Below are 46,167 nucleotides of genomic sequence, written 5' to 3' on the forward strand. Positions count from 1 at the left end.
GTGATGCCGGTCTCCCGCGTGAACGGCGTGTAGATCGCCTTCTGCAGGGCCGCACCGTAGGAACCGCCGCTGTCACGGACGACCACCGTCTTGCCGCCCTTGCCACCACTCCCAACGGCTGTCCGGCTGGAGCCGGTGCCGCAGGCGGCGAGGGAGGGAAGGGCGGCGAGGGCGGCCAGGCCGCCTGCTCCGCGCAGGAGCGCTCTACGACCGATCTGGGCATCACTCATGGCAATACTCCTCATCTGGGGACGCATGGGACCAGCTGTGCGGGGGCTTTACCTCGCATGTGGGGGGATTGTTCAGGGCGGCGAACGCGGACAGAACATCGCCCGCTTGGCTTGCCGATCGCCGTTTGGGGCGCGTGTTCGCCGTGGATCGAAGTTCCCGACGACCTTGTCGCGGGAGCGACGCCGGCCGGGTGACCGGGTGGGTGGCGGGGGGAAACCGGAGCCGGGACAGGGGGTGACCAGCGGAGTGGGGGTGATCCTCAGCAGAGCCGGAGCATGAGGGCTCTGGTGTGGGATGAAGCAGATCCTGGCCTGCGGCTGAGGGACGGGCTGAGCGGACCATCGGCCCCGGCGACGTTGCTCAGCAGGTGGCTTCGCGTGAACCCTGAAGGCGATCGGGGCCGGGCATCGGCATCACGTCACGGTCACGTAGATCTTGCGCACGGTTTCGATGGTCTTCCAGACGCCGACGTAGCCCGGCTTCATGACGAAGCTGTCGCCGGCCTTGTAGATCACCGGCTCGCCGCCTTCGGGTGTGAGTTCGACGATGCCGGAGAGGATGTGGCAGAACTCGAAGGTCTCGCCCTTGATCGAGCGCATCTCGCCGGGCGTCGCTTCCCAGACGCCCGTATGGATCGACTCCCCACGGGCGACGTCCTGGGCCCAGGTCCGGAAGGTGGGGTCGCCGGAGATCAGGCGCTCCGGGAGCGGGCCGGATTCTCGCGGCGCGCAGGAGGGATTGGTGTCGATGGCCTTGAGGAGCGACATGTCTTTCCTTTGGAGCTTGAGAAGTTGGTGGCCGCGGCCAGGGTCGACGAGCTGCTGCCGAGCGGCATCTGACACACGCTCGTGGGCATGGCCCGTTCCCGATGTGCGGAGGCCGATACGAGGCATCGTGGCTCGTGCCGAGGTGGCCGGGTGGCTCGGATACGTTGTCGGCACGGGCGCACTGAGGGTGACGCCGTTCGAGTGGGGCAGGCGAATGGGCACGCAGCCGACGCTTGTTCGACGGTTCATGTCGCAATCGGCGGACGCCCGAGACAGAAGGAGCGACGGAGAACAGGTCGTTCAGCTCCTTGCTGATGGTGATGCCCAGCTGGGTGTTCAGCCGGCGGTGTACCCGCCGTCGACGGTCAGGACCGATCCGGTCACGTACGACGACTCCCGCGAGGCGAAGAAGAGCACCGCGTCAGCGACCTCTTCAGGGGTGGCGAGGCGCTGGAGCGGGATCGTGCTCTCACGCTGACGGCGGTAGCCCTCGGGGTCAGGCCTGCGCTGGAACGCCGCTTCGATGATCGGGGTGGCGGTCAGGCCAGGAGCGACGACGTTGACGCGGATGTTGCGCGGGGCCCACTCGATCGCCGCGCCCTTGGCGAGCATGATGAGGCCCCCCTTGGCGGCGGAGTACAGGACCTGCCCGGCCATGCCGACCATGCCCAGCCGTGAGCTGACGCAGACGAACGAGCCGCCGGACTCGGGCATCAGCGGCGCGAAGTGCTTCATCACCAGGAACGCGCTGAGCAGGTTGCTCTCCAGTACGTTCCTCGCGTCGTCGCAGGCCATCTCGGTGAGCGGACCGTCGGCCTGCAGGCCGTGGTTGAGGACGACGACGTCGACGGTGCCGAAGGACTCCGCGGCCTGCTTGGCCAGGTGCTCGACGAACGTCTCGTCGTTGAGGTCTCCGGGAACGTACAGATCGTCGGGCTCAGCGCTGTCGAGCCGCTCCCTGCGGCCGGTGAGCAGGAGCCGCCCGCCCTCACGGCGGAAGTGGGAACTCACCGCCTGCCCTATGCCACTGCTGGCGCCTGTCACCAGGGCCGTGACGTTCTTGAGTCTCATGTCAGGCACTCCTCATTACGGGGGGAGGTCGGTCGGGGGTGGGGTCTTGGGGAGGACGGGGGTCTCATCCCGTGCCGGTCAGTTGAGGAATCCGCGGGCGTCGACCGGCCACCGCTCCAGCGACGTGCCCGTGCTGTCGGTGACGATGAGTTCCTCGAAGCCGAGGACGACCGGGCATACATGGTTCGGCACCACGGGGACGACGGTGCCGACGCTGGGGCGGAAGTCGCCGTCCGGCAGCGGGAGGAAGCCGTGGTACTCGTTGACCTTGGACAGGACCGCCTTCGTGCCGGCGATGCCGCCGTAGCCGATCTCGGGGCTTCCTTCTTTGCTGAGGGCCTTGTTGCCCACATCGACGATGACCTGGTCGGGGACCCAGTCGCTGACCACGGTCCCGGCGACGAACAGCGCGATCTGGTCCTCCGTGCAGGAGCCCAGCCGGGCGTTGTTCAGATCGCCGAAGACGTACTCGCCGGGACGGATCTCGGTGATCACGCTGCTGCCGGTGGAGAACTCGACGGTGGGCGTGGAGCCGGCGCTGACCACCTCCGCGGTGACCCCGACGCCTTCGAGGCTGCGTACCGCGGTGGTGAGCGCGGCTTCCTGGTCCTGCGCGGCACGCCGGCGAGCGTCGCGACCGACGCAGCCGTGACCGGGATAGGTGAAGACGCCCGCCGGCACCAGACCGCGCTTGCGGGCGGCGAGCGCAAGGTCGCCCGCGAGCTCGGGCGGCGCCCCGGAACGACGGGCGCCACAGTCAACCTCGATCACGACCTGCAGGCGGTCCGGTTCGTCTCCCATCGCGTCGACGAGGGCCTCGATCGCCGCGACGTTGTCGACGCCGACCCGCAGCCGGGCGGACTCGGCGAGCCGGCGGATCCGGGGCTTCTTCGATCCCGCGGCCCAGATCGGGTAGGCGAGGAAGATGTCGTCGAAGCCGGCTGCGGCGAAGACCTCTGCCTCACCGACGTTTCCCGCGGTGATCCCGACCGCGCCGGCCTCGATCTGGCGCCGACCGATCTCCACGCACTTGTGTGTCTTGACGTGCGGCCTGACCTTGATGTTGTGCTGGTCGGCGAAGCCCTGCATGCGGTCGATGTTGCCCTGCATGACGTCGACCAGCACGATCGGCGCGGGGGTGTCGATCCGCTCGACCAGAGCGTCGAGTGCTCGTTGCAGCTGATTCACGCTGCCCTCCTTGTGGTTCTGCCTGAAAGATCGAGGGGAACGATCGAGGGGCGCGGGTGCTGACTCCCCTCGATGCCGAACGCGCGTGCCCCGCGGTATCGCGCGCACTCGGTTACACCGTCGTCGGGGCCGCCCTACGCAGCGGTGATGACCATCTGGATCTCGACCGGACTGTTGAGCGGCAGCCCGGCGACACCGATCGCGGTGCGGGCGTGCCGTCCGTTCTCGCCCAGTACCTCGATGAGCAGTTCACTGGCCGCGTTGGCGACCTGCGACTGCTCACCGAAGTCCGGCGTACTGGCCACGAAGACCAGCATCTGCACGATCCTGACCCGGTCCAGATCGCCCACCGCCTGAACGGCGGCGGCAAGGCAGTTCAGCACGGCATCGTGCGCGAGTGACCGCGCCGTCTCGAGGTCGATCTCCCTGCCGACAGTGCCCTGCCCCAGCAGCCAACCGTCCCGGTAAGGCAGCTGGCCCGAAATGTAGATGCTGGAGCCCACCGTCCGGTGGTGCACGTAGTACGGGTTCTCCCGGAGCTCGGGAAGGGCCAGCCCCAGGGCCTGAAGCCGATCGGAAGCCGAGTCGGTGTTCGCTGCCGAAGTCTCATGATTCTTGATCATCTGTACTCGGCTCTCCTCTCAAGTAACAGCGGCGACAAAACCCCTTATGGTGGCTTAAAACCGTCAACCTATTGTCGTTTGTCGACCATATGGCTGTCCGTCGAGCACTGTCAATACGAACTTCAACCTCGAACGCGGCCGCGGAATCAGTTCGAGAGTGCGATGTGGCGGTTCAGGGCAAGTGCGTAGCGGCCGTTCAGGGAAGCGCCTGTGGCGTGAGACGCCAGGCGGGTTCCGGACTGACCGAGTGTCTACGGGCACTCGCGGACCGGAAGGAACGCCGGCCCCATCACCGTGCCGGGGCGACCGCCGACGAGGACATCATGGTTACTCTGCCGTCCGCGGTCGGGCCTCCAGCACGGCGCACCCACCGTGGCCGCGACTGAGGCCCGGACGCCGCGCCAGTGTGCGGAACGGCATCCGGGCAGGCCAAGAACGGGCCGCCCGGACGGGCAGCGCGCGTTCGGCGACCGATGATGCGGTGCGACAGGCGCACCATGCGGGTCAGTGCGCCGTCTCGGCCATGTCGTAGGTGTGGCAGACCACCCTGGGTGCCGGGATGCGGCCGTGCGCAGCCCCCATGCCGATCTGGCGGGTGACCTGCACCTGTCGCACGCGGGCGTGGTTCTCACAGGTGGCCGAGCCGCAGCGCGAGCACACACCGATGCCGGTGGTGTCGCTGCCTCCTGGAGGCAGTCGTAGCACCTCATTCGCGACACCGCGCTCCAGGGGAGTCGCCCGCAGATACGTCGGCAACCTCGGCACGGCGCGGACGGCGCCGCCGGAAGGCATGCCGATCAACGGTTACACATGCGCCTCACCAGCCGCGACCGGCCACGGCTGCCCCACCCCGAACGGAGTCGGCAACATCGGCGCATTGCCTGGTCGCGGTGCGCGGGCGGGTCCGTAACCGTGCGCGCGGCAGTCGCCGGACGGAAGCCGACCGATCGCGGCCACGACAGGAGGCACCCAGGACCGGCGCAGCCGCTCGATCCGGCATGCGCCCGCCGACGGACCCTTCCTCGATGCCCTGCCCGTGGTCGCACACCTCGATCACCGAACGCCCCGGCGTCGACGCCGGGGCGAACAGGCTTGGATGTTTCACGCAGGCGGCACGGCCTCAGACATGCCGGGACGCGGGCTCCCCCGGATCTTCCGTCCGGGCCCCCAGCCCCATGGGGAAATGGGCAGCCAGTTCCTGGCGGAACGCGTCGGTGTCGCCGCCCAGGGCAACGGCGGCCAACCTCTCGTGCTCGACGACCAGCTGCTGCGGGTCGTCGCTGTAGGTGCGGTGGTCGACGCTGAGGTGGAGGCGCAGCTTGGTCTCCCAGCCGTTCCAGAGACTCTGCAGGACGCCGTGGCCCGAGAGATCGTAGAAGAGCCTGTGGAATCGGAGGTGCGCGTCGATACTGGCCGGGATGTCGTCCTTCTCCATGGCCCGGCGGAGATCCTCGACGGTTTGCAGCAACTGGGGCCGCTCAGGACCGCGCAGCGCTTCGGCCGAGAGCTCGGCGGCGTACGGCTCGACACGCAGCCGGACCGAGTCGATCTCGGCGACCTCCTGAGCGCTCACCTCCACGACGAACGCCCCACGGTAGGGGATCTTCACGACGAGGCCTTCCTCCTCCAGCTTGGTCAGCGCCTCGCGCAGCGGGGACCGGCTGATGCCGAGATCCGCGGCGATGTGCGCCTCGCGCAGCTGGCCACCAGGAGGCACGGTCCCATCGAGGATGGCGGCTCGCAGTGTGCGGTAGACGCCTTCAGGGGTCGTCGTCCGCTGCTCCTGCCACTCGAACTTGTGGTCCACCCCGTGGCCCTCCCTCAGTGATTGCCGACCACTTGGTCGTTTGTCGACTATACCTCCGCCAGTTGCATCAATGTCATCGAGTGGGCTGCGCCGGTGGATCACCTCATGCGCACAGAAGGGGGTCGGCGCCGTCCCGCCCAAGGTGCTCCTCTGGCGCTGTTGACAGCTCAGACATGTTTGGTCGACAATCGACCAGACAGATGGTCGACAATCGACCACGGCGTCAGGCTGCTCCACTTAAACACACAGGAGGACCAGTGGCATTCGACATCAAGCCCAAGTTCGCGACGTTCGACATGAACGGAACGCTGATCAAGTTCAGCATCAACGACACGATGCGCGAGATCCTGGGCGACCGACTGCCGGCCGAGGTCGCCGATGAGTACCTGCGGATCTGCAAGGCGTACCGGATCGACGAGTGCACGGGTGCGTACCAGCCGTTCCACCAGATCGTCGCGCGTTCCATGGAACGCGCCTCGCGCAAGGTCGGTCTGGAATACCGCGAGGACGAGGCGCGGGCGGTGTACGAGCGCGTCCCCACCTGGGGCCCGTACCCCGGTGTCACCGAGGCGCTGAACCGCCTGGCCGAGGCGGTCCCGCTGGTCATCATCACCAACAGCGACACCGAGCACGCCGTGCGCCTCGCGGAGAACCTGAAGGCCCCGTTCGAGGTCATCATCAGCGCCGAGGAGATGGGCGTCTACAAGCCGCGACTCAGCGCGTTCGAGTACATGTTTGACAAGCTCGGCGTGACACCCGACGAGATCGTCCACGTCTCCGCGAGCCCCATGTATGACCACCGGCCCGCGGCCATCATGGGCATCGAGAACAAGGTGTACGTCGACCGCGGCTTCGAGCACGACGAGCACTGGCTCGGCTACGAGCGGATCACCGACATCGCCGACCTCCCGGTCCTCTTCGGCCTCCCGCGCCCCTGACGCCTGAGCCTGAGCGGAGAACTGAGGAAATGATCCACAGCAAGACGGTGGCGGCATGACTCAGCCCCTGCCTCAAACCGTCAAGGGTGACTCGGCTGCAGAAAGGCTCCAGGCCCTGGGACTGAAGCTACCCGTCCTCGCCAGCACCACGTACCTCGTGCCCCACCGGACGGTGGGCTCCACCATCCATCTCTCCGGCCAACTCCCCTTCAAGGACGGCGAGCTGCTGGGTCAGGGCGTGGTCGGCCGGGACGTGGAGCTGGAGACCGCGCAGGAGCTCGCACGCCATGCCGCGCTCAACGCGCTCGCTGCCGCTGCGCAGGCGGTGGGCGATCTCGACCGGGTCCGGATCGTGCAGATGCTGGTCTTCGTGGCCAGCACCCCTGACTTCGGTCAGCAGTCGAACGTCGCCAACGCGGCCAGCGAACTGCTCATCGAGGTACTGGGTGAGAACGGACGCCACGCCCGCACCGCGATCGGTGTCGCCGGGCTGCCGCTCAACACCCCTGTCGAGATCCAGGTCGTCTGCACCGCTGTGTAGCGCGAGCCACTCATGGGCAGTGCGGCGGTGGCCCGGCTTCGACGGGCACTCGACGCCCTCGGCCAGCACGATCGACACCCCGGTGCAGATCCTGCTGGCCGACGCGAGGGGCAGATCCCGCTCCGGCGCCTCGCCCCTCCCGAGGAGATCGCCGACGCCGTCCCCTTCCTCGCGTCGCCGGAATCCTCGTACATCCCCGGGGCAACGCACCCCGTCGACATACCGGCCACACCGCCTTCCAGCAGCGGCCCACGCGGTTCCCAGAGACAAAGGACACACCATGAACGCCCTCGCGGCACCACCCCGAAACGGAGAGCTCGGCTTCTGGGTGGCACAACTGGCCGACAAGAAGCCCTCGTTCCCCCGTTTCACCGGCCAGGACTCCGTCGACGTGGCCATTGTCGGCGGCGGCTACACCGGCCTGTGGGCGGCGTACTTCGCCAAGAAGCTCGAGCCGTCGCTCTCGGTCGCAGTCTTCGAGGCCGAACAGGTCGGCTACGGCGCCTCAGGGCGCAACGGGGGCTGGCTCTCGGCCATGCCGCCGGGAAACCGTGCCACCTTCGCCCGCGCCGGCGGAGGGCTGGAGGCGAGCCGGGCGCTGCAGCAGGAGTTCGTCGCCGGCGTCGACGCGGTCCTGGACATCCTTGAGGCCGAGGGAATCGATGCCGATCAGCACAAGGGCGGAGCGCTCGTAGCCGCCCACACGCGGGCGGGGCTGGACCGGCTTGTCACCCGGCGTGATGCCGAACTGAAGTACGGGCTGACCGACGACGAAGTCCACCTGCTCGACCGGGAGGAGTTCCAGTCCCGGATCAACATCTCCACCGTCCACGGCGGACTCTTCTACAAGCACTGCGCGCGGATCCACCCCGCGAAACTCGTCTACGGCCTCGCCGACACCCTGACCTCCATGGGCGTCAGGATCTACGAGAGCAGCCGCGTGGACCGTGTCGAGGGCAAGACCCTCACCCTGGCCGACGGGCGTGTCACCGCGGCGAAGACGTTCATCTGCACCGAAGGCTATTCGGGACAGCTGCTGGGCCGCCGGAGCCTGATCCCGGTCAATTCCTCGATGATCGTGACCAAGCCCCTGCCGGAGGAGGCGTGGCAGCAGATCGGCTGGGACGGGCCCCAGTGCCTCAACGACTCCGCTCACACGTTCATCTACTCCCAGCGGACGTCGGACGGCCGTATCGCCATGGGGGGCCGAGGTGTCCCCTACCGCTTCGGATCCGGCACGGGGGGAGCCGGTGCGACCGCCCAGTCCACCATCGACCTGATCTCACACAAGCTCAGTACCTTCTTCCCGGGCATCCCCTTCGAGGTGGACCACGCCTGGTCGGGAGTCCTGGGCGTCACGCGTGACTGGAACGGCGGCGTGCACTGGGACCCGGCATCCGGGATCGGAACGTCCACCGGCTACGCGGGACACGGTGTCACGGCGGCCTATGTCGGCGGCAGGACTCTCGTGGAGCTCGCCTTCGAGAAGGAAACCGAACGGACCACGCTTCCCTGGGTGGGCTACCGGGCGCCGAAGTGGGAACCGGAGCCCTTCCGCTGGCTGGGTGTTCATGCCATGTACCGGCTCTTCGGTATCGCGGACCAGTGGGAAGAGCGCAGGGGCTCCAGCAAGACCTCACTCCTGGCCCGATTCGGCAGCCGCCTCGCCGGACTTCACGAGTAGACGAAAAGGAAACTGCTCTCATGGACGCAAAACTCGCAGTCATCGGCCTGGGCAGCATCGGGAGCATGGCCCTGTGGCAGGCCTCCCGGCTGTCCGGCTCGGTGGTGGGCTTCGAGGCAGCCACCCCCGCCCACGGCCGCAGTGCCGTGGGCGGGGACACCCGCCTGTTCCGCATGATCTACCTCGGCAGGCCCGAGTACTACCCCATCATCGAACGCTCCCGCGGCCTGTGGGCCGAGCTCGAAGCGGAAACCGGGCAGGACATCCTCACCACTACCGGGGGCCTGTCCATCGGGACAGCGAACGGCAGCTACATCAACAGCCTCCTCGAGGCAACGCGCATCACCGGAGCGGAGCACCACGTCCTCAGCCGGGAGGAGATGGCCGAACGCTACCCCCAGCACAACCTCCGCCCCGACGACTGCGCCGTCTACGACCCCCACGCCGGCGTTCTGCGCACCGACCGCGCCGTCAGCGCCGCCGTCGCGGCGGCCCAGGCGAACGGTGCCACCGTTCTGCAGAACACACCCGTGGACAGCATCACCGAAACCGACCATGGCGTCGTCGTCACCTCGGGCGACAGAACCTGGACGTTCGAGAAGGTCATCGTCGCCTCGGGCGGCTGGTCCCGCAGGCTCATGCCCGACCACCTCAAGGCCGTCACCGAAACCCATCGGATCGTCCTGACCTGGTTCATCGCCCAGGACGGCACCCAGTTCTCGCCGGAGAACTTCCCCGCCTTCAGCCGGTGGTACGAGGACCGCTCCATGTACGGCGCACCCGCCGTCGACGGCGTGACGGTCAAGGCATCGGTGGACGGACCGGTGGCCGGGCGCGCAAGGGCAACCCCCGACCCGGACGCCGTGCCCAGGGAGCTCACCCGAGAAGAAGTCGAAAAGGTCACCGAGATCGTCACCGAATTCTTCCCCGGCCTGATCCCCACCATCGCGCGCTCGGACGCCTTCCCCGACCTGTTCACCGAGGACAGGCATCCCCTCGTCGGCTGGCTGGACGACAACAGCAGGATCTACTGCGCCACCGGATTCTCCGGCAAGGGCTTCAAAATGGCGACCGGCTACGGCCACGTCGCCGCACACGAGGCGCTCGGCAAGCAGACCACCGAAGGCCTGGACTTCGTGCGTCCGGACCGGTTCAAGACCAGGTAACCGCCCACTCCTGCCGCCTCGGCGCAGTGGCCTCGTATCGCCATCCGGCTGACGGTCATTGCAGGACTCAACTCTTGATGTCCCGCAACGGTGCCGAGAACCAGCCGTATGCCGAACGCGCCCTCTGGGCCGTCCTCGCCCCGGCCGCCGTCCTGGGCCCCTGCTCAGGGCGCTCGCGGTCACGGCGGCCGGTGGAGTACGCATCCCGCGGCCGAGGCGGCGGGCGTCGGCCCACCCCGGAGCGCACACGGACCACCCCGCGGGACGGCGCAGACGGTGTCGGAACGACCGCGTGCACCCGTACTCACACAAACCAGGAGGAGACGGACACCACCATGCCCGATCTCATCTCCCGCGCCCCGACCCGCCGAACCGTCCGGACGACCAAGCCTTCACGCGAGCGGACCTGGAAGCATCTGTCACCGCTGCTGCGGCTGCTGATCCTTACCCAACTCACCTCTGGTTCGGCTTCTTCGCCGTTCTGCCGTTCCTCGCCGAGCACCTCGGCAACGCGCTCGGCATGGCGGGATGGATGATCGGCCTCGTCCTGGGTCTGCGCACCTTCAGCCAGCAGGGCCTCTTCGTACAGCGGCTGACCCGCCTGATCGGCACCCACCGGTCCCTGGCCGCGATCCTCGAAGGCAAGCCGTTCACGCCCGCGGAGGCGCTCGCCAACGGTGCGGTCGACAAGGTCGTACCCCAGGACAAGGTCGTCGCGCAGGCGGTCGAACTCGCGGAGCACTTCGGCCGGCAGTCGAAGGGGTCGGTCGCGGCCGCCAAGAGGTCTGTGTACTTCGGCGGCTCGATGCGCCTGGAGGACGGACTCCACGTCGAACGCGCCGAGTTCTTCACCAGGGTCGTGTCGAAGGACGGCCAGGAACTGATGCTCGACTACATGGAGACGACGGAGGCCACCGGCGAGCTCCCGCTCTACAACCCGGACACCTACGCCCAGGCGCTCGCCTCGGGCAGCGTGCCCGGGCACCGCTCGACGAAGACGACGCGGCGGTGAGCCGACGATGACCACTGCGCACTCCTTCACCCGCCACGACATCACCTTCCCCTCCGGCGACAGCACCTGTGCCGGATGGCTCTACCTCCCGACCGGCGTCACCTCCCCGCCCGTCGTCATCCTCGGGCACGGCCTCGGCGCCACCCGCGAGATGCGCCTGGACGCCTTCGCCGAGCGTTTCGCCCAGGCCGGCATCGCCGCCGTGGCCTTCACCTACCGGCACTTCGGCGACAGCGGCGGCCACCCGCGTCAGCTCCTGTCGATCAAGCGACAGCTCGCCGACTGGGACGCCGCCATCGCCTACGTCAAGGCCCGCCCTGACGTCGACCGCTCCCGCATCGCGGTGTGGGGCAGCTCCTTCGGCGGAGGCCACGCCATCACCGCCGCCTCTCGGCATCCCGAACTGCGCGCGGCCGTGTCCCAGTGCCCGTTCACCGATGGTCTCGCCTCCGCGCTCGCGCTCGGCCCGGTCGCCTCGCTCAGGATGAGTCCCGTGCTCGCTCGGGACATGGCGGCCAGAGTGCGCGGCAAGGCACCCGCGATGGTTCCCATCGCCTCCGCCCCCGGTTCGCCGGCCCTCATGAACGCTCCGGACGCCCTGCCCGGATATCAGGCGCTGCAGCCGGCGGGGACGACGTTCCGCAACGAGGTGGCGGCACGGGTCATTCCGACCATCGCCACCTACCGGCCTGGGCGTGCGGCGAAGAAGGTCGCCATGCCGATCCTCTTCTGCGTCAGCAACACCGACTCCGTCACGCCTCCCGCCCAGACCCTCCGGTACGCGCGCACCGCACCCCGGGGAGAGATCAAGAGGTACGACGCCGGCCACTTCGACTTCTACACCGGCGAGACCTTCGAGGCCCTGGTCCGCGACCAGATCGAGTTCCTCACCCGGCAGTTGCACCCCGCGTCGGCATCGACTCCTTGACCGGATCGCACAACACCGAGACAGGTACGCCCGCCATGAACTTCGCTTCACTGCCCGACCGTCGCACCGCTCACGACCCCGATGGGGCAGCGGTCTCGGACGGGCGCCAGTCACTCACCAACGCTCAGTTGCTGGACCGCGTCCGTGCGGCAGCGCGTCAGCTCCAGGACCTCGGCATCGGTCCCGGCGATGTCGTGGCCCTCAAGCTGACGAACCGCATCGAGTTCGTGCTGCTGTTGTTCGCCGCCTGGCGGATCGGCGCCACCATCACGCCGGTCAACCCGAGCATGACCGACGTCGAGGTGGACCGACAGGTCAAGGACTCCGGTGCGCGTCTGCTGGTGGTCGAAGACCACGAGGCGCCTGTCACGGACGGTACTGCCGTACTCGCCGTCGGCGCACTGTACAAGGAAGGGGTGAGGTCGGATCACGCACCGCATGTGGACTCGTCCGCGCTGGCTCTTCTCATATACACCAGCGGCACCACCGGGACACCCAAGGGCGTGATGCTGGACCACGCCAACATCGACGCCATGACGGAGATGGGCCGCCTGTCCCTGGACATCGGGCCCGCCGACCGGTGCCTGCTGATCCTTCCGCTCTTCCACGTCAACGGCATCGTGGTCAGCATTCTCACGCCTCTTCTCGCGGGGGCGAGCGTCGTCATCGCGGGCCGCCGGTTCGACCCACACAGCTTCTTCGACCTCGTCGAGCAGGAGCGCCCCACCTTCTTCAGCGCCGTGCCGACGATCTACGGCATGCTCGCTGCGCTCCCGGACGACGTGCGGCCCGACACATCGTCGCTGAGGTTCGGAGTCTGTGGCGCCGCACCTGCCTCCGCCGGGCTGCTGAACCGGTTCGAAGCCCGGTACGGCTTCCCTCTTGTCGAGGGGTACGGCCTGTCCGAAGGAACCTGCGGATCCACCATCAACCCCGTCGCGGGCCCGCGACGTGCCGGCACCGTGGGACTTCCCTTCCCCGGCCAGGAGATTCGGATCGTCGACGCCGAAGGTACCGAGGTGCGGCCGGGCACGGACGGTGAGGTCCTCGTGAAGGGCCCCAACGTCATGCGTGGCTATCTCGGCCGCCCTGAGGAAACGGCCAGAGTCATCGTCGATGGCTGGCTGCACACGGGCGATGTGGGTCACCTCGACGCCGAGGGCTATCTGACCCTGGTCGGGCGCTCGAAGGACATGATCATCCGTGGTGGGGAGAACATCTACCCCAAGGAAATCGAGGACGTCCTCACAGGCGACCCGTCGGTGCTCGAAGCCGCCGTGATCGGCGTACCCGACGAGAAGTGGGGAGAGGTGGTCGTGGCCTACATACAGCCGCGACCAGGCGTGCCCGTCGATCTGACGGCGCTGCGGGAGCTCTGTGCGCGCAGCCTCACCGGCTTCAAGCGTCCGACCGACTTCTTCGTCGTGGAGGCCATAGCGAAGAACGCGGTCGGGAAGATCGACAAAGCCTCCTTGCGCGCTGCCCACGTCGCGGCTTCCTGAGATTCACCGCGCGCCGAGCCTGGATGCCCAGGCAGCGCATACCCGACGGCGCGGCCGCGGGAGACGCTTCGGCGGGTGTCCCGGCCTCGGCCAGGATCTGACTGAGTGGCGGCCCAACCGGAAGCAACTGGGCCGCCCCTCGGTCCGGGAGGCTGCTCGGACGACCTGCCCCGGCCGGCCAGTGAGACTGTGGACCCGCAGGGGCGCCGCCCTCGTCACGGTGGCAGGGTCACCGACTCGCCTCGTCGGCCAGGATCGACCGCAAATGGATGGCACCTGATCCCCGCGACCGCCCTGGCACTGATCGCGCAGGACGCTGTAGATCTGCTCCTGTAGACCGAGATCCGGCGCGTACGCGTGTGCGGCGCGTACGCGTGTGCGGCGCGGACACGTGCGCGGCGCGGACACGTGCGCGGCGCGGACACGTGCGCGGCGCGGACACGTGCGCGGCGCGGACACGTGCGCGGCGCGGACACGTGCGTCCTGCGCTTCCTGGACCGCTCCCCCGCCCACAACCGCCGCTGGTGCTCGATGTCCCGCTGCGGCAACCGCACCAAAGTCCGCCTCCACCAGGCCCGAGCCAGACGAAGTGAGCACACCCCGGCGGACTGAGCCCACCCGGACTCCTGCCGCCACCGCGCTCAGCTCACTCAGCGGCCTTCATACGGAAAGCGGGGCCGGGGACACTCTCGATGTCCTCCGCCTGCACGGCATGACCTCGTTCGCAGCGGATCTGGGTATCGACGTGCGCACCGCATCCGCGGTGTCGCGTCAGCATGGCCGGACCCTCCGGGTCGGCGCGGTACCGGTCACCCCATTGCAGGAGCCCCATCACAGCCGGGACCAGGTCCATGCCCTTGGGCGTGATCACATACTTCGGCCGACTCCGCGAGCCCGGCTCCTTGTAGGTCTCGGTGGACAGGATCCCTTCCTCCACGAGCATCCGGAGTCGCGCCGCGAGGAGGTTGCGAGGACAGCCGAGGACACGTTCGAAGTCGCCGAAGCGGGACGAGCCGTACCAGACCTCGCGCAGGATCAGGATCGTCCACTTCTCACCCACGACCTCGAGGGTCCGGGCGATCGAGCAGTTCGACGTGTCCCGGTCGAGTCGGGTGTCCATGCCGGCGTCCTGAAGAGCTTCGGTCCTCGCATCCATGGGGTGATTCTAACTCGACTTGAGTTTACTTTTCTACACTCAGCAAATAGCGTCATGACCAGCACTCAGGCGACCGAGCAGATCACATGGAAAGGCGGCCGGCATGAAGGCATTCGTCGTCGAGAAGTACGGCAAAAACGGCGTGCGCGCCGCCGAGGTGCCCGAGCCCAGCGTCGGTGACCGCGATGTTCTGGTCAGGGTGAGCGCCGCGAGCATCAACCCGCTGGACAAGATGGTCCGTAACGGGGAGTTCAAACAGCTGTTGAAGTACAAGCCTCCGTTCGTGCTCGGTCATGACGTGGCAGGCGTCGTGACGCGGGTCGGTTCCGGCGTGCGCGGCCTCGAAGTCGGCAACGAGGTCTACGCCCGTCCGCGCGACCTGCGGATCGGAGGCTTCGCGGAGTACATCGCGATCGACCAGGACGACGTCGCCCCCAAGCCGGCCTCGCTCACCCCGCAGGAGGCGGCCGCGGTGCCGCTGGTGGCCCTGGCCGCCTGGCAGGTCCTCGTAAACCGGGCCCATGTGAAGCCGGGTCAAAAGGTGCTCGTCCACGCCGGTGCCGGCGGTCTCGGATCGACGGTCATCCAGCTCGCCAAACACCTCGGCGCCACGGTGGCGACGACCGCGAGCACTGATTCCGAGAAGCTGGTCCGAAGCCTCGGTGCCGACGTCGTCGTCGACTACACCAAGGAGGACTTCTCCAAGGTGCTGTCCGGCTACGACCTGGTGCTGGACGCCGTGGGCGGGGCGAACCTGGAGAAGTCGCTGGCCGTGCTGAAGCCCGGCGGCCTGGCCGTCAGCGTCGTGGGCCCGCCGGACGCCGGGTTCGCCAGGCAGCTCGGCGCTCCCTCCTTCCTGGGGCTGGTCATGAACGTGCTCAGTCGCAAGATCCGCAAGCAGGCGAAGACCCTGGGTGTTCGCTACCAGTTCTTCTTCATGCAGGCGAATGGCTCCCAGTTGCGCGAGCTCGGCACCCTCTACGACAGCGGGAAGCTCCGCCCGATCATCGACAGCACGTTCCCGTTCGATCAGACGCTCGAGGCGATAGCGTACGTCGAGCAAGGTCGCACCAAGGCCGGCAAGGTCGTGGTCTCGATGACGCCCGACAGCAACTGAGACCAGGCCGGCCACACGGCATCCTCCTGGCACGATCACGCAGGGCCGACGACGCGACGGCAGGGGCGAGAGACGCTCGCCGCGTCGGGCGGAACCACATCGACGGCCCGCGTGTCTCGACGCTCACGAAGGACACGGGAGTTGTCCAACGGCGCCCTCTGCTCCGACCCCGAATCCGAGGGCTGCCGGCGGCCGCGGCAGTCTGCGGAGCCCCGTGCCCCGCGCGCCTTGTTGTCGCGTGCCTTTGGTTATGCGCTGTTGAGCGCTGTCCACGGACTATCGTCCAGCGTCATGTCGATCACCGGGCACCCCCAGATCGTCCAACCCCTCACCGAGATCCGGGCACGGCAGCCGGGCGATGGCGCACCCCGCCTCGATCACGCAGGATGCGCCTACCTCCGCCAGCCGCTCCGGCAGGCCGGGGTCCGGCATGGCGGATTCTCGCGCGGCTGGTCAGCCGACGAAATCGGCGACGCTCCGCTGGCCGGACTGTCTTCCGTTTCGACCACGGGGGCGTAGAGGACTCCATGGCCTGGGAAGGTGTGCGTGTCGTATTCCGGGGATCCGGTGAGCCTGCGGCCCGTCATCAAGGACCAGGCGTCAGCGACTGCACCGAAGCCCCGCAGGCGTTACTCGTCGAGGAACTGAATGGCGTGCTTCAGGAACCGCTCGGGATACTGGAACTGCGCTCCATGCCCGGCATCGGGGTAGATCAGCAGTTGCGCGTTGGGGATGTTCTGGGCGAGGTGCCAGGAGTTGACCGAGGCGATCATCACGTCGTTCTCGCCGTTGAGGACCAGCGTCGGCTGGGTGATCGCGTTCAGGTGGGCGTAGGGGTTCTCGCCCGGCAGCGGTTCCGCGTAGGCGACGGTCGCTTCGAACTGCGCCTGTGCGACCGCGGGCGAGCTCGGCGGGTCCTGGTCGGCCCGCTGGTGGCGGCGCTCCCAGAAGGCCTTGCCCGCTTGCTTCGCGGCTTCCGAGCGGCCGAAGAACAGGAAGAGGAAGTCCTCCAGGGTGGGGACCGGGTTCAGGGCGTACTGAGGCACCTGGGGGTCACTTGTCGGGTCCCCGCCTCGGAGGCCGGTGCCGAGCAGGAGGAGCTTGCGCACCAGATGGGGATGGCGCAGCGTGACCTCCTGCGCCTGGAAACCGCCGAGCGAGAAGCCGAGCAGGTCGACCTGCTCCAGCCCCAGCGCCCGGATGACCGCGGCGATGTCGTCGGCCATGCCCTCGATCCGGTTACGCGGAGTGCCCGATGACGAGGCGACGCCGCGGCCGTTGAACAGGATGACCTCACGGCCTTCGGCCAGGCCGTCGGTGAGCAGCGGGTCCCAGTTGTCCATCCCTCCGCGGAAGTGCTGGACCAGGAAGATCGGGACGCCCGAGGGCTTGCCCCAGCGCCGGTAGGCGAACCGGTCGCCGTCAACCTCGATGTACTGAGTCGGTGCGGTCACATGCGTGTCACTCATGGCCTGAGCCTTTCTGGAGGGGGTGAGCAATACGATGACGATCGTCATCTAAAAAGTCAAGCTTTTGATGTCGATCGTCATCTATGTATGCTGGACCGTCGAGCGTCGACCGACGAAGGGACGGCTGGACATGCGGGTCACCAAGGCACAGGCAGAGCAGAACCGTGCCCACATCGTCGCGACAGCCTCCAGGCTGTTCCGGGAGCGCGGCTATGACGGTGTCGGCGTGGCAGAACTGATGGCAGCCGCCGGGTTCACCCATGGCGGGTTCTACAAGCACTTCCGCTCCAAGGCCGACCTGATGGCCGAAGCGTCCGCGAGCGGGCTCTCGCAGACCGTGGCACGGACAGAAGGTGTGGACGCCGCCGAGTTCGTCGAGCGCTACGTCTCGCGGGAGCATCGCGACGGGCGCGGCGACGGTTGCACCATCGCGGCCCTCGGCGGCGACGCCGCACGTCAGCCGGCGGACATCAAAACAGAGTTCGCAGCCGGGATCGAGAACCTGCTGACGGCCCTTCAGTCCCAGAGCGATACGCCGGGGGATGCGGGCCAGCGCGCGGCCCGCATGATGGTGATCGACATGCTCGCCCATTCGGTCGGCGCGATCATGTTGTCGCGGGCATGCCCGGACGATTCTCCGCTGGCGGACGAAATCCTCGATGTCTGCCGCAAGGAGATTCTCGCGTCACTGGCACAGGGCAACAGCGACCAGCCGGTGGCAAGGAGTCCAGAAACCTGACCGCAGCCGACCGCCGCAAGCCCAGCTCGTTACCATGAGCAGCACGAGGCCGGCTCCCAGTCGCCTCAGTACGAACACCGGCAGGACCACCCCGCCGCCCTTTCGGGCGATCTTCTTCAACGCGCGGTCCAGGCGCGGGGCGCGGGCGGCCAGCAGGCCCACGACCTCGCGCACCCACCGGCTCACGAGGGTGCGGTGCACCCCGTTCCCGCCGGCCAGATCGCCGGGCCGCTGGTCACAGCGCAGCACCGCCAGCACGATGCCGGCGATCTTCCCGGCGGGCAGCGCCCGCCACCGCGAGGCGATCTTCTTCAGGCGTCCGCGTATCAGGCCGGCGAGATGGTTCAAGGTCGCGCTCGACAGCGGCAGGCGGGCGGTGTAGACAAGGCCGTCAGGGCCCTCGGTGAGACCGTTGTTTTTCTTCACACCAAACTCAACTGCCGCCGGGGGTCCTCCCGTTACGGCCTGCCGCGCAGTTACGAGCGTGCGGTGAACCGCCCGTCAGGGCCGCTTGTGCAGCCGACCGCGGTCGGCGAGCTTGGTCTTCTTCGCCCGCAAGGGCTCCAGCTTGCCACGCACCGAGGCATCCAGGCCCAGCCACTCACCGACCGCCCTGACCTGCACCGGCCCGTCGGCCTCCCGCACGATCGCCAGGATCTTGCGGTAGTCGTCGGGCAGCGCGCCCTCGTCGGCCGCGTCGCTGTGGTGCGGGATGAGCACCATGGCTCGCGAGCCCACAGCAGGGGAGGTACGCGAAACATACGCGGCCGGAGTCCAGGAATTCGCCGCGTGGCTGTTCACCGACGCCGACGACAGCCTTCCCATGGTGGCCACCCTGGTCGGCGCGATCCTGCTCGCCCGCGCCACGGCGGGCACAGAACTGTCGGAGAAGATCCTGGAATCGACCCACAAAGCCCTGCCCACACCACACGGGCCCCGACCCGGGCTCCTTGGAACAGGGGCTGCGGGAGTGGGACCCAACGCCCCATAGGTGGGCAATCTCCGGAATCCCAGCAGCACGCGGTGGCGGTAGCCCTCCGGCCGGCCGCCCCACCCGTCCAGTCATGCCGGCATGGGCAGCAACGGCCGGATGCCTGACATTTGGGGATTCGGGCCACGCCGCAGCCGAGGACTGCCCGGACGGCCACCTGGGTCTGAGGCTGGGCCACGCTTCAGCGAGGCAGCAAGACGTCGACCTGCCTGCGGATGTCCTGCACGATCTCCTCGACGCTCAAGGCGATGTTCACGCTCGCCGCCATGCTGAGGAACATCACGGCGGACACGATGTGTGCCAGCGTCGCGGCGTCGCCCTCTGCGACCCGCTCGTCTCGGCGCAGCACGGCGGCGACGGCCTCCTCGGTCTGCGCGACGATGGCGAGTGCTGCGCTGTGCCGGGGCTCCTCGGGGTCGCCGAAGACCATCTCTCGCAGGTAGGTGCGTCCGTTGTCGATCTGGATGCGGTTGCACTCGACGATCGGCCGGACAATCGCCAGCACCGCGTCCAGCACACCTGGGACGGTCTCGGCGTCCGCCCGGCCCCGCTCAAGTGCTTCGACGTACTTGGCGTTCTGGACAAGGAGGAGGAGTTCGCCCTTGGTCTTGGCATAAAGGAACAGGGTCCCGGTGCCGATGTCGGCCTTGTCAGCGATCTGCTGGGTCGTGACCTCATCGACGCCGTGTTCGGCGAACAGTTCACTGGCGGCAGCGACGATGCGGTCGAGTTTTTCTTGCTTTTTCCGCTCGCGCCGTCCGAGAGGCATAGCGGTGTCCTCCAGGAATAGTTTCTGACTGCAATCAGTTATGATTGTACTCAATAACGTGTGGGCTCGAATGTGGCTCCGCTCATTCTCCCATCGCAGGGCGACGTTCGTTGCTCCATCCGTGCAGCGTCACGCACTTCACATCCCCCTCGGAAAGAAGAACCCATGCCCTCCCTCGATGGAGCAGTCGTCCTCGTCACCGGCGCCAATGGCGGTATCGGCACCCACTTCGTCCACGACGCCCTCGCACGCGGCGCCGCCAAGGTCTACGCCACCGCCCGTTCCCCCCGCGCCTGGAACGATGACCGCATCGTCCCCCTGACCCTTGACATCACCGACCGCACGTCGATCGACGCAGCCGTGGCCGCCGCGGCGGATGTCACCGTGCTCGTCAACAACGCGGGCGCCGCCCCGCCGAGCGCGAGCCTGTTGGACGTCACCGAGGCGGACATCCGGGCGAACATGGAGACGAACTTCTTCGGACCGGTCTTCCTCGCCCGCGCCTTCGCACCGATCCTCGCCGCCAAGAAGGGGTCCGTCCTCATCGACGTGCACTCCGTTGCCAGCTGGTATGCCTTCGGCGGCGCCTACAGCGCGTCCAAGGCCGCACTGTGGTCGGCCACCAACTCGCTGCGCATCGAGTTCGCACCCATGGGCGTCCACGTGACGGGTGTGCACATGGGCTACGTCGACACCGATATGGCCGCGCACGCCGACGGACCCAAGATGCTGCCGACGCAGCTGGTGACGACGGTCTACGACGCCGTCGAGGCCGGAGAATACGAGGTCCTGCCGACGAGTTGACCAAAGGGGTCAAGGCGGCTCTGAGCGGCCCGGTCGAGGCGCTTTACCCGGACCTGCACGGCACGGACGCCTGAGCTTGTTCTTCGGTCCCGACGTGATCTCTTCAGGTCGGGCCCCGGTGATCCATGGCGTTCGAACGCTTGGCCGGCCGGTGTCGAGAAGGGCTGCACCGTCGCGGCCGTCGAGCGGTGGATGACATCGGCGGTCGATCCGGCAGCAGCCCGATCCGACCAGGGTGCCGAAGACGTCGGAAATCAGGTGGGCCCCGCGGCAAAAGGGGACGGACGCGGCATCCGCTGCGTCCGTCCTCGCTTCCTGGTGGGTGTCAGCGTTGCTGGTTGGCGATGCCGATGTAGTGCCCGAGACGGTACTCGAAGTCGATGCCGGCCTGTTCGACGACGGCCTGCGTGCCTGCGGCCCGGGTGAGGAAACCGGGGAGGGTGAGGGAGTGGGTGAACTCGCCGTACGCGGCGACCAGGTCCGCGTCCGGGGGCAGGGAGGCCCGGTTGATCTGGGCTTTGGCCGAGGCCAGTGAGGTGCGGTCGAAGGAGGCGAGCCGGGCGGCGACGGTGCCGACGAAGGCGTCGAGTTCGCTGTCGGGGAGGGCACGGGTGACCCAGCCCCAACGCTCGGCTGTGTCGGCGTCGTAGTCGTCGCTGGTGAGGATGGCTTCCAGGGCGCGGTCGCGTCCGATGGCCCGGGGCAGGCGTTCGCTGCCGCCACCGCCGGGCAGCAGTCCGCTGCCGACCTCGGGCTGTCCGAAGATCGCCTTCTCACGACTGGCGTAGCGCAGATCGAGGGCGAGGGCGAGCTCGTTCCCGCCGCCGCGGGTGCGTCCACGGATGGCCGCGATGGTGATGTAGGGCGCTTTGGAGAGTTCCAGGACCAGATTCGTCCATGCCGGCACCGCGTCCGGGTCCTCGGGGGCGGGGAAGTCGGCGGCGGCGGCCAGGTCGAAGTGGTTGTAGAAGAAGTCGGGGGTGGCGCTGTCGAACAGCACGACCTGGATGTCCGGGTCGGTGGCCAGTTCGGTGACGATCTCGATGAGGCGCAGGACTGTCTCGCCGGTGATGAGGTTGACGGGCGGGTTGGCGAAGGTGATCCTCGCGATCTGCGGTGAGGTGCGCTCGTAGTGGATGGTGCTCTGCTGCTCGCTCATGGTTGGCTCCGGATGCGTGGTGGTTCACATATGGCGACGGGGGCGTGAGGAGGGCCAGGAAGCCGGGGCGGATGGATTGCTGAGGCAGATCCGGTGGTCCCGCTTCCCGTCTGCGCGCTGCTCACTTCTGGTAGGGCGGGAGGATCTCGCCGTTCTTGACGTAGGTGAGGGTGGCGGTGACGTCGTAGGCGTGGATCGCGGAGACTTGCGGTGCCAGCCGGTTGGACAGGTCCTCGATCGCGTTGCCGGTGAAGAAGGCGTCCCGTGCTGCGGTGTCGGTGAACCCGAGGCTGACCGAGGCGTGGAAGTGCTGGTCGTGGGGGTTGTCGTGGGCGACGTCCGGGGTGTCCCAGAGCTTTTCGATCCAGGGCAGGAACGTCTGCGTGCGCAGTTCCTTCAGCACTCCGGTTTCGGCGAGCGCGGGTGCGAGCTGCTCGTTGACGAACTTCCGGAAGGCGCCGGCGCCGACCCCGTCCCTGCGGCGCAGGTAGATCAGCGCGCGGGCGCCGACCGTCTGTCCGGGGCCTGCGACGTCGTACCAGCGGGATGAGTTCGGCGGGCCGGCGTAGAGCAGGGTGCGGCGGAACACGTTGATCTCGTCGGCGTAGGCCAGCTTCGTCTGCTTGCGCCCTTTCAGGGGTGCAAGCGCCGATTGGAAGGTGACTTCCGCGACGCCGTCGATCTTCCGGTCGGCGGGGATCGCGGTCTGGACCCCGTCGATGGCCGGCCACAGGCCCGTGTTGTGCTCGGCGAGGTGGATCTGTCGGTACTCCTCCAGGCCCGGGGTGGCGGAGATGATCCCTGAGTGCGGGCCCTTCCAGTGGTCCATGCCGGTCTGGCGGGGCTGGTCGGTGCGCACCCACAGCAGGATCGAGGAGGTGAGAGGCTTCCTCACTTCCAGGGGCGCGGCGGCCGGTGACGTGCTCATGGTGTTGCCCCTTTTTCCTGGTCAGGTGGCGGTCATCGGGCCAGGAACTCGACCGCTACGGGGGCGAATTCCTGGTGGTACTGGAAGATGCCGCCGTGCCCGGAGTCGGGGTAGATGATCAGCTCGCTGTCCTTGATGCGCCGGTGCAGGTCCTCCGACAGGACCGACGGCACCATGCGGTCGTTGTCGCCGTTGGCGATCAGGGTGGGCTGCGTGATCGACGACAGGTCGTCGGGAGCGGAGCGCCCCCACTTCTTGATCGCCTTCAGCTGCGTCTGGAACGCCTTGGTCTTGATCTCCGCGTCGCGGTCGACAGTGCGCTCCTTGAGCCGGTTGACGAACGCGCGCCCGGCGGCCTTGCCGGTGGCGTCGCGGTTGAAGAACAGGAACTCCTTGGGGTCCGAACGGGTCAAGGTGGCGCGCAGGATGTCCCAGTAGGTGATTCTGGCGACCTTGTCCATGTCCTTGCCGCCCTTGGGCCCGGTGCCGGTGAGGACCAGCTTGCGGACGAGCTCGGGGTGCTTCACCACCAGGGCCTGAGCGACCATGCCGCCGAGGGAGAAGGAGAAGACGTCGATCTTTTCGTACCCGAGCGCCTTGATGAAGGTGTAGGCGTCGTCGGCCATCGCCTCGACACTGTCCGGCACCTGACCGGTGGACGCCCCGACACCGCGGTTGTCGAAGGCGATGACGTGACGGCCCTTCGCGATGGGATCGATGATGCGGGGGTCCCAGTTGTCCAGGGTCGCGGCGAGGTGGACGAAGAAGACGACGGGGATACCGCCCTTCGGTCCCAGCTCGCGGTAGGCGTAGATGACGCCGCCGGCGCTGACGGTGCGGGCCGGGGCCTTGGCGTAGGAGGTGATGACGGCTTCGTTCGGGGTGTCGGTGCTGCTCATGACGGGTTCTCCTTGCATGTTCTGTGTCGCTGTGTGTTTCGTGTCGCCCGTCGCGGTTGCGGCGGGTCAGCTGTTGCCGATGACGGCCTTGCCGCGGATGCCGCCCTGGGACAGGGACTGCAGCGCATGCGGGGTCTGGTCGAAGGGGAACACCTTTCCCACGACCGGGCGCACCGCGCCCTGGTCGATGAGGGTGGTGATCTGGCGGAGCTGGTCGCCGCTGGCGCGCATGAGCAGGAACTCGTACGTCACGCCGAGCTTCTTGGCCTGCTTGCGGATCTTGCGGCTCAGGGCTGCGACCGCGAGGCGCAGCACCGGGTTCAGGCCGGCCTCGCGGGCGAACGCGGGGTCCGGGGGACCGGCGATCCCGATGGCTTTGCCGCCGGGCTTGAGCACCCGCAGGGACTTCTCGAGAGTCTCCCCACCGAGGCTGTCCAACACCAGGTCGTAGCCGGTCAGGAGCTGTTCGAAGTCCTGGGTGCGATAATCGATCACCGTGGCCGCGCCGAGCGCGCGCACGAAGTCCGCGTTGGAACCGCTGGCGGTCGTGGCGACGCTCGCACCGAGGTGCGCGGCGAGCTGGATCGCGATCGAACCGACCCCGCCGGCGCCGGCGTGGATGAGAACCTTCTGCCCGGGCCGCACCTTCCCGCGCTCCACCAGCGCCTGCCACGCCGTGAGCGCCGCCAGCGGCAGTGAGCCCGCTTCTTCCATGCTGATCGAGGCGGGCTTGAGCGCCAGGTCGCCCTCCGCGACAGCGATGCGCTCGGCGAAGGTGCCGATGCGGTCCTGGTCGGGCCGGGCGTAGACCTCGTCTCCGGGTTTGAAGCCGCGAACCGCCGTTCCGACGCTGATGACGGTGCCCGCAACGTCGTTACCCAGTATCAGCGGCAGCTTGTAAGGCAGGATCTGCTTGAACTCACCGGCGCGGATCTTCTCATCCAACGGGTTCAGCCCGGCGGCCTCCACCCGGACGAGCACGTCGTGCTCCCCCACAGTGGGCTCGGGGACCTCCGCCTCCTGCAGCGGCTCCTTGTACTTGGTGACAACGAACGCTCTCATGGGGCGCCACTCCTAATACTTGCCCTATTTGTCCAGGTCTGAGACTGGATCAGCGAACCCGCGCGACATCCGGGGATCTCGCAACCTCGCCTCACTCAGCTAATCTGAGTACACTCAACTATGAGTCTACTCAGAATTATTGTCAAGGGAGGTCCCCATGGGAAGCGGTCACATGCCGATCGGGCGCCGCGAGAGGGCCAAACAGGACAAGCGCGAGCGCATCATGACCGCCGCCCGTGAGCTGTTCGTCGAACACGGTGTCGACAGGGTCACGACGCAGCAGGTCGCCCGCCGGGCCGATGTCGCAATCGGGACGCTCTACCTGTACGCGTCCACGAAGGCCGAGTTGCTGATCATGGTGCAGAACGAGAAGTTCGCCGCCGCCCTCGATTCCGGCCTCGCCGCCGCGAACGCCGCCGTCGGACAGGGCGCGCTGGAGCCGGTCATCGCTCTCATCCGCCCCGTGGTGGAGTGCGTGAGGGAGCACATCGAGAACGGCCGCACATACCTGCGCGAACTCGTCTTCGGCGACCCGGCCGAGCCCTACCGGCAAGCGGGTCTGACCCTTGCCGGCCGCCTTGAGGACGGCATCACCGACCTGCTCACCCGCAACGAGTACATCGGCGCCGCCGACGCGGCAACGCTGGCGCGGGTGATCACCGCGATCATCCATATCAGCACCACCGCCACCGTGTGCCTGCACCGCAGCGACGAAGCCGTGCTCGCCGACATCCGCGACCAGATCCACGCCACCCTGGCGCCGCACATCCGCGCCGCATGACCGCTCGCTCCACGAGCCGACCATCTCCCCGGAACGGGGGCACTTCGTGAGCACGCACTACGGCATCGTCACCATCGGCGCCGGAACCGCGGGCACGTCACCGCGATCCGCGCCGCGCAACTCGGCAAGAACATCCTGCCCGGCAGTCCGGCAGTGCGGCAGCCCGGCAGTCCGGCAGTCCGGCAGTCCGGCAGTCCGGCAGTCCGGCAGTGCGGCAGTCCGGCAGTGCGGCAGTCCGGCAGTGCGGACAACGGACAGCCGCAAGCCCTGCCCCTAACCCGCACACCCGGTCAAGTGCGTTACAGCTGATCGAACCACGCGCCGAGCTGACCGGGGCAAGGTCTGCCTCGCCCCGGTCAGCTCTGAGAACCTGCTCACGGCGCACATGCTCACGCCGGCAGCGTCTGTCCGCCCTGCGCCTCACGTTCCCAGGTGGGACTGCGGTCCTTGTCGACCAAGGCCGCTCGGACGCCCTCCAGGAAGTCCGGCGTGCGGATGGTCGTGCGCGTGAGAGTGAGTTCGGTTTCAAGGCACTCGCGCAACGTCTGCTGTCTGCCCCGGGCCAGCAGGTTGTGAGTGATCTCCAAGCTCTGCGGCGAGGCGGACTCCAAGGCGACCAACGCGCCTGCCGCCCAGGCGGTGTCGAGGTGACGCAGGCGTTTCTCGATCTCGTCGAGGGTCGGCGCACCGAACGCCCAGTCCATCTCCTCGCGTACCTCCGCCAGCCTGCTCTCCCCCACCGGGGAACGGTCGGCAAGGCGGTTCAGGACGACGTCCACCGGAGCGCCGGGGCTGTCTGCCAGGGCATCTCCGACCGCACCGAACCTGTCCGTGGGGACGAAGTGCGTGGCCAGCCCCGTGTACAGGGCGTCGGCAGCGTCGAGACGGTGCCCGGTCAGTCCCAGGTACATGCCTATCGCGCCGGGTAGCCGCGGCAGAAAGTAGCTGGCCCCGACGTCGGGGAAGAAACCGATCCCGGTCTCGGGCATCGCCAGCACCGCACGCTCGGTGACGACGCGGAAGGTGCCGTGGACCGACAGACCGAGACCACCGCCCATGCACATGCCGTCGATGAGGGACACGACCGGCACGGGATACTCAGCGATCCGGGCGTTGAGCCGGTACTCGGAGGCGAAGAACCGCTCACTGGCCTCGGCATCCCCAGCGAGGCTGTGCTCGCGGATCGTGCGGATATCGCCGCCGGCGCAGAAGGCCTTCACGCTGGTGCTGGCGATCACCACAGCGGACAGCGGTGTGTGCTCCCATGCGGCGAGCGCACCGTCAATGGCCGCGACCATGCCTGTCGTCAGGGCGTTGAGCGCCTTGGGTCGGTTCAGAAGGATCCGGCCGACGCCCCGGTGCACGTCGGCGAGAACCTCGCCCTCAGCAGTGTCAGTCATGCGTCTCATCTCGCACTCCGCGCGGACCTGGCTGTTGTGCCATCACCGTTCTTCAGTCGCCGGCCTTCAGCCGTAGATCTGCGCGTAGAGGTCCTGGATCTCGTCCACGGTGGCACAACGGGGTTGTTGGCGGGGGACCCGGACGCGAGCGCCTGCTCAGCCAACAGGGCGACAGACGGACCACTCGTCCTTGGCGATGCCCGTTGGCCCGAGGGGCGGGCACCTCAAGATCCTCGCACAGATCGCGGAGCGCCTCCACAACCTCCCGGCCGCCAGGGCATCGCCGTCGCCATCGGCGGCAACTCCGAGCGCGCGGGCGCAGTCGGCGTACCGGCTCTCGGCGGCCGGTACGGAGAACGCCGTCACCGCGGGGAAGAGCATCGCGTTCGCAGAGCGCGAGCGACGTGGAAGCGCGCGCCGATCGGGCGGCTCATGCCGTGCCTGAGCGCCACGCCGGCGCTGGAGAAGGCAATGCCGGCCTGGGTCGCGGCGAGCATCATCGCCTCGCGAGCCTCGGAGTCTCCCCCGTCCGCGTAGACGCGGCGGAGGTGGTGGCCGATGGTCCGGATCGGGTTCAGCGCAAGGCCGTCGGAGAACGGATCGGCCTTGCGGCTCACGTACGCCTCGACGGCATGAGTGAGCGCGTCGACGCCGGTGTCGGGGGTCGCCCGCACAGCGCCGCCGCGCCCCCGCAGCCAGAGGCGACACCCCTCCTAGGTTTACTTTTCTATACTCAGCCAGTAGCGTCACGACCAGCACATCAACCTGGCTGCACGCGGGACGAGGGCGTGGCAGCAACCTGCGAAGGAGCACCACCATGGGAGCAAGCCCAGAGGCACGGCAGTTCGCCCAGTTCCTCGAGAGCGTGAGCGCGAAGTCCTCGACGCCGGGGCTCGACCTGGCCATCGTCCGCGACATCGTCGACTCGAACCAGAAGGCGTCGACCGAGCCGGAAGGCGTCACGTACGCCGAGGTGGACGCGGGCGGCGTCCCCGCCCTCTGGGCCATCCCCGAGGGAGCCGATCCCGACCTGGCTCTGCTCCACTTCCACTTCGGCGGGTCGGTCACCGCCTCGATGCACTCGGACCGCAAGGCTGCGGGCCATATCGCGAAGGCGGCGGGCGCCCGCTCTCTCGTCGTGGACTTCCGCCTGGCGCCCGAACACCCTTACCCGGCGCAGCTCGACGACGCCGAGACGGCGTACCGGTGGCTGCTCTCGCAGGGCTATGAGCCGCGGAACATCGGCAGCACGGGCCATTCGATCGGCGGCACCCTCGCGGTGATGCTCCCGCTGCGCCTGCTCGCGCAGGGGGAGGCGACCCCGGGCGCGATCGTCAGCGTCTCGCCGTGGACCGACCTCACCATCCAGAACCCGTCGGTGGACGAGAACGAAGACAACGACAAGATGCTCAGCAGGAACACTCTTGAGCTCTTCCGCGGAGCCTGGCTCCAGGAGCCCGGAGTGGACTTCGCCGATCCGAAGATCAGCCTCGTGAACGCCGATCTGACAGGCCTGCCTCCCACGATCGTCCTCTACGGCGAGTACGAGACCCTCGCCGACGACGGCGCCCAACTGGGCCGTCGCCTCGAGGACTTCAAGGTCACCTCCGAGGTCCACCCGCTGCCCGAGGGACAGCACTCGTTCGTCCTGGGCGCGGGGCGTGTACCCGAGGTGGACGAGGCGATCCAGCGGATGGGTCAGTGGCTCCGCAAACACCTCGGCGCGTGAGCTGAAACCACACCGGGCGGAGCGGCCTTTCGGCCGGACCGCCGCACCACCGCGATGGCGGTGACCGGTCCGCCGGTCCGCCGGTCGTCGGCATCCTGCTCGACCATGTCGGCCGGCATGCGCTGCCTGTGTCCGACACGGTTCCGCACACAGCCACACCACCGTCCCTTGATGCCACAAAGGAGTGCGCGATGGGAACGGACGAGGACGTCTTCCGCGCCAGTACCGAGGACCCGAAGAGTTTCTGGCTGAAGGCTGCGGAGGGCATCGACTGGGATGTCACCCCACGACACGCCCTGGACTCCTCGGGCGCCCCCTTCCACCGCTGGTTTCCCGACGGTCGGCTCAACGTGTGTTTCAACGCGGTCGACCGGCACGTCGAAGCCGGCCGCGGTGAACAGGCTGCGCTCATCTATGACTCACCCGTGACCGACACCCGGCGCACCTACACCTATGTCCAGTTGAGGGACGAGGTGGCGGCTTTCGCGGGAGCACTCGCGCGGCTCGGTGTCGGGCACGGCGACCGTGTGGTGATCTACATGCCGATGGTCCCCGAGGCCGTTGTCGCGATGCTGGCCTGCGCACGTATCGGCGCTTGCACTCGGTCTCTTCGGCGGGTTCGCCCCGCGCGAACTCGCGCTGCGCATCGACGGCGCGGACCCCAAGGTGGTCGTCTCCGCCTCCTGCGGCATCGAGGGCAAGCGTGTCGTCGCGTACAAGCCCCTGCTCGACGAGGCGATCGAGCTCGCGGCCCACAAACCGGGGAAAAGCGTGATCCTGCAACGCCCGCAGGAGACGGCCGAGTTGGGGCCTCACGATCTCGACTGGGCCGACCTGGTGGCTGCCGCGCCGTCGGCCGACTGTGTTCCCGTCCCCGCAACCGACCCCCTCTACATCCTCTACATCTCCGGAACCACCGGAAAGCCCAAGGGAGTCGTGCGTGACTGCGGCGGCCACGCGGTCGCCCTCCACTGGTCGATGGGGGCCGTCTACGACGTGGGCCCGGGCGAGACGATGTTCACCGGCTCCGACGTCGGCTGGGTCGTCGGGCACTCGTACATCGTCCACGCGCCATTGCTGGTCGGCGCGACGACGAGGCTGTACGAGGGCAAGCCGGTGGGCACCCCGGACGCGGGCCAGTTCTGGCGCGTTGCCGCCGAGTACGGGGTCAGGGCCATGTTCACGGCACCCACCGCGTTCCAGGCCATCCGCAAGCAGGACCCGAAGGGAACGCTCACCGCTGGCTACGACCTGACCGGCCTGCGCCACCTCTTCCTCGCCGGCGAGCGCCTCGATCCCGAGACCTACCACCGGGCGAGCGATCTGCTGGGCATCCCGGTGATCGACCACTGATGGGGCCCCATGCCGGGACCCATTTGCCACAGCCCACCCGACCGCATAATATTACGATCGTAATTTGATAGCCGATGCCGATGCCGATGCCGATGCCGACTCCGACTCGGTCGGCGGGCGCAGGGCGGGTGCGTCTTCGGACCCGGAAGCAGAAGAGCCCGGTGCCCACGTCCACTCGGTGTCCGCCCCCGGCCCTTTGGAACCACCACCCATCACCTGAGGAATCACCCATGCTCAACGCCCTGTGGAACCCGACCGTCGTCGGAGAGATCGCCCTGCCGCACCGGCTGGCCATGGCCCCCCTGACCCGCAGCAGGGCCACTCCGGACGGCGTGCCGACCGAGCTGAACGCCGAGTACTACGCCCAGCGCGCCTCGCACGCGCTCATCATCACCGAGGGCACCCAGCCCTCCGCCGACGGCCAGGGCTACCCGGTGACCCCGGGTATCTACACCGAGGATCACATCGCCGGTTGGCGCAAGGTCACCGACGCCGTGCACAAGGCCGACGGACGCATCGTCATCCAGCTGATGCACACCGGGCGCATCTCCCACCCGGACAACACCCCCCACCACCGGCAGCCGGTAGCCCCCTCCGCGATCAAGCCGGCCGGCCAGACGTTCACCCCGTCCGGGCTCCAGGAGATGCCGGAGCCACGCGAGCTGTCCACCGAGGAAGTCGCCGCGACGGTCAACGACTTCCGGCGCGCCGCCGCGGCCGCCATCGCGGCCGGCGCCGACGGCGTCGAGATCCACGGGGCCAACGGCTACCTGGTCAACCAGTTCCTCTTCCCCAGCGCCAACCAGCGCACCGACCAGTACGGGGGCTCCCTCGACAACCGCATCCGCTTCGCGGTGGAGATCGCCACGGCCGTGGCCGACGAGATCGGCGCCGGCCGCACCGGCATCCGGATCTCTCCCGGCAACCCCTTCAACCTCAACGACCTCGCGGAGAGCGACCCGCACGAACTCTACCCACACCTCCTGCACGCCCTCGCTCCCCTCAACCTCGCCTACCTGCACATCGGCCACGGCGGCGACGAGGAACTCCTCTCCACCCTCCGCAAGTTGTGGCCGACCACGCTGATCCTCAACCGGGCCGGTGCCGACATCGCCACCCGCGCCAAGGACGTCGAAGACGGTCTGGCCGACGTCGTCACCGTCGGCACCATGGCCCTCGCCAACCCCGACCTCGTCGAGCGCGTACGCTCCGGCGCCCCCCTGAACACCCCCGACCCCGCCACCTTCTACGGCGGCGGCGCGGCCGGCTACACCGACTACCCCACCCACACCGCCTGACGAAGAGCACGACGCCCGAAGGAATCATCTCCCTCGGGCACCTGGGCACGACTGCGGCACACGGCAACCGGCGACCCGAGGAGTCATCGGGCCGCCACCAACGTGCGCCGCAGTCGTTTCACCTCGCACTCCGGCGTTCCGCGCCGAGATCAAGGGAGTCCGGCATCACAGCCCAGACCGATACCGGTCGCCGCCGAAGCTCACCCCTGCGAGGGAGGCACCGGGAAGAGCATGCAGCTACTGGTGGCATGGGCAAGCAGACGGTCCGTGCCGTCGACCAACTGCGCCTGAGCGAGTGTGACCAGGCTTTTTAGTTGGCACCGCTGTACGTTCCTGACCTGCGGCGATGCCAACAACAGTCAGCGGCATCCATGACGGCGCAAGCATTTTAGTTGGCACATTGGTACACCCCAGGTCAGGGACACTACGTCGGGACTCACGGAGCGGTGGCCCTAGAACACGACCATGCCAGGGGCAGTGCCTAGCTCGGCAGTACGCGATGGTCGACCACGCAAGACGGCCAGGTCTTGGGCAGTACCTGACAGTCCAGGAGTGGTCACCAGGCGGCAAGTGGGCTTCTCGCCCAAAGTGTGCCATCGGTTGAAACAGATGGGCGATTCCACCATCGTCAGCGAGCTGATTGCCGGTCACGTCGAGCACGGCCCTGATACGACCGGTGGCGAGCTCGCGTACCAGTGCCTCGGTGTCCACGAGGCTGCCGCGGGCGGTATTGATCAGCGCCGACCCGTCCGGCAGCAGCGCCAGCCGGCCTCGAGCAGCTCCCGCAGCCGGACCAGCAGGTCCGGCGGGAAGAGCTGGGGCAGATTCGGTGAACCCCCATTGCTCGTCGCTGAGTTGCCTACGTGTCACACCCAGCGTCCTACCAGGTCCTGCCCCCGCAAGGGACCAAAACCCGAGATTGATCACGACCTCACACAGGCCCTAGTCCGGGCCTGGGGCTTCGCCCACGTTGGGGCAGACCGAGTCGCGGACGACGATGTGCGTGCCCAGCAGGACGTGCTCGGAGGCCCCGGGTGTCTCGCTCTTCAACGCGAGCCGCACGGCGGTACGCCCCAGCTCCTCGTGCGGGATGTTAACGGTGGTGAGGTCGATGTCGGCGGCCGGGGGGAGGTCGTCGAATCCGACCATCGACACATCCTCCGGAATGCGCAGCCCGCGCTCTCGCAGCGCCTCGCGCGCGCCCGCGGCGATCAGGTCGTTGCTGGCGAAGACGGCGGTGAAGTCCCGCGGCCCTGCGTCGAGTCGCTCGCGCATCATGCGGTAGCCCTCGCGCCGCACCATTCTCGCGCCGTCGACCTCCAGCCCGGGATCACGCGGTACGCCGTGCGCGGCCAGGGCGGCACGGTAACCGGCGACCCGGCTCTCCGGCGTCGTGTACCCGGACCGCCGGCCGAGGAACAGGATGCGCTTGTGGCCCGCCGAGAGCAGGTGGCTGGTAGCGGCGAACGCGCCCCCGGTGTTGTCGTACTCGACCACGATGGCCGGTACGTCGGGGCCCAGCGGCGGGCGGCCGCACAGCACCAGCTGCGAGCCGGCCGCGGCCAGTGCGCGGGCATAGCCGGCCATGCGCTCGCGGTAGGCCTCGTCGGGGTTGATGTTCCCCACGAGAATGACCGCTTCGGCGTGCTCTTCGCGCATCAACTGGATCGTGGCCAGCTCGCGTTCGAGATCTCCGCCGGTGGTGCCGACAATGCAGAGCCGGCCCGCACGCGCGGCCTCCTCGTGTACCCCCTGCGCCACATGTGCGTAGTGCGGGGAGATGACGGAATTGACCACGATGGCCACGCTCTTGGGCCGCACACCCGCGAGTCCCCGGGCGTGGGCGTTGGCCACGTAGTCGAGTTCGCGTACGGCCCTCATGACCTTGCTGCGCGTGGCAGGGGCGTTGGGGTACGTACCGGAGAGGATGCGCGAGACGGTGGCGACCGAGACGCCAGCATGTCTGGCCACGTCCTTGATCGTCGCAGGGCGGGGCTTTCCGTCGCCGGAAGCGATCCGACGCGGCATCCGACCTCCCTGCATCCCGTTCTATTGCCCTCGGTGTTAACCGTTTAAACTCGATGATGAGCCGATCGATGTGACACGTCAAGCACGAGGGAGGCGGGAACACACCGCTCTTGACATGCCCTCCTTACAGTGCTTCCATCGCGCCCTGTGTAAACGGTTCAACATGCGCTCATGCTCCGCACTTGTACGAGCATGAGGAGCTCGCATGGAGCACATGCACAGACGTCGGAGCGGGTTGCGCCGGGCAGATTCCACCGCGGTGGCAGCGGCCGGGGCGATGATCCTCGTCGTCGGCCTCTCGCAGCTGGGCACCGCCTCCCCCGGCACCGGTACGGCTCAGGGCACGACCGCGGCGGCCGCGCGTCCGATGGAGAACCTGGGGCGCGGCGTCGTGGCCGTGCACTCCGGCGGACACGACGGTGCGGGTACGGGAGGCGGCCGACGGCACGCTGGTGACCGTGCCCGACCCCGGCACCAGCGCCCTGCTGACGGTCCACGGACCGCACGGCCCGGTCCGCGTGCTGGTGCTCTCCGCCGAGCAGGGGCGGCAAGTCAGCCGCGTCCATATCTGGGGATGCGACCGGCTGGTGCTCTGCGACGACCTGGTGCTCGCCGACGGCGAGGAACTGCGCGTGCACACGGGCGCCGCCCCGGACATCGCCCTCCTCCCTGCGCCGCCCGGGCTGACCGGCACCACCGCAGGACCCGGCGTCCGGGACGGCGCGTTCACCCGCTGGAGCCTGAGCCCGCCCGCGTCTGTGCTTGGTGCAGGTCTACGAGGAGTTCTTCGCCAACAATCGCTACGGCTACGGCTCCGCGATGCTGTGGGTGTTCTTCCTGGTCATCCTGGTGGTCACGCTCATCGTGCTGCGCACCAGCCGGCTGTGGGTGCATTACGAGGTCGACAGTGAGGCTGAACGATGACGCAGACCACCGCTGCCACGCCGCCCGCCGTCAGCACACCGCCTGCTACCCGGCGCCGGCGCCCACGCCCGCCGGGGCAACGCGGCGCGCACCTACCTGATCCTGATGGCGCTCGCGGTACTTTTCATTGGTCCGTTCGTCTGGCTTCTGCTTGCCGCGTTGAAGACCAAGGCGGAATGGGTGACGATCCCGGCGAAGATCCTGCCGGAGGAACCGCAGTGGGGGAATTTCACGCAGGCCCTCACCGAGATCAACTTCCCGGCGTACCTGGGGAACTCGGCGTTCCTGTCGTTCATGTTCGCGACTCTTGTGACGTTGTCCAGCGCGGCGGTCGGGTTTGGCTTCGCCCGCCTGCGTGGGCGCGGCAAACGCCCGCTGTTCGTGGTGGTGCTGTCCACCATGATGCTGCCGCAGATCCTCACCCTGATCCCGACGTACGTGCTGTTCGCCAGGGTGGGACTGGTCAACACGTACTGGCCATGGGTGATGTGGGGCCTCGCGGCGTCGCCATTCCTGGTGTTCTTGTTCCGCCAGTTCCTCGCCGCCATCCCCGCCGAACTGGAGGAGGCGGCGATCATCGACGGGTGCGGGTACGGCCGGATCTTCGTGCAGATCTCCCTGCCGCTGTCCCGGCCCGTGCTGTTGACTTCGTTTCTGCTCTCGTTCACCTGGACCTGGGGCGATTGGATCGCTCCGGCCCTGTTCCTCGATCCCGACACCAGACCACACTGTCGGTCGCTATCGCGTCGTTCTACCTCGACCCTCATGGCAACCCCGACGCCACGGTGCAGGCGGCCGCCGCCACCCTGTACGTCGTACCCGTCCTGGTGATCTTCCTGTTCGCTCAGCGCTACTTCATCCGCGGCGTCGTCAGTTCGGGCTTGAAGGGATAAACCTCGATACGCCTGGTTCTGCGGTCGCGGATGGCGCGACCGTCTGATCCACCGCATCCGCCGTGAACGCGACCGCGGCCCATGCCACGGCGCCGCAATGGCTTCACCGAGTCCGAAGACGCCCGCCTGCTGGACACTGCCCACCCGACCTCACGCCGCCATACCCCCGCTGATGAGGATCCCTATATCGGGTCGACGCCGTCAATGGTCGGCACGACCGGTCGGATGCTGCCATCGGCATTGAAGTACAGGCGGTCGATCATGGTTTCGCGGTGGGTGCCGTCACCGTTCGGGATGGCGAAGCGGTGGTAGGCGATGTACCACTGGTCGGTGCCGGGGACCTGGACGACCGAGTGGTGACCGGTGGCCTTGATGCCTTGGCTCAGGTCCTTCTGGAGGATCGTCCCGACGCGGTTGCTCCAGGGCCCGGTCGGTGAGGAGCCGGTGGCGTAGGCGACCCGGTAGTCCTCTGAGCGGGTGTCGTTCTCCGCCCACATGAAGTAGTACGTGTCGCCGCGCCTGGCGACGAAGCTGCCCTCGTTGTAGTTCGCTGGCCGGTAGGTGCGCACCTGCGAGGAGTTGAACGAGACCATGTCGCTGTTCAGCGGCACCTGGTGCGAGGAGCCCTGGCCCCAGTACAGGTACGACCTGCCGTCGGCGTCGGTGAATACGGCCGGGTCGATCATCTGGCCCGCATAGGAGCCGGCCGGCACGAGCGGCTTGCCGAGGGCGTCGCGGAACGGGCCGGTGGGTGAGTCGGCCACCGCCACACCCAGGTGCTTGCGGGTGTCGCCGCTGGCGCGACCGGCCGAGAAGTAGAAGTAGTACTTGCCGTTCTTCTCGGCGATGCCCGGGGCCCAGGCCGAGTTGTCCGCCCATGCGATGTCGCTGTCGACGTCCAGGATCACGCCGTGGTCGGTCCAGTTGACCAGGTCCTTGGAGGAGAAGGCCCGGAACTGGGTGCCCGACCAGCCGGCGAAGCCGTCGGTGGTCGCGTAGAGGTAGTACGTGTCGCCGAACCGCACGATGTTGGGGTCGGCGAACAGTCCCGGGATCGCGGGGTTCGACACCGTGTTCAGCTCCCACTGCTGGTGGGTCCCGGTGCCGCAGGTCTGCTGCCGGAGGCGGGTGCCGTTGGCGGTCGAGGCGCCCGGGACCTCGAGGCATTTGCCGGAATGCCGCGCCATCAGCCGGGTGTGGCCGGCGCCGGTGTTCTCGATCTTCCACTGCTGGTTGGTCCTGGAGGAGCACGACCACTGGATGACCGCCGCGTTGTCGGCGGCAGAGGCACCCGAGACGTCCAGGCACTTGCCGGAGTGGCGGGCGGCGAGCTGCACATACCCGTTACCGAGGTCGCGGATGCGCCACAGCTGATTCAGCCCGTCATTGCACGTGTACTGGCCGACCTCGGCGCCGTCGGCCGTCGAGGCGCTGACGACGTCGGCGCACTTGCCCGAATGCCGGGCGATCAGCTCGACTGAGGTCCCATCGGTCAGATGGTGGGCGGCCGCCGCCGGGGAGACGGTGGTGAGGGCCAACCCGAGGCCGAGTATGCCGGTGAGCGCCGTTCTGCCTGCCGTTCGCATGACAACTCCTGAAGGTGTGATCGGAGGAATGTGGGTGCTGTCAGCCCGGGGCGAGTTCGACGTAGTCGAGGTTGGGCAGACCGCCGGCGTCGGTGGGATTGAAGCGGATGATGTTGCTGCCCTCGCCGACGTTGACGGTCAGCGTCTTCGAAATCCACCTGGACCATGCGCCCGTGCCCTCGAACGACACCTGCTGGACTCGCGTGCCGTTGACGATGAGATCCGCGGGCCGGGCCGTCGTGGTGCCATTGGCGAACCTGACCGCGATGGTGGCGGTGCCCGCGCTGGCCGCGTTCACGGTGAACTGTGCATAGGCGCCGGCGGCGCTGTCACCGTTGCAGAATCCGGTGCCCGAATAGCCGGGCCAGTCGGCGTCGATGGTGCCGCTGCACACCGCCGGCGCCGACTCCGCCTCGTACCGCGAGGCGGAGTCGCTGCCCCGCACGACGTAGGTGACGGCCGACCGCGCCGGCACGGTTGCGGTGAAAGCACCGTCCGTCACGGCAAGCGCGGGCTGGGCCGTCATGCTGTTGTCGCCGTTCGTGAGGTACGGCGTCGCCATGCCGCCGCCGATACCGGTGTTCCGCAAGGAGAACGTGACCTCGTTGGCGCTCGTTGCCGCGTTGAGGGCGACCATGACCACGGTGCCGTCCGTGTTGCGGAAGGAGGACATGCGCAGATTCCTGTCCGATGTCGATGCTGCGATTCGGGTCGCGCCCGGACGAATGAACCGGCTGTAGTTGGCCATCGCCCATAGCCGTTTGGACACGCGGTAGGCATCGCCATCGAGCTGGATGAAGCCGCGGGTGGCCCCGGTGGATGCGCCATACCAGTACACGTAGGCGTTGACGTTGCCACCGGTCAGCGCCGTGTGAATCTCATTGGCCACCCGGTATCCGTCGTAGCCGCTGCCGTCGTCCCAGGCTTCGTTCCACGTGGTGCCGTCCGGTGACCACTCGGACATCCACGTTGGTTTCGATGTGGGCAGGGGTGTGCTCGGGTAGCTGCCGTACGAGTGACCCGTGTGCAGGTCGACCAGCCCGCGTGCTGTGCTGTCGGCCTCGATCGCATGGGTATAGGTCTTCTGCCCGTCCCAGCCGACCACATCGCAGCACGCCATCTTCAGCCCATTGGCGTCCGCGATCGGCCCGAGGACCCTGCTGAACTCCACCGCTTGCGCCGGCGTCAGCCGCATCGACGAATAGTCGGTGGTCCAGTTCGGCTCGTTGGTGAAACCCAGATCGGTGATGGCGATCCCTTCCTGGGCGTAGAACTTGGCGAACTGCACCAGATAATTCGCGTAGGCGCGCCGCCAGTCGCCGCCGGCGCACGAAGCGCCCGACAGCCCGCACAGCGTGCCGCCGTTGGTGTCGCTGCCGTTGGTCTTCATGTAACCCGGCGCACTCCACGCGTCGGCGTAGAACCGGTTGACCCCGTAAGCCTTCGCCTGTTGCGCCAGCCAGACCTGGCCATCGTCGTTGCCGTTCCAAACATAACGCGGTGTCGCGTTCGGACCACCGGGATTCACCGGCTGGATGGAGCCGCTGCCGGAGGCGATCCCCAGCCGCAGGATCGACAGCCCCGCACCGGTGGAACGCGACAACAGCAGGTCCAGGACCTCCTGTTGCTTCTGGGCCGACAGTCCCTGCGAGCCGCGCATGATTGCCGAACGGCCGAAGAATTCGGAGAAGCCAAAGCCATCGATCTTCTGGTATTCGGTCGAGCCGTTCACGGTCACCGTTGCGGCCGCCGGAGCCGGGGGTTCGACCGCGGCAGTGCCAGCGACAGCCGTTATCATCGCGGCCATCACGGCGAGCAGTCGACTTTTCATGGCAACCTCAGCAGGTCGAGTTCGTTTGGGTGAGCAGGCCGAGCCGCCACGGCAGCAGGCTGTACGGGTCGCCGGCATTCGGGTCTTTGCCCTGATACAGGTACCGCATCCCGCACGGGCTGATGGGCAGTGTCTGGTCGATGCCGTTGCGGATCATCTCGCCATGGCTGATGTCGCGCGTCCACGTCGTGCCGCTGAATGTCACGTTCGCCGCGCCGGCGAACGGACTGGCCTCTGTCACGGCCAGCGCCGTCCACGGTCCGGTGATGGCCGGTGACGTCCACGAGCGGAAGTAGCGCTTGCCGCCGGAGCCGATCGCCTCGACTATCAGCAGGTATTGGGAGCTCGCCACACGGTATACGTTGGCCGCTTCCCACAGCGGATATCGAGCGCTGTCCTCCATGGCGATGACGGTGTTACCGAAGCCGTTGGGGAAGTTCGACAGTGACGTCTCCGACCGGTACAGGTGGCCGTTGTCGTCGGAGGAGAACAGGTGACATTTCGCGCTGTCGCAGATCACCCAGAAGTCGACCCAGTAACCGTTGCCGATGTTGTCCCTGATGATCTGCGGCATTCCGTCGGCGTAGAAGGGCTTCGGCGCGCTCCACGACCGCGGGTTGCTGATGTCGGACGTCGTCGAGTACGCCGCGTTCGATCCGGTCTGGAAGACGAGATACCACTTTTGCTGTGGCGCGAAGTAGAACACCTGGGGCGCCGCTTTGTAGCCGCCGCCGATCGCGGTCTGGTCGAGGTAGTGCTGCGTGGCAGAATTCGCCTGCGACCAGTCGGTGAAGTTCAGATACACCATGCTGTATGCACCACTTTGGTTGGTGGTCGTGGCGAAGACGTGATACCGGCCGTTGTGGTGCACGACCGACGGGTCCTTGAGTGCGCGGATGTTGTGCGTCGCATCGGATTTCGGCGAGATGAGTATCCCGCTGGAGCTCCACTGGAAACTGCCCGGAAGCCCGCCCCCGAGATTGAAGTCCAGATAGTCGATGTTGGGCAGCCCGGTGGCGGCAGCCGACCTGATACGGATGGTGTGGTCTCCGGCGCTCACCGGCACCGTGAGCGTTTTCGTCGTCCAGGACGACCAGGAACCGGTGGGCTCGAACGAGACACTTTGGACGGTCGCGCCGTCGACCATAACCTCTGCCGGGCGCGCGGTTGTTCCACCGCTGGCGAAGCGTATGCCGAGCGTGGCTGTGCCCGCCATCGCCGTGCTCACGGCAAATTGTGCGTGCGCGCCGACGGCATTGTCCGTGTTGCAGAAGCCGGTGCCGGAGAACCCGGACCAGTTCGCATCGATGGTGCCGACGCAAGTGGCGGCGGCACTCTCCGCCTCGTACCGCACCGCCGCCGCGTGCGCCGAACTGCCCGGCACCACAACGAGCGTACTGATGAGCAGGCATAAGCCCGCGATGGCGGACTTCAGTCGCATGACGGCTACTCCAGGTGGAAAGTGGCGTCCGCGCGGTCGGTGGCGGTGCTCAGCGGCTGGGCGTGGAGCGCGTCGCTGTAGTGGCGCAGGTAGCGGCCCGGGGTGCTGACGGACTCGAAGCTCACCGCGGCCGGGTCGGCCTGGCCTGCCCGCCGGGTGAAGCTCGCACCGTTCTTGAACCCGGTCGTGCCGTCGCTCTTGTCCAGCCAGATCTCGTAGTCCCGGTTCCGCAGGTAATAGCCGGGATTGCTGGTTGACTCCAGCGACACCGTGCCGCTTCCGGCCAGCCCGGGGACCATACGGAACTGCGACTCGGCCAGGTTCGTCATATCCGCGTCGATCCGTCCGCGGAACGAGACCTGCCGGATGTAGCGGTCCGGGAAGTTGTACGACCTGAACCGGTACGGCGTCACCCCGTCCGGCACCGGGATGCCGAAGTTCGGTGTGCCGTCGGCGTTCCAGTACAGCTTCTGGATGCGGGTCCGCCGGTTCGGGTCGCCCAGCGGATCGCCGCTGATGTCGCGGTAGCTGCGGTCGTGGTAGACGAGGATGTCGCTCTGCCCGTCCTCGGAGACCGTGAACGAGTTGTGCCCCGGGCCGTACTGGCTCGTCGCGGCGTTGCTCCTGAATACCGGCTGCTGCCTCTTGCTCCACGACGCCGGGTTCATCAGGTTGGCGGTCACCGGAGCGGTCAGCATTCCCATGCAGTAGTTGCTGTCCGTGGCGCTGGCCGAGTAGGTCAGGAACACCCTGCCGTTGCGGATGAGCACCGACGGGGCTTCGTTGACCTTGTGCCCTTTCGTCTCCCACGACAGCGTCGGCACGCTCAGCCGTGCCGGGGTGCCGGAGATCGTCCACGGATTGCTCATCGGCGCCAGGAAAAGGCTGCTGTTGTTGCCGATCGTCGGGTCCTGCTGGGCCCAGGCCAGGTAGCGGGTGCCGTTGTACGCGAATGTGGTCGCGTCCAGGGAGAACGTGTCCGCGTGGGTGACGATGCGCCCCTTTTCGGTCCACGTGCCGGTGAACGGGTCGGCGCTGCTGTTCTCCAGCACCCACATCCGGATCCGCCAGACGTCGTTGCTGCGGCCCGCGGCGAAGTAGATGTACCACTTGCCGTTGATGAAGTGGATCTCCGGCGCCCAGATGTGGGCACCCATGTCCCCGCTGGCGTGCTTGCGCCAGATCACCGACTCGCTCGCGCCGCCCAGCCCTTGCAGCGTCGGTGCCCGGCGCAGGACGATCCGGTCGTACTCGGGCACCGTCGCGGTGCAGTAGTAGTAGCCGTCGGTGTGCCGGAAGATGTGCGGGTCGGCCCGCCGTGCGATCAGCGAGTTCGTGTACGTCACCGGCGGTGACGCCCATGCCGCTGATCCGGTCAGCAGGGTTGCTGTGGCCGCCGCGCCCAGTGCGGGGACGGCGAGGAAAGTACGTCTGCGCATCGGTCACTCCTTCCTCAGACGGGTTGCAGCTGCCACTGCTGGCAGTTGTTGTTCAGCCAGCGCCACTGTCGTACGTCGGCTCCGTCGGCGGTGCCGCAGCCGGGGGCGTTGGCGACCTTGCCGCTGTTGACGTTGGTCAGCCGCACCCAGCCGCCCTGATCGGTGACGATCATGCGGAATTTCTGGCAGTTGTTGTTCAGCCACGGCCACTGGTGGATGTTGGTGCCGTCGGCGGTGCCGCAGGCGTCGACGTCGAGCGCCTTGCCGCTGCGGACGTTGACCAGCCGGCTGGTGTCGTTGCCCTGGTCCTCGATGCGCCACTGCTGGTTGGTGCTGCCGGTGCAGCTCGACTGGATGACGTCCGCGCCGTCGACGCTGGAGGCGCCGGACACGTCAAGGCATTTGCCGCTGTGGCGGTTGACGATCCGGTACGCGGACGACGTGGCCGCGGTCTCGCCGGCCGGGCCGGCGAGCGTCACGCCGGTTGCCGCCGGAGTCCCGAGGTTCGGCGTCCCGTTCGCGTTCCAGGTGAACTTCTGCGCCCGGGTGGTCCGCGCGTTGCCGCAGCCGCCGTTGGAGGCCGAGTTCGCGTGGTAGACGATCCAGTTCTCGGTGCCGTCCGGGGAGGTGAAGAAGCCGTTGTGACCGGGCCCGTAGGCCCTGTTGGCATCATTGCGCTGAAAGACCGGACCGGCTGCCTTGGCCCAGGACGAGGCGGACAGCGGGTCGCCTCCGTTGTAGGTGAGCAGGCCCAGCTTGTAGTCGGCGGTCTGGCACGAGCTCGCCGAGAAGGTGACGAAGGTCTGGCCGTTGCGCTGCAGCGCCACCGGGGCTTCGTTGACCGGCGCGCCGGACCGCTCCCACGAGTTGGCCGGCTGCGAGATGACGCTGAACGTGCTGCTGGCGAGGGTGTACGGGTTGCTCATCGGCGCGATCACCAGGCTCTGCGCACTGCCGCCCACGAACCCGCTGCCGAGTAGGTAGAGCGAGCCGCCCAGCCGCAGCACGCTGGCGTCGATGAGCCAGCCACCCGGGGTGAGATTGGGGCCGGCGAGCTTGTTCTTGTACGTGTACGGGCCCATCGGGTCGGCGCCGGCGCTCTCCAGCACATGGGTGCGCTGGCTGTCGCAGCAGGCGGCGCCGACCTGGCCGGCGGAGTAGTACAGGTACCACCGGCCGTCGATGAAGTGGATCTCAGGGGCCCAGAAGTTTGTCCCGCGCGAGGACGTGCTGTCCTCCCAGACCTGCACGCTGGGCGCGGTGGCGAGCCCGGCCAGCGTCGGCGACTTGCGCATCAGCAACTTGTTGGTGAACGTCGTCGTGATCAGGTAGTAGTTGCCGTTGTAGTACTCGAGCCAGGGATCGGCCCCCTTCTGAGCCTTGATCGGATTGGTGTACGGGCGGCCCGGTGCGGCGGAGGCCGGCTGCGCGATGCCGACAGACAGCGCCGTGCACAGCGCCATCAGCACGGCAAGGAGGACGCGGTAGCGAGTACCGGACATGTCGGAGCCCTTTCGACAATGGTCGTTTCGGTCGCTCCACGACGGGGCGGCTCAGCCCCAGCGCTGCAGCAGCCGGTCGTACTCGGCCTGGGTGACGGGGAGGACGGTGCCGTGGCGCGGCCGGCCGGGCAGGGAGTAGCCGGAGACGGGCGTCCATTGCCGGGCGTTCAGGTCGGTGGTCGTGAACGGGACGTAGCCCCGCCCGCCGTACTCGTCGATGAACATGTACCAGCGCTCGTCGGTATTCGATTTGAAGACCAACGGGCCCTCGCCCTGGCTGATCGCGTTGTTCCCGAGGCATTCGGCGACGAACGAATAGGTGCGGTTGAGGATGGTCGCCGACTTCTCCGCGAGGATGAACTTGCCGCACGCGGTCTGCGACGCGCTCCGCTCGTCCTTCGTGAAGCGGTAGTACGTGCTGTCGTGCTTGATCAGCGTCGAGTCGATCGTCGAGTAGCCCTTGTCGACCCAGACCTGTGGGGCGCTGAAGGTCCGGAAGTCGGATGTGGTGGCGTACATCATTCGGTTGTAGCTGCTGCCGGTGTGGTTCGGATCGCCGGCCGAGTACAGCTTCGATGCCCAGAAGACGACGTACTTGCCGAGTTCTTCGTCGTAGTACGCCTCCGGGGCCCACGTATTGCCGGCCGTGTCCGGTGAGACGCGTGCCAGGCGTGGCGCGCTCCAGTTCACCAGGTCGGTCGACTCCCAGACCACGATGGATTTGCTGCCCGTCCGCTGGACCTGGTCCCAGTTGCCGTTGCCGTACATCCGCAGGTCGGTGGCGATCTGGTAGAACTTGTCGCCCTGCGGCGAGCGGATGATGAACGGGTCGCGCACGCCGCGGGTGCTTACGGTCGAGGTCAGCAGGGGCCGCCCGCTGTTCAGCTGCCGCCACCGGGTCGGGTCGTTGCCCTGGCTGAGCGCGAAGTAGACCTGCTCGCCGGCGGAGGTGTTCTCGCCGGTGAAGTAGGTGAAGAGATAGCCGGCGTACTTCGGGACCGGAGCCGCGTCGACGCGGACCAGTTGCCACTGCTGGTTGGCGGCGCCCGTGTCGGTGTACTGGGAGATCCGCGCGCCGTCGGCGGTGGAGCGCTCCCAGACGTCCAGCGCCTTGCCGCTGTTGCGGTTGATGAGTTTGACGTATCCGCCGTCGGTGTCCACGACGCGGAATTGCTGGTTGGTGCCGCCGGTGTCGGTCCGTTGGATGACGTTCGCGCCGTTCGCCGTGGACGCCGAGGAGACGTCCACCACCTTGCCGCTGTGCCGGGCCCGGAGCTCGTGGTAGCCGCTGCCGGAGTCGACGAACTGGAACTGCTGGGCGGCCCGGTCGGCGCGGGTCTGCTGCTGGACGGCGGCGCCGTCGGCGGTCGACTGGTCGGCGATGCCGATTGCTTTGCCGCTGTGCCGCGCCACGAGCTGGTAGTACACGCCCGGATCGATCACGGCCGCGTTCGCCGACGGTCCCACGATCGCCGCGAGGCAGCTGGCGATCAGTGCGCCGACAAGGACGAATATCGTGCGGCGGCGTAACGGACGTCTCGGAGCGGCCGGTGCGTGGAAAGGCTGTCTCATGGAACCCTCCTGGGTTGCAGATAGCTGACCAGGGACAGGTTGTGTTCGCGGACCCCCTCGACGACCAGGTCCGCCATCTTCCCGGCGCCGTACTCGGAGAAGTGGGTGTTGTCCTTGACCCCGTCCTCCGACTGGCGCAGGTAGAGCCTGGCGGAGTCGTTCGGGCCCATCGACTCCACCAGCGCTTTGCTCTTGGCGGTCAGGTCGATGACCGGCACGTTGAGCGCGGAGCCGAGCCTGCGCATCTCGGCCGGCAGGTCGACGCCCACGCCGTTGACATGGAGCGCGGTGGGTGTGAGCCGGCCACCGTTGAGCTGCCGCCGTACCGGTGGTGTGACGAGAACGGGGTCGCCGCCCTTTTCCCGCACCTGGTTGATCATGGAGGTGAGGTTGCTGCGGAACGCCGATGCCGACGTGGACTTGTCGTTGTGCCCGAACTGGATGAGTACCAGGTCGCCCCTCTTGATCAGCGGCTTCATGGTGGGGAACAGCGCAGAGTTGCGTAGGAAGCTCCCCGAACTCTCGCCGGAGTCCCCGTAGTTGGCGATGGCCGCGCCCGCCGTCACATGCGTGGGCAGGATCTGGCCCCAGCCGGTCCACGGAGCGAGCGTCTGGTCACATGTCGTGGAGTCCCCCGCCAGGTACACCGCCAGGGGGTTGGTCGCCGCCTGCACCGTCAGGCCGGACAGCTGCGGCGCCTTTCCGGTAAAGGTGATGTCCAGTCCGGGCCTGCCCGTCCCGCCTTGGCCCGTCGGCTGGCCCTCCGGCTGCCGGACGTTGATGGTGAAGGTGTGCTGGGTGATCGTGCCGGCCGCGGTGTCGACCGCGGGCAGGACGCGGCGGCGCGCCTCCACCGACATCGAGGTGTTGCCCGCCGCGGCGCGGTCGCCGATCCATGCGGTGACGGTGTAGTTGCCGGGAGCGACGTCGAAGTGGCAGACGATGGGCGCGCCGCCGGAGCACTGCGGCGGCCGGCCGGGAGGCTCGGGCGATGTGCCGGCCTCGACGTCGAGGTAGTCCACATTGGGCAGACCGCCGGCGCCGGTCGGACTGAGCCGGATCGTGTTGCTGCCTGGATTCAGCCGCACGGCCGAGGTTTTCGTGGTCCACCTGTTCCATCCGCCGGTGGGCTCGAATGACGTCGACAGCACGGTGACGCCGTTCACCATCACGGCGGCGGGGCGTGCCGTGGTGGAGCCGTTGGCGTATCGGATCGCCAGCGTCGCCGAACCTTCCTCAGTCGCGCTCACCGTGAACTGCGCGGCCGCGCCGACCTCGTTGTCGCCGTCGCAGAATCCGGTGCCGGAGTAGCCGTCGTGGTTCGACGCGATGAGCCCATCGCATGTGGCCGGCGCGGTTTCCGCCTCGTACCGTGGGGCCGCGGCGGACGCCACCGCGGGGCTGACTATGTGGCCGGCGCCGGCCAGTATTGCGGCAAGTACGGCAGTGAGCAGCGCTCCGCGCCGTCTGGCTAAAAGCATGATCGACCTCCAGAAGCGTGGAGTGGGGCGGTGCCGGATCATCGGCCCCGCCCCACCACACGTCAGACGCGGCGACGGGCGAAGCGCTGGTTGGCGTTGCCGGAGTAGGTGTACTGGGTGATGCGGGCGCTGTTGGCGGTGGAGTTCTCCCAGACGTCCATCGCCAGGCCGGACTCCCGGTTGACGAGGCTGATCACGTCACCGCCGTGGTCGACGACGCGCCACTGCTGGCCGGTGGCGCCGGAGTCGGTCTGCTGAACGATGTCCGCGCCGGTCGTGGTGCCGGTGGGCTGGAGGAACAGGCCACTGTGCCGGGCCTTGACGCGGACGTGGCCGTCGCCGGCGTCCACGAACTCGA

At 67.8% G+C, this 46,167-nt stretch carries 42 protein-coding genes and 8 pseudogenes; 20 read left to right on the forward strand and 30 right to left on the reverse strand.

Annotated features, from left to right (window positions below; genetic code table 11):
• The 8 genes and pseudogenes from ACFY9I_RS40510 to ACFY9I_RS40545 form a co-directional block, all read right to left on the reverse strand.
• Positions 1 to 230, reverse strand: a pseudogene (locus ACFY9I_RS40510) (ABC transporter substrate-binding protein); the annotation flags it as partial.
• Between the two features lie 64 nt (positions 231 to 294).
• Positions 295 to 418: pseudogene (locus ACFY9I_RS40515) on the reverse strand (transposase); the annotation flags it as partial.
• Positions 419 to 644: 226 nt separating this feature from the next.
• Positions 645 to 998 carry a cupin domain-containing protein gene (locus ACFY9I_RS40520; protein ID WP_391012006.1) on the reverse strand — a complete coding sequence of 118 codons (354 nt, stop codon included), beginning with the start codon at positions 996 to 998 and terminating at the stop codon, positions 645 to 647.
• A gap of 336 nt (positions 999 to 1,334) precedes the next feature.
• Positions 1,335 to 2,069, reverse strand: a complete 735-nt coding sequence (locus tag ACFY9I_RS40525; protein ID WP_391012009.1) for an SDR family oxidoreductase — start codon at positions 2,067 to 2,069, stop codon at positions 1,335 to 1,337.
• A gap of 78 nt (positions 2,070 to 2,147) precedes the next feature.
• Positions 2,148 to 3,257 carry an alanine racemase gene (locus tag ACFY9I_RS40530; RefSeq protein ID WP_391012012.1) on the reverse strand — a complete coding sequence of 370 codons (1,110 nt, stop codon included), beginning with the start codon at positions 3,255 to 3,257 and terminating at the stop codon, positions 2,148 to 2,150.
• 134 nt (positions 3,258 to 3,391) lie between these two features.
• Positions 3,392 to 3,880 (reverse strand): Atu1372/SO_1960 family protein, encoded by a 489-nt coding sequence (locus tag ACFY9I_RS40535; RefSeq protein ID WP_391012015.1) that lies wholly within the window; start codon positions 3,878 to 3,880, stop codon positions 3,392 to 3,394.
• Between the two features lie 504 nt (positions 3,881 to 4,384).
• Positions 4,385 to 4,672, reverse strand: a complete 288-nt coding sequence (locus ACFY9I_RS40540) for a hypothetical protein (protein WP_391012017.1) — start codon at positions 4,670 to 4,672, stop codon at positions 4,385 to 4,387.
• 328 nt (positions 4,673 to 5,000) lie between these two features.
• Positions 5,001 to 5,687, reverse strand: a complete 687-nt coding sequence (locus ACFY9I_RS40545) for an FCD domain-containing protein (RefSeq protein ID WP_391012020.1) — start codon at positions 5,685 to 5,687, stop codon at positions 5,001 to 5,003.
• A gap of 257 nt (positions 5,688 to 5,944) precedes the next feature.
• Here ACFY9I_RS40545 and ACFY9I_RS40550 point away from each other — a divergent pair, with 257 nt between their 5' ends.
• From ACFY9I_RS40550 to ACFY9I_RS40595, 10 genes and pseudogenes are all read left to right on the forward strand, one after another.
• The gene (locus tag ACFY9I_RS40550) at positions 5,945 to 6,625 is read left to right on the forward strand and encodes a haloacid dehalogenase type II (protein ID WP_391012022.1); all 681 of its coding nucleotides are present in this window, start codon (positions 5,945 to 5,947) and stop codon (positions 6,623 to 6,625) included.
• 55 nt (positions 6,626 to 6,680) lie between these two features.
• Positions 6,681 to 7,166 (forward strand): Atu1372/SO_1960 family protein, encoded by a 486-nt coding sequence (locus tag ACFY9I_RS40555; RefSeq protein WP_391012025.1) that lies wholly within the window; start codon positions 6,681 to 6,683, stop codon positions 7,164 to 7,166.
• A gap of 12 nt (positions 7,167 to 7,178) precedes the next feature.
• Positions 7,179 to 7,331, forward strand: a pseudogene (locus ACFY9I_RS40560) (hypothetical protein); the annotation flags it as partial.
• 115 nt (positions 7,332 to 7,446) lie between these two features.
• Positions 7,447 to 8,850: an FAD-dependent oxidoreductase gene (locus tag ACFY9I_RS40565; protein WP_391012028.1), complete on the forward strand. Its 1,404-nt coding sequence runs from the start codon at positions 7,447 to 7,449 to the stop codon at positions 8,848 to 8,850.
• A gap of 20 nt (positions 8,851 to 8,870) precedes the next feature.
• A complete protein-coding gene (gene solA, locus ACFY9I_RS40570; protein ID WP_391012031.1) occupies positions 8,871 to 10,016 on the forward strand; it encodes an N-methyl-L-tryptophan oxidase in 1,146 nt (381 codons plus the stop codon).
• A 335-nt stretch (positions 10,017 to 10,351) separates the two neighbouring features.
• Positions 10,352 to 10,602: pseudogene (locus ACFY9I_RS40575) on the forward strand (MFS transporter); the annotation flags it as partial.
• A gap of 45 nt (positions 10,603 to 10,647) precedes the next feature.
• The gene (locus tag ACFY9I_RS40580; RefSeq protein ID WP_391012118.1) at positions 10,648 to 11,028 is read left to right on the forward strand and encodes an enoyl-CoA hydratase-related protein; all 381 of its coding nucleotides are present in this window, start codon (positions 10,648 to 10,650) and stop codon (positions 11,026 to 11,028) included.
• Positions 11,029 to 11,035: 7 nt separating this feature from the next.
• Positions 11,036 to 11,956 carry an alpha/beta fold hydrolase gene (locus tag ACFY9I_RS40585; RefSeq protein ID WP_391012034.1) on the forward strand — a complete coding sequence of 307 codons (921 nt, stop codon included), beginning with the start codon at positions 11,036 to 11,038 and terminating at the stop codon, positions 11,954 to 11,956.
• A gap of 35 nt (positions 11,957 to 11,991) precedes the next feature.
• Positions 11,992 to 13,458, forward strand: a complete 1,467-nt coding sequence (locus tag ACFY9I_RS40590; protein ID WP_391012037.1) for an AMP-binding protein — start codon at positions 11,992 to 11,994, stop codon at positions 13,456 to 13,458.
• Between the two features lie 459 nt (positions 13,459 to 13,917).
• Positions 13,918 to 14,070, forward strand: coding sequence for a CGNR zinc finger domain-containing protein (locus tag ACFY9I_RS40595; RefSeq protein WP_391012039.1), 153 nt, complete (start codon positions 13,918 to 13,920; stop codon positions 14,068 to 14,070).
• Between the two features lie 34 nt (positions 14,071 to 14,104).
• Here ACFY9I_RS40595 and ACFY9I_RS40600 read toward each other — a convergent pair whose 3' ends face one another.
• Positions 14,105 to 14,578 carry a winged helix-turn-helix transcriptional regulator gene (locus ACFY9I_RS40600; RefSeq protein ID WP_391012121.1) on the reverse strand — a complete coding sequence of 158 codons (474 nt, stop codon included), beginning with the start codon at positions 14,576 to 14,578 and terminating at the stop codon, positions 14,105 to 14,107.
• A gap of 139 nt (positions 14,579 to 14,717) precedes the next feature.
• On the opposite strand from ACFY9I_RS40600, the gene ACFY9I_RS40605 reads away from it, so the two are divergent.
• Positions 14,718 to 15,731 (forward strand): zinc-binding dehydrogenase, encoded by a 1,014-nt coding sequence (locus ACFY9I_RS40605; protein ID WP_391012042.1) that lies wholly within the window; start codon positions 14,718 to 14,720, stop codon positions 15,729 to 15,731.
• 629 nt (positions 15,732 to 16,360) lie between these two features.
• Here the strand turns inward: ACFY9I_RS40605 and ACFY9I_RS40610 are convergent.
• Positions 16,361 to 17,200, reverse strand: coding sequence for an alpha/beta fold hydrolase (locus ACFY9I_RS40610; RefSeq protein ID WP_391012045.1), 840 nt, complete (start codon positions 17,198 to 17,200; stop codon positions 16,361 to 16,363).
• 67 nt (positions 17,201 to 17,267) lie between these two features.
• Here ACFY9I_RS40610 and ACFY9I_RS40615 point away from each other — a divergent pair, with 67 nt between their 5' ends.
• The gene (locus ACFY9I_RS40615) at positions 17,268 to 17,939 is read left to right on the forward strand and encodes a TetR family transcriptional regulator (RefSeq protein WP_391012048.1); all 672 of its coding nucleotides are present in this window, start codon (positions 17,268 to 17,270) and stop codon (positions 17,937 to 17,939) included.
• An 81-nt stretch (positions 17,940 to 18,020) separates the two neighbouring features.
• Here the strand turns inward: ACFY9I_RS40615 and ACFY9I_RS40620 are convergent.
• Together ACFY9I_RS40620 and ACFY9I_RS40625 are read right to left on the reverse strand one after the other, a co-directional pair.
• A pseudogene (locus ACFY9I_RS40620) lies at positions 18,021 to 18,365 on the reverse strand (IS5/IS1182 family transposase); the annotation flags it as partial.
• Between the two features lie 75 nt (positions 18,366 to 18,440).
• On the reverse strand, positions 18,441 to 18,662 hold the full coding sequence (locus ACFY9I_RS40625) for a hypothetical protein (RefSeq protein ID WP_391012050.1): 222 nt from the start codon (positions 18,660 to 18,662) through the stop codon (positions 18,441 to 18,443).
• On the opposite strand from ACFY9I_RS40625, the gene ACFY9I_RS40630 reads away from it, so the two are divergent.
• Positions 18,652 to 18,930, forward strand: a complete 279-nt coding sequence (locus ACFY9I_RS40630; protein ID WP_391012053.1) for a hypothetical protein — start codon at positions 18,652 to 18,654, stop codon at positions 18,928 to 18,930. The genes ACFY9I_RS40625 and ACFY9I_RS40630 overlap by 11 nt on opposite strands.
• Before the next feature lie 181 nt (positions 18,931 to 19,111).
• On the opposite strand, the gene ACFY9I_RS40635 is transcribed toward ACFY9I_RS40630, so the two are convergent.
• On the reverse strand, positions 19,112 to 19,699 hold the full coding sequence (locus ACFY9I_RS40635; protein WP_391012056.1) for a TetR family transcriptional regulator: 588 nt from the start codon (positions 19,697 to 19,699) through the stop codon (positions 19,112 to 19,114).
• Positions 19,700 to 19,864: 165 nt separating this feature from the next.
• Here ACFY9I_RS40635 and ACFY9I_RS40640 point away from each other — a divergent pair, with 165 nt between their 5' ends.
• Complete coding sequence (locus ACFY9I_RS40640) at positions 19,865 to 20,503, forward strand: SDR family oxidoreductase (RefSeq protein WP_391012059.1); 639 nt, start codon at positions 19,865 to 19,867, stop codon at positions 20,501 to 20,503.
• 325 nt (positions 20,504 to 20,828) lie between these two features.
• Here the strand turns inward: ACFY9I_RS40640 and ACFY9I_RS40645 are convergent, their stop codons facing one another.
• The 4 genes from ACFY9I_RS40645 to ACFY9I_RS40660 all read right to left on the reverse strand — a co-directional run bounded on the left by ACFY9I_RS40645 (position 20,829) and on the right by ACFY9I_RS40660 (position 24,551).
• Positions 20,829 to 21,662 (reverse strand): enoyl-CoA hydratase-related protein, encoded by an 834-nt coding sequence (locus tag ACFY9I_RS40645; protein WP_391012062.1) that lies wholly within the window; start codon positions 21,660 to 21,662, stop codon positions 20,829 to 20,831.
• Positions 21,663 to 21,783: 121 nt separating this feature from the next.
• On the reverse strand, positions 21,784 to 22,590 hold the full coding sequence (locus ACFY9I_RS40650) for a strictosidine synthase (RefSeq protein WP_391012064.1): 807 nt from the start codon (positions 22,588 to 22,590) through the stop codon (positions 21,784 to 21,786).
• A 32-nt stretch (positions 22,591 to 22,622) separates the two neighbouring features.
• Positions 22,623 to 23,489, reverse strand: coding sequence for an alpha/beta fold hydrolase (locus ACFY9I_RS40655; RefSeq protein WP_391012067.1), 867 nt, complete (start codon positions 23,487 to 23,489; stop codon positions 22,623 to 22,625).
• A 66-nt stretch (positions 23,490 to 23,555) separates the two neighbouring features.
• A complete protein-coding gene (locus tag ACFY9I_RS40660) occupies positions 23,556 to 24,551 on the reverse strand; it encodes a zinc-binding dehydrogenase (protein ID WP_391012070.1) in 996 nt (331 codons plus the stop codon).
• Between the two features lie 157 nt (positions 24,552 to 24,708).
• On the opposite strand from ACFY9I_RS40660, the gene ACFY9I_RS40665 reads away from it, so the two are divergent.
• Positions 24,709 to 25,332, forward strand: coding sequence for a TetR family transcriptional regulator (locus ACFY9I_RS40665; RefSeq protein ID WP_391012073.1), 624 nt, complete (start codon positions 24,709 to 24,711; stop codon positions 25,330 to 25,332).
• 389 nt (positions 25,333 to 25,721) lie between these two features.
• Here ACFY9I_RS40665 and ACFY9I_RS40670 read toward each other — a convergent pair whose 3' ends face one another.
• Positions 25,722 to 26,732 carry a 3-hydroxyisobutyryl-CoA hydrolase gene (locus ACFY9I_RS40670; protein WP_391012075.1) on the reverse strand — a complete coding sequence of 337 codons (1,011 nt, stop codon included), beginning with the start codon at positions 26,730 to 26,732 and terminating at the stop codon, positions 25,722 to 25,724.
• Positions 26,733 to 27,094: 362 nt separating this feature from the next.
• Entirely contained in the window at positions 27,095 to 27,406 is a 312-nt protein-coding gene (locus tag ACFY9I_RS40675) for an iron-containing alcohol dehydrogenase (protein ID WP_391012078.1), read from the reverse strand.
• A 143-nt stretch (positions 27,407 to 27,549) separates the two neighbouring features.
• On the opposite strand from ACFY9I_RS40675, the gene ACFY9I_RS40680 reads away from it, so the two are divergent.
• The 3 genes and pseudogenes from ACFY9I_RS40680 to ACFY9I_RS40690 all read left to right on the forward strand — a co-directional run bounded on the left by ACFY9I_RS40680 (position 27,550) and on the right by ACFY9I_RS40690 (position 31,112).
• Entirely contained in the window at positions 27,550 to 28,461 is a 912-nt protein-coding gene (locus tag ACFY9I_RS40680; protein WP_391012080.1) for an alpha/beta hydrolase fold domain-containing protein, read from the forward strand.
• Positions 28,462 to 28,652: 191 nt separating this feature from the next.
• A pseudogene (locus tag ACFY9I_RS40685) lies at positions 28,653 to 29,811 on the forward strand (AMP-binding protein); the annotation flags it as partial.
• A gap of 233 nt (positions 29,812 to 30,044) precedes the next feature.
• Positions 30,045 to 31,112: an alkene reductase gene (locus ACFY9I_RS40690; protein ID WP_391012083.1), complete on the forward strand. Its 1,068-nt coding sequence runs from the start codon at positions 30,045 to 30,047 to the stop codon at positions 31,110 to 31,112.
• A gap of 200 nt (positions 31,113 to 31,312) precedes the next feature.
• Here ACFY9I_RS40690 and ACFY9I_RS40695 read toward each other — a convergent pair.
• The 3 genes and pseudogenes from ACFY9I_RS40695 to ACFY9I_RS40705 form a co-directional block, all read right to left on the reverse strand.
• A pseudogene (locus ACFY9I_RS40695) lies at positions 31,313 to 31,408 on the reverse strand (aromatic compound degradation protein PaaI); the annotation flags it as partial.
• A 349-nt stretch (positions 31,409 to 31,757) separates the two neighbouring features.
• Positions 31,758 to 31,883: pseudogene (locus ACFY9I_RS40700) on the reverse strand (NAD(P)-dependent oxidoreductase); the annotation flags it as partial.
• 171 nt (positions 31,884 to 32,054) lie between these two features.
• Positions 32,055 to 33,083, reverse strand: a complete 1,029-nt coding sequence (locus tag ACFY9I_RS40705) for a substrate-binding domain-containing protein (RefSeq protein WP_391012086.1) — start codon at positions 33,081 to 33,083, stop codon at positions 32,055 to 32,057.
• Positions 33,084 to 33,902: 819 nt separating this feature from the next.
• Between ACFY9I_RS40705 and ACFY9I_RS40710 the strand changes: the two genes are divergently transcribed.
• Positions 33,903 to 34,064, forward strand: a complete 162-nt coding sequence (locus tag ACFY9I_RS40710; protein WP_391012089.1) for a hypothetical protein — start codon at positions 33,903 to 33,905, stop codon at positions 34,062 to 34,064.
• Positions 34,065 to 34,169: 105 nt separating this feature from the next.
• Positions 34,170 to 34,895, forward strand: a complete 726-nt coding sequence (locus ACFY9I_RS40715; RefSeq protein WP_391012092.1) for an ABC transporter permease subunit — start codon at positions 34,170 to 34,172, stop codon at positions 34,893 to 34,895.
• Between the two features lie 244 nt (positions 34,896 to 35,139).
• Here the strand turns inward: ACFY9I_RS40715 and ACFY9I_RS40720 are convergent, their stop codons facing one another.
• The 8 genes from ACFY9I_RS40720 to ACFY9I_RS40755 all read right to left on the reverse strand — a co-directional run.
• The gene (locus ACFY9I_RS40720; protein ID WP_391012095.1) at positions 35,140 to 36,543 is read right to left on the reverse strand and encodes a family 43 glycosylhydrolase; all 1,404 of its coding nucleotides are present in this window, start codon (positions 36,541 to 36,543) and stop codon (positions 35,140 to 35,142) included.
• A gap of 40 nt (positions 36,544 to 36,583) precedes the next feature.
• A complete protein-coding gene (locus ACFY9I_RS40725; protein WP_391012098.1) occupies positions 36,584 to 38,374 on the reverse strand; it encodes a glycoside hydrolase family 30 beta sandwich domain-containing protein in 1,791 nt (596 codons plus the stop codon).
• Positions 38,375 to 38,381: 7 nt separating this feature from the next.
• Entirely contained in the window at positions 38,382 to 39,815 is a 1,434-nt protein-coding gene (locus tag ACFY9I_RS40730; protein WP_391012100.1) for a non-reducing end alpha-L-arabinofuranosidase family hydrolase, read from the reverse strand.
• Positions 39,816 to 39,820: 5 nt separating this feature from the next.
• Complete coding sequence (locus tag ACFY9I_RS40735; protein WP_391012103.1) at positions 39,821 to 41,254, reverse strand: family 43 glycosylhydrolase; 1,434 nt, start codon at positions 41,252 to 41,254, stop codon at positions 39,821 to 39,823.
• A gap of 14 nt (positions 41,255 to 41,268) precedes the next feature.
• Positions 41,269 to 42,756 (reverse strand): family 43 glycosylhydrolase, encoded by a 1,488-nt coding sequence (locus ACFY9I_RS40740; RefSeq protein WP_391012106.1) that lies wholly within the window; start codon positions 42,754 to 42,756, stop codon positions 41,269 to 41,271.
• A 51-nt stretch (positions 42,757 to 42,807) separates the two neighbouring features.
• On the reverse strand, positions 42,808 to 44,328 hold the full coding sequence (locus ACFY9I_RS40745) for an RICIN domain-containing protein (protein ID WP_391012109.1): 1,521 nt from the start codon (positions 44,326 to 44,328) through the stop codon (positions 42,808 to 42,810).
• Positions 44,325 to 45,809: a GDSL-type esterase/lipase family protein gene (locus ACFY9I_RS40750; RefSeq protein ID WP_391012112.1), complete on the reverse strand. Its 1,485-nt coding sequence runs from the start codon at positions 45,807 to 45,809 to the stop codon at positions 44,325 to 44,327. Before ACFY9I_RS40750 ends, ACFY9I_RS40745 begins: the two co-directional genes overlap by 4 nt.
• A 62-nt stretch (positions 45,810 to 45,871) precedes the next feature.
• Positions 45,872 to 46,167 (reverse strand): RICIN domain-containing protein (locus tag ACFY9I_RS40755; protein ID WP_391012115.1); only part of this gene is annotated, 296 nt, incomplete at its 5' end.

This window comes from Streptomyces sp. NPDC012510, assembly GCF_042955065.1.
In the GTDB taxonomy this organism is placed as follows: domain Bacteria; phylum Actinomycetota; class Actinomycetes; order Streptomycetales; family Streptomycetaceae; genus Streptomyces.

Coding starts and splice junctions, on each gene's coding strand:
- ACFY9I_RS40520 (WP_391012006.1), bottom strand. CDS start 998: ATGTCGCTCCTCAAGGCCATCGACACCAATCCCTCCTGCGCGCCGCGA.
- ACFY9I_RS40525 (WP_391012009.1), bottom strand. CDS start 2,069: ATGAGACTCAAGAACGTCACGGCCCTGGTGACAGGCGCCAGCAGTGGC.
- ACFY9I_RS40535 (WP_391012015.1), bottom strand. CDS start 3,880: ATGATCAAGAATCATGAGACTTCGGCAGCGAACACCGACTCGGCTTCC.
- ACFY9I_RS40540 (WP_391012017.1), bottom strand. CDS start 4,672: ATGCCTTCCGGCGGCGCCGTCCGCGCCGTGCCGAGGTTGCCGACGTAT.
- ACFY9I_RS40555 (WP_391012025.1), top strand. CDS start 6,681: ATGACTCAGCCCCTGCCTCAAACCGTCAAGGGTGACTCGGCTGCAGAA.
- ACFY9I_RS40565 (WP_391012028.1), top strand. CDS start 7,447: ATGAACGCCCTCGCGGCACCACCCCGAAACGGAGAGCTCGGCTTCTGG.
- solA (WP_391012031.1), top strand. CDS start 8,871: ATGGACGCAAAACTCGCAGTCATCGGCCTGGGCAGCATCGGGAGCATG.
- ACFY9I_RS40585 (WP_391012034.1), top strand. CDS start 11,036: ATGACCACTGCGCACTCCTTCACCCGCCACGACATCACCTTCCCCTCC.
- ACFY9I_RS40590 (WP_391012037.1), top strand. CDS start 11,992: ATGAACTTCGCTTCACTGCCCGACCGTCGCACCGCTCACGACCCCGAT.
- ACFY9I_RS40600 (WP_391012121.1), bottom strand. CDS start 14,578: ATGGACACCCGACTCGACCGGGACACGTCGAACTGCTCGATCGCCCGG.
- ACFY9I_RS40605 (WP_391012042.1), top strand. CDS start 14,718: ATGAAGGCATTCGTCGTCGAGAAGTACGGCAAAAACGGCGTGCGCGCC.
- ACFY9I_RS40610 (WP_391012045.1), bottom strand. CDS start 17,200: ATGAGTGACACGCATGTGACCGCACCGACTCAGTACATCGAGGTTGAC.
- ACFY9I_RS40615 (WP_391012048.1), top strand. CDS start 17,268: ATGTCGATCGTCATCTATGTATGCTGGACCGTCGAGCGTCGACCGACG.
- ACFY9I_RS40630 (WP_391012053.1), top strand. CDS start 18,652: ATGAGCACCATGGCTCGCGAGCCCACAGCAGGGGAGGTACGCGAAACA.
- ACFY9I_RS40625 (WP_391012050.1), bottom strand. CDS start 18,662: ATGGTGCTCATCCCGCACCACAGCGACGCGGCCGACGAGGGCGCGCTG.
- ACFY9I_RS40635 (WP_391012056.1), bottom strand. CDS start 19,699: ATGCCTCTCGGACGGCGCGAGCGGAAAAAGCAAGAAAAACTCGACCGC.
- ACFY9I_RS40640 (WP_391012059.1), top strand. CDS start 19,865: ATGCCCTCCCTCGATGGAGCAGTCGTCCTCGTCACCGGCGCCAATGGC.
- ACFY9I_RS40645 (WP_391012062.1), bottom strand. CDS start 21,662: ATGAGCGAGCAGCAGAGCACCATCCACTACGAGCGCACCTCACCGCAG.
- ACFY9I_RS40650 (WP_391012064.1), bottom strand. CDS start 22,590: ATGAGCACGTCACCGGCCGCCGCGCCCCTGGAAGTGAGGAAGCCTCTC.
- ACFY9I_RS40655 (WP_391012067.1), bottom strand. CDS start 23,489: ATGAGCAGCACCGACACCCCGAACGAAGCCGTCATCACCTCCTACGCC.
- ACFY9I_RS40660 (WP_391012070.1), bottom strand. CDS start 24,551: ATGAGAGCGTTCGTTGTCACCAAGTACAAGGAGCCGCTGCAGGAGGCG.
- ACFY9I_RS40665 (WP_391012073.1), top strand. CDS start 24,709: ATGGGAAGCGGTCACATGCCGATCGGGCGCCGCGAGAGGGCCAAACAG.
- ACFY9I_RS40670 (WP_391012075.1), bottom strand. CDS start 26,732: ATGACTGACACTGCTGAGGGCGAGGTTCTCGCCGACGTGCACCGGGGC.
- ACFY9I_RS40680 (WP_391012080.1), top strand. CDS start 27,550: ATGGGAGCAAGCCCAGAGGCACGGCAGTTCGCCCAGTTCCTCGAGAGC.
- ACFY9I_RS40690 (WP_391012083.1), top strand. CDS start 30,045: ATGCTCAACGCCCTGTGGAACCCGACCGTCGTCGGAGAGATCGCCCTG.
- ACFY9I_RS40715 (WP_391012092.1), top strand. CDS start 34,170: ATGGCGCTCGCGGTACTTTTCATTGGTCCGTTCGTCTGGCTTCTGCTT.
- ACFY9I_RS40720 (WP_391012095.1), bottom strand. CDS start 36,543: ATGCGAACGGCAGGCAGAACGGCGCTCACCGGCATACTCGGCCTCGGG.
- ACFY9I_RS40725 (WP_391012098.1), bottom strand. CDS start 38,374: ATGAAAAGTCGACTGCTCGCCGTGATGGCCGCGATGATAACGGCTGTC.
- ACFY9I_RS40730 (WP_391012100.1), bottom strand. CDS start 39,815: ATGCGACTGAAGTCCGCCATCGCGGGCTTATGCCTGCTCATCAGTACG.
- ACFY9I_RS40735 (WP_391012103.1), bottom strand. CDS start 41,254: ATGCGCAGACGTACTTTCCTCGCCGTCCCCGCACTGGGCGCGGCGGCC.
- ACFY9I_RS40740 (WP_391012106.1), bottom strand. CDS start 42,756: ATGTCCGGTACTCGCTACCGCGTCCTCCTTGCCGTGCTGATGGCGCTG.
- ACFY9I_RS40745 (WP_391012109.1), bottom strand. CDS start 44,328: ATGAGACAGCCTTTCCACGCACCGGCCGCTCCGAGACGTCCGTTACGC.
- ACFY9I_RS40750 (WP_391012112.1), bottom strand. CDS start 45,809: ATGCTTTTAGCCAGACGGCGCGGAGCGCTGCTCACTGCCGTACTTGCC.